Below are 57505 nucleotides of genomic sequence, written 5' to 3'. Positions count from 1 at the left end.
CTTTTTTGACGATATCGGATATAGACGTCTTATCCAGTCCTTTTTCCGAGATGATTTCGATAGCTGCGTTGAGGATCTTGGAATATTTATCGTCTTTGCTGATTGCCAAGTCGCTTCCCTCCTTTTACCGAACCGCCACCAATGACTGACTGTCATTCATTTTAGCAAGTCATATTGAAGCTGTCAAATCCAGATGAAAAATCAACTCCTCGCCATACTCGCCCGCAAATCTCCATCCTTGATCGATTAGCCCCGCCTTCTTATACAGCTGGATCGCTGGAGTATTCGTATGATGCACCGTCAACACGATTTCATCTCGCTCCGGGTAATGCTCTCTCGCGATGTCAGCCAAGCCATGGAATACTCGCAAGGCGTAGCCTTTCTTTTGATGGCGGGAATCGATCGAAAATGATTTGAAAATAATCGCTCTGTCATTTGGTGTGTAGGGATTGCCTGTGTGTGGTGTGAATAAGGCAAAACAGCCGATTAGCTGGCCTTGGTCGAGAACCACATAGGTCTTATGACCAGGATTGTTTTGAGATGCTTCGATCACATCGACTGGCATAGATGTGTAGATCGCTTGTTCTTGCGGCAAATCGTAAGCCATGATCGAAGGGTAGTCGCTTTTTTCGTACGGTCTGATAATGAACATATCGGTTCCTTTCTCTGCTTTCGGAACAATTCGCGCCAGCCCGGTAGGAATCGGTAAGCACCAGACTGCCACCACCCCCGAAATTGACTCATTTAGTCGGCTTTTGATTTCTGCTCTGCTATTTTCTGATTTAGCTTTTCGAATGCTAATACCAGCTCTTCCTTCGGGATCATCGCATACCGATCGCCAATACTTACCTCATAGGAGCTAGAAGATTCGTCGTCCTGTCTTACATAATGCGTGAAGCCAATTCCTGTTTCTTCACTAAGTGAGAGCATGATACGCTCGAGCTCTTCTTTCGGCAAATCTGCGTGCACATGAAACATGTTGGATACAGGCACGGCCGGTCTCGTGGATATCCCCTGGCATTGGTTGTAGAACTCCGCCAGTTCTTTTGCATGCTCGTAATATTGACTGAATTTATGCTTTCTCTGCTCAAAATGGTATTCTGCCGTAACAATATACGGGTACAAACTAATCAAGTCTCCGCCATGACGTCTTTTCCATACCTTCGATTGCTTCGTGAAGTCTTCATCCCCAGCCAGGATCGCTCCGGCAATTCCGCCTATCCCTTTGTAAAAGGAAACGTACACGCTATCGAACAAGGCGCAAACCTCATCGGCTGACTTCTGGTAATACGGCAGAATTTCCAAAAGCCGGGCACCATCCAGGTGCAGCCGAATTCCTTTTTCCCGACAATAACGGGAGATCGCCTCTAAATCCTCATACGCGGGCAGCTGTCCGCCAATCTCACGTTGTGGCAATTCCAGCAACAGGCACGCGATATCGTCGTCCATGCCGAGAACATCGTCCAGTTCAATCACGCTGTCTTTATCCGCCAGCAAAACAGCCTCAATCTGATGCAGCTCCTTGAGCCCATCTTCCTCGTGAATCTCCAAGTGGCAGAGCGGATGATAGGCGACCTTTTTGATACCCTTCTCATCGCACCAGATGCGTAACGCGATTTGTTGGGCCATCGTACCGCTGGGAAAGAACACGGCAGACTCTTTACCCAAATATTCGGCCATCTTGCGCTGAAAATCCTCGATGAGTTCGCCTGTTCCGTACATGTCACCCTCCACATTCCCATCCACCCTGGACAGGACCTGCTGCAATTGAAGGAGGTCTCTCTTGCTGTGCCCGGCGATTTGATAAGTCGTCTTTTTAAATACTTCTCGTAAGGTTTTCGTATCGTTCATCTTGGCAGAGCTCCTTTTTCTTTCTCATCTTCAATCTCTTGATAGGCAGAGGTCCAGAAATCAAGGAAAGCACCCGGTGGTTGTGGTGAATCCATCAGACAGTGGTGGTTATTCTCGGATGCAGATGCTTCTTACTTCTAAAGATATCACATTTCACGAGCCGCTTATGTCGTTTGTTGTTTGACGTACAGTTGGCGATATTCACTCGGCGTCTTGCCCGTCATCTTTTTAAACAACGTGATAAAATACGGCGTATTCGGCATTCCTACCATTTGCGCAACATCTGCGATTTGGTTGTTCGAATGAGCCAGCAGCTCTCTCGCCCTTTCTATCCGCTTTTTCTGGATGTACTCCACGGGCGTCATATCCATAAGTCGCTTAAAGGTTCGCTGCAAATGAAACGGACTGCCATGGCACATATCAGCCAAATGCTCCAACGTCAGCTTTTCGTTATAATGAGAATCAATGTACTGTGTAATTTGTGCCACCCACTCACGATCGGGCAACCTCTCTCCCGTGGGCTTGCAGCGTTTACATGGGCGAAATTCTTCCCGCATCGCTTGGCTTGCATTTTGGAAAACCCGCACGTTCTCCCTCTTCGGCGGCTTCGACTTGCACGACGGTCTACAAAAGATCTTCGTCGTTTTTACCGCATAAAAAAATTGATCATCGTAGGACGCATCGTTATGAATAATGGCCTGCCATCGCTCATCGGTTACCCGTTCCTCCAAGACACTTCATCTCCTTTGTCATAGCCGTTTTCGAATCGCTTGCTCTTACCGACAGTATACCCCCACGCTGCGTGATCCGTACTGCTAGAAGATTAAAATAGCAAGATAACGAAATGACAGGGTAGCTTTTCTTGTTATAAAACTAGGAGGAAGTCAGACAGGAGGTTTTCGCATGACAAGCGGTCTACCACACTCGACTTGGGTCGATAATAGAGAAGAAATGATCTTGTCCGTACCTAAGGAATTCAGCTTTTCGCAAAATCTTCAATACTTGTCCAGAGCATCCAACGAATGCATGTTTCACATTCAAAACGGGCGCCTCTACAAAGCCATTCCGATCGAACAAGATTCACAAGTAGTCGAAATTCACGCAGATAACGATCAAGGATTGACTGTGCGCTTTCTCAGCCCTTCGCTTCCCACTGAAAAAGTCCGGATGGAGGTAGCACGCTATGTCCGCGATTGGTTCGATCTCGATCGAGACCTGGTTCCGTTTTATGAGCTTGCCGCAGGGGATGCTCTTCTAAAGCAGGCCGTTGAAAAGTTTTACGGGCTGCGGACCATGGGCATTCCCGACCTGTTTGAAGCGCTCAGTTGGGGAATCCTTGGACAACAAATTAATCTGACCTATGCGTATACGCTTAAACGGCGGTTGGTAGAGACATTCGGAAGACGGGTAGAGTTCGAAGGAGAGACGTATTGGCTTTTTCCGACAGCAGAAAAAATCGCCGGATTGACCGTCGCTGATCTGGATGGATTGCGCATGACGACCAAGAAATGCGAGTATTTGATTGACGTCGCACAACTCATCGTTGAAGGGAAACTATCGAAAGAGCTATTATGGGACGGAGGAGATTATCAAACCACGGAGAAACGATTGACCAGTATCCGTGGGATTGGACCGTGGACGGCCAACTATGTGCTCATGCGCTGTCTGCGAATTCCCTCTGCTTTTCCCATTGACGATGTCGGCCTGCATAATGCGATCAAATTTTTACTAGGCAAAGAAAAAAAGCCGACAAAAGCAGAAATACGAGAGCTGTCCAAGGCTTGGACGAATTGGGAGTCGTACGCTACTTTTTATTTATGGCGTTTTCTTTATTAATCAAAGGAGGTTCTATCCTATGCTAAAAATAGGTTCGCACGTATCATTCTCCGGTAAGGGACTGCTGAATGCCGCCGAAGAAGCAGCCACCTACGGCTCGAGTACCTTTATGATCTACACGGGAGCACCGCAAAACACCCGCCGCAAACCAATCGAGGACCAGTACATTACGGAAGGCAAAGAAGTAATGGCCAAGCAGGGCGTGGATGAAATTGTGGTACATGCTCCGTACATTATTAACTTGGGCTCTTACAAGGACGATACCTATGAGCTCGCTGTCCGCTTTCTGCAAGAAGAGATTCGCCGGACCGACTACATTGGCGTCAAAAATATCGTGCTGCACCCTGGCGCATACACAGACAAGGATGCAGAGTACGGCATAGCGCGGATCGCGGAAGGCTTGAATGAGGTTCTGACAGGCGTCAAAGACACCGACGTGAAAATCGCGTTGGAGACGATGGCGGGTAAAGGGACGGAAATCGGTCGCAGCTTTGAGGAAATCGCAGCCATCATCGAGAAAGTAGAAGACAACAGCAGGCTGACCGTCTGCATGGATACTTGCCACATTCACGACGCTGGCTATGATATCGTCAACGACTTCGATGGCGTCTTGGAACAGTTTGACCGGACAATCGGCTTGGAGCGTCTCGCCGTCGTTCACTTGAATGACAGCAAAAACTTCCGCGGAGCAGGCAAAGACCGCCATGCGCCAATCGGTGCGGGACTCATTGGCTTTGATGCGATGAATTACATCGTGAATCACGAGAAAATCCGTCACCTGCCGATTGTACTGGAGACACCTTGGATCAGCAAGGAAAAAGGCAACGAACGTCCGATGTACGAGGCAGAAATCGCCCTCCTGCGCGGGGAAGCGGACAAGCGCTTCGGCGACGAATTCATGGACCATGTGGAGCGACTCGATTTCTTTTTCCGCAAACAAGATATCACCAGACGCGAGTATGTGGTTGGGATTTGGGAGCTGCTCAAAAACGACGCGAAGGCAAAGAAAGCCGATGGCCGCGAGCCGATGGAGCGTCTGTACGATATGGTGAAGGAAGCGAGATTGTTCCCAGAGCTCACCGAAGAGCAGATCAACCACCGCTTGACTGCCTACTTCGCGATTCCGAAATTCTCGTAAAAAAATCCATGTAGGCTTGCTATGGCTTCCTCCTGTTGGAGTGAATGTACCGACATCAACCAATAAAGGAGGAAGCCACATGCCTGCGAAAACGTACACCCTGCTGGGAGCCGATCGCCAGTTTTATAAAAGCGATACACCCGGTACATTTGGCGGCTACAAGCCAGGTAAAATATATGGCCGACTGGATTGTCCCTCTGCCATTAGAGCCATTGCGCGAGGCGGTTATGTGCGCCATCGTGTATTTTTTGCTGATGAGGCTACCGCTATTGCTGCGGGGTATCGGCCTTGTGCTGTTTGTTTACGAGAGAAATATTTGTTGTGGAAAGCGAACCTGCGGGGATTCGAAAGAGTACATAGTTGCCCGTCCACATTTGTGACGTGATGATCATCTTCTCTTTCCCTCGTTCGAAAAAGTATCCGGCCCCTTCTTGCTGAATAAAGGTCCAGCCTTTTTCTGTCACTGCCCGTTTCATCGCTTCTGCCGCTGAAGCTTGATTCGCTTGCGGCCCATATCCATACCAATCGACGTTTTCCTCCGTCGTCAATTTGACGATTGTTCCCGTGTTTTCTTCCAACAGCTCCGTCACTTCTCTTTTGGACTTGGATTCGAATGGCAATGCAGGATACCCGATCAGCGAAATATACGCGATCATGATGAAACAAAGGCCCAAGAAGAATAAGAGGAACAGAACTTTCGCTCTCTTGTTCATGCCCATGCAACTACTCCTCTTCCTCAAAAATCGCAACCGGACGTGCCCATCCCGCGCTCGCTCCTTTCACTTTTACAGGAAACACAGAAACGGTAAACCCGTAGGCCCTCGGTAATTGCTCCAAATTCGCCAGCTTTTCAATTTGGCAATACTCTTTCTCTTTTCCCACATAGTGAGCCGCCCATAAAACGCCATCGCGCGGATTTTGTTTATAATCAGCAGCTTGAACGGAAAACGGAATATCCCATCCCCACCCATCGGTTCCCATGACCTTGATACCTTGATCAATCAGCCAATGTGTTGCTTCGGCGGATACTCCTGCATGTGATTGAAAATAGTGCTCTTCATAGTATCTTTTATCCGCATCGGTCCTGATCAGGACAATATCGAACGGTTTCAGTTCGTATTGGATTTGGGCGAGCTTTTGTTTTACATCATTCACCGTGATTTCATAGCCAGACGGCTTTTCGCTAAAATCAAGCAGGACACCATCTCCGTAAAACCACTCCAACGGCAACTGATCAATCGTTTTCGCTGGCTCTCCCTCTGAAGTAGGCCAATAATGCCAAGGTGCGTCTACATGTGTTCCTGTATGTGTCGTGAGTGTCACCGTTTCACTCGCCCATGCCTTCTGTTCGGGAAAATCCGTTGGCTGCAAGCCAAAATACTGCGCAGCTTGGACAGCCCCTTCTTCATGACTATTGTATTGAATCTCAGGTGGAAACGGTTCTTTTGCCAGACGATCAAGAGGCACACTCAGATCAATGAACCGACGTGCTTTTCTATTCATAGCAGGATTCCCTTCTTTCCCCTTTGGAATTTTCTGTATTTCCGTTCAACTTTACTGTACTACCTGCCTTCCATCAGCGTCAAATGAACACAAGCAAAAGGCCAGTACCTCGTCGTCTATACAGGTACTGGCCTTCTTCATGGGGATTCAATGGGAATTTGTACTTCTACATACGTATCGCCCCCATGTGAGGATTGCAGATAGTTTTCTCTGCCTGGCTGATCTTTTTTGATCCGGTATTGATTTCGCTCTATCCATTTTGCCAAGTCTATGCAGGCCGTAGAAGGAACGAATGGTTCTACTCGCTGGACCAGGGTGGCCATCATTGGCTCCTCCGGCAGCATACGTATTTCTAGCATGTCGGATGGCAAAGGAATGTCTTGTTTGAGCACATAGCCGATCTCCAATTCGAATACCCTCTCGTCTCTCTCCGACTCCTTCCACAAAACGATGGGAGGAAGCATTCCTCTCTGCTGCTTGCCAGCATATTGAGCCAGCCGATCGAAAAGCATCGGAATCTCTTCTACCGTACCTTCTGAACGGAACGAGACAATTTTTTGGGCTTCGACTCGTTTAAAGACAACCTCTTGTTCTACGTACCCCTTTTGCTCGATCGTTAGCAGACGCTCCTTGATTCGCTTCAATCGGGCTTGCTCCGCCTCAAGCAGCTGTTCCATTTCCCTTTCTTTTTGCCTGAATATGCCTTGCACTTGTTCCAGGGACATCTCTTCATGCAGCAATTGCTGAATTTGTTGCAACGTAAATCCCAAGTCCTTGTACATGAGGATTCGATTGAGCGTAACCAATTGCTCTGCTACATAAAACCGATAGCCAGTCTCTTTGTCGATATCCGCTGGCTTCAAAATGCCAATCTGGTCATAAAAACGAAGCGTCTTTAAAGACACTCTACTCAATCGGGAAAATTCACTGATCTTAAACATGGAAAAACCCCAATCTATCATTCCCTTGACTTTCCCCTGTACGGGAACGTTTATAGTTGAAAAAAATCATGCTTACAAAGGAGCAATGCGAGATGGATTACGACATTTTTCACTTGGGAGAGGTTCGCTTGCAGTCAGGCGTGACACTACCGCATGCATTTATTGCTTACAAAACGTATGGCACGCTCAACGCAGCCAAGGATAACGTCATTATATTTCCTACTTCATTTGGAGACCAGCATTACCAAAACGAATGGCTCATCGGGGAAGATAAGGCTTTGAACCCGAATCAATATTTTATCATCATTCCCAATATGCTCGGCAACGGGCTATCGTCCTCCCCTAGCAATACGGCAAGTCCATATGATCAGGCCAATTTTCCACACGTTACAATCTACGATAATGTCGTACTTCAGCATCGACTCATTACGGAGAGGTTTGGCATCAAAAAAATTGCGCTGGCAACCGGCTGGTCGATGGGGGCCATCCAGGCTTTTCATTGGGCAGCGAGCTACCCAGATATGGTTGAACGATTGGCTCCGTTTGCCGGAACCGCAAAAACATGGCCGCATAACATCGTCTTGATCGAAGGGATCCGAGCAGCATTGCAGGCCGATGCAGCTTGGAATAACGGGCAGTATACAGCATCTCCCGAGGTTGGCTTGCGTACCTTGGGGCGCGTTTATGCGAGTTGGGGGTTTTCGCAGCCATTTTACCGCGAGGAATGCTATAAAGCTTTGGGCTATGAGACACTTTCCGAATTTATCTCAGGATTTTGGGAGGAGAGCTTTGTTCCTTCGGATGCAAACGATTTGCTGGCGATGATGTGGACGTGGCAGCATGCCGACATAAGCCAAAATGATAGGTACAAGGGAGACTTTGAGGCGGCGTTACGAAGCATCCAGGCACGAACGGTTGTGATGCCCGTACGGACTGATTTGTATTTCACGCCAGAAGACAGTGAATATGAGACGAAGCACATCCCGAACGCTACCTTTAAGCCGATTGAATCGATCTGGGGACACTTGGCTGGGTTTGGACTTAACCCTGTCGATACCGCGTTTATTGATAACACCTTAAAAGAACTGTTGGGGACAAACTGAAAATACGAAGTAGAGGGACACCTATAAAGGTGCCCCTTCCTTATTTATTCGCAAGAAGCGACTCGACGGATTCAGCTATATCCTCCGGCAGAAACTCTCGAACCTCACCAAGCATTTGGCTAATTTTTTCACGCTGTTCATCCTTTAATCGCAGATAGAACCTTCTATTATATCCATACAGCCACTGCTCGGCATACAGGATTGCATCATCGCGTATTTCTTTTTCCTGCACAACACATGCCCGTAATAATAATGAAATACTGTCTGCCTTGTTCATCTTCGAAAATAAGAAGAGAATGTTTTTCTTCACGTGAAGGCCCACATCTTTTTTGAGCATCTCCCAAAGCATGTCCGCATGACGAAGCTCTATCCTATCCGCTAGTATTTGTCTTGCTTCCCGAGATGCGCTTCGTTTATTGGTTTGCAAAGCGCGGATAAAAACTTCGATGTGATCTTCTGGATTCAGCATAGCGAGTGCCTTCACTGCTGCTCGTTGTATCCGTTCATTTTCATGGCGCAAAAACGGGAGAATCCATTGATCATTTGCTTTCACACCCGTTTCGCCTACTCCCACAATCGCTATTGGTATCACCTGCTCCTCGGTACCAACCAATTTTTCTCGATAGAAGGCAGCGAAATCGATCTTCTTGTCCTTCAAATAAAATCGGGCCATTTCGCGGATGGATTTATGCCCATCAAGCAGAGCAGCAAGCAAGGCATCAGTCGATTCCTCAGGAAAGCGATCCACATAAGCTTGTAGGGCCAGTTGGCGAATAGGAGGAAAAACGTCACGTCGAATTTGATCGAGCCATCTTTGCAGGCGATCATTTTCGTCCTGTTTGCACATATGCTTAACCATCTGGAGCCTGATCAAGGCATCCTTCTGAATCAAAGCCTCTGCAATAACCTCATCCGGATCGATATCGTGAAGGTTGTTTGCCAAATCAAAGCAAAATCGCCGAACAACCGGATCTTTTGAGTGAAAACCACTGCGTACCACGTCCCTATTATTTGGATGACGAAACATTGCGTCGATCTCCTCTAGGAAATCGGAGAACTTTTCACGGTTATAGTATGCGGACAAATGCTTCAACAAGAAAACGGATTCGAGAAAGTGCTTCACATAATTTGGACGGAATCTCAGCTTACATGCCTTAAACGCCAGATAACGAATTTTGGGTTGCCAATCATTCAAACGGATCAGCAAAAAGGGAATCTCCGCACCCGTAACCTGTTTTAACAACATTTCAACTGCTGCTTCCCTTACATAACCGTTTCGATGGAAGCTGCAAATTCCGATGAAACAAAGGTCCGACTCATCGTTTATCGAAAACTCCCGGATATCCTCTGGCAACAATTCATGCCACGCTGCCAATTGGTTTTTATTTGAATAAGGGGTCAATCTCCGTATGTATTGATCCAAGCTAATGAAATCTTGTTTACGCAGGCGTGAGGTTATTTGATGAATAGCCGCAAGCGCTGCCTTTTGTATTTCTTCTCTTTTCTCCAAAGCAAATGGTAATAGAAAGGTCAGAGTAATCATGCTTCCCTTCCTAGCCAAGAAGTGGAGAATTTCTACTTTTCTTTCGTCCGATCTATACAATTCCTCAAGAAGCACTTGCTCTTCCGGCGTCATTTGCTTCATGTCGATCCTCCTCTTCAAATGAAAATGCGTGCAAGCCCTTATTATTTTCACATAAAATGGAATGGAGAAAAAAGGAGGGATTTCCAAATGGCCTCATTAATTTATCATGTCGCCGTATCGTTAGACAATTTCATTGCGGATCAAGCGATGATGGATGGAGACATCGACAGCACGCTCTTTTTATTCGAAGGTGAACATGTACCGGACTTTTTATCTGAAATTCAGGAATATGATGCTGTGCTGATGGGCGCCAAAACCTACGAATTTGGGTTTAAATTCGGGGCCAAACCAGGCGAACCAGGCTATAAGGGGATCAAGCATTATATTTTCTCTAGCTCCATGCAGTTTGAGTCCAATGCAGAAGTCGAGCTGGTCAAAGGCGATGCCATCGAAATTATCAAAAATCTCAAACAGCAAGAAAACAGCAAGTTGTGGCTATGTGGGGGCGGTGAATTGGCAGGGGCGTTACTGGAACATAAACTGATTGATCAATTAGTACTGAAGGTGAATCCGGTGATGGTCGGGGAAGGTACACCTCTATTTGGTAGTGTTAAGCCACGTCTCAAGCTAGATTTAGTGGATATGAAGCAGTATGCGAATGGAGTCATTAAATCTACTTACGATATCGTTTATACGTAATAACAAAACAAACGGGACCGCATCGCTCGGCCCCGTTTTTGTATGCTCCCTTTGCCAATACATTCAAAGAAAAAAGATGGGAATCCCCCATCTTTTGATTACGTTACGTCCTGCAGCTCACGAGCTGGAACTTCCATTGCCTTCTGAATCTCAATTTTCCGTATACGATGCTTGTCTTTCTTTCTGATCGTAAAGACGAGATCATCGTATTGCCATTGGATGTCTTCTTTAAGCGTCGGATTTTGACTGTATAGCCAGCCCCCGATGGTATCGAGCTCTTCTTCATTAATATTGGCGTTAAGCAAGTCGTTAACCTCGGAGAGAAGTACCTTTCCGTCTACAATCACATGGCTGTTCTCTTCCACGATTTCGATTTCGGCTTTTTCCTCCGCGTCGAACTCATCACGGATTTCACCTACAATTTCCTCCAAAATGTCTTCGATCGTAACCAGTCCGGAGGTTCCGCCATATTCGTCAATCAGGATGGCGATATGTGTTCTTTGTTTCTGCATTTTTTTCAAAAGATCTTTTACAGGTGTAGCCTCCGAAACCGTTAAAAACGGTCGGATGAGCTTGGAAATATCCAAATTTGGATCATCGGCATAATTCAGAAAGAACTCTTTCGTGTTAATCATCCCGATAATATGATCTTTGTTTTGCGAAATAACCGGGAAACGGGTATACTGTTCTTCTTTCATAATTCGCAGATTTTGCTCAAGGGTATATTCTTTGTGCAAGCAGCTCATATCTGTCCGCGGGACCATAATCTCGCGGGCCAGCATCTCATCAAAGGCAAAGATATTGCTGACGTATCCATACTCAGACTGATTAATTTTTCCGCTCTCATAGCTTTCCGTCAGAATGATTCGCAGCTCTTCTTCTGAGTGACTTTCTTCATGCTCCTTGGTCGGTTTCATACCGAATGAACGCACAAGCAGAGCAGCAGAGCCATTCAGCACCCAGATTGCAGGGTACATCAATTTATAGAACCAAATAATAGGTTTCGCACACAGTAAGCTAACCGCTTCTGCCTTTTGGATCGCCACGGTTTTCGGTGCCAGTTCCCCGACAACCACATGGAGAAACGTAACGAGCGAGTAAGCAATCACAAACGACAGAACTGCAACGATTTGTTCGGGTAAATAAGGCGTAAGAAAAGGGCTAATGATGCTTTCAATCGTCGGTTTCCCCAATACCCCCAAGCCAATGGCTGTCAACGTAATCCCTAATTGACACGCTGACAAATATCCATCCAGGTTACTAACTACTTTCTGAACAGCAAGAGCATTCTTTCTCCCTTCCATGACCAATTGGTCTACACGGCTCGGGCGAAGCTTTACAATTGCAAATTCAGTTGCCACAAAAAAAGCAGTAGCAAAAATCAGAAAAGCAATTAGTAACAAATTCATGGTTAGCAATATCCTATCCCCTCTTCATTAGAAGTCTTACATGGTCATTGTACGAAACTCCCCCTCTTCATATCAACGTTCGCTTATATCCAATTTCGTCTTAATTGTTTGATTATAGGCAGTTTTGCTATTTCAGGTCACTCACCCTTACAATTGCTGACTACAGGCATAGCATACTTACTCATTATCCTTCCCTTCCTCCCATTCTTTATTCGATGTTCCCCAGCTCCAACACGACCGGACAATGATCGCTTCCCATTACCTGTGAGTCAATTCCCGCTCCGAGCAACGACGGAGCCAATCGCTCAGACGCGAGAAAATAATCAATACGCCACCCGATATTCCGTTCTCTCACTTTCGGCATAAAAGACCACCATGTATAGGCATCTGTCTGATCCGGATAAAAATATCGATAGGTATCTACAAACCCAGTTGCCAGCAAGCTCGTCATCTTCTCACGCTCTTCAGGAGTAAAGCCAGAATTACCGCGATTGGACTTCGCATTTTTCAAATCAATCTCTTGATGGGCGACATTCAGATCCCCACAAACCACTACAGGCTTCTTCGCATCTAGCTGCAATAAGTAGTTCCGAAACCGATCCTCCCATTCCAGCCGATAATCCAATCTCGACAAATCACGCTTCGCATTCGGGGTATATACCGTTACCAAGTAGAAATCATGGAACTCCAATGTAATGATGCGTCCTTCAGGTTCATGGTCTTCTTCCAAGCCATAACGCACAGATAGTGGTTCCATTTTTGTAAAAACAGCCGTCCCGGAATAGCCCTTTTTCTCTGCGTAGTTCCAATATTGATGATACTCCTCGCCGATCTCCATCTCGATTTGACCTTCTTGCAGCTTCGTTTCCTGCAAGCAAAATATATCGGCATTCGCCTCTTTGAAGTACTCGTAGAAACCTTTGTTTACACATGCGCGAAGTCCATTTACATTCCAAGAAATCAATTTCATGATCGCTAATCTCCTTGTCGCTATTCGTTAAATTCCATGGTACACTATCTTTGTTTTCAATTACAGGAGGTTACGATGATGGACATTGCAATGGGCATCGCATTCATGAGACTTCGTTAAAATCGACAAAACCCCATATAGGCTCAGCCATTTTCAAAACTCGGAATGGTATGGGTTTATTTGTGTTTGATTGATTTAAAACTATTCATGAATGAGGTGTTTTTGTTATGTCAAAAAACAATGTAGAGCAAATGCTTGCCATCGCGAAAAACAATGGAATCCTTGTAGACCCAACTACTGTGAAGGTGAATGAATCCGGCTTAGATTTCCTTGCGATTTTTGCAAGTACGATAGATCGTGTTCCATGGGTGTTGCGCCAACCGCGCCGGGACGATGTCGTCGAAACTGCTCGTTACGAGAAGAAGGTGTTAGATCTCGTTGCCAAACATCTACATGTCGAAGTACCGGATTGGCAGGTTCACACCTCTGAATTCATCGCTTATCCGATCCTGGGTGGCACACCGATGGCGACGATCAATATGGAAACAAAAAATTATGAGTGGTATTTGAATCCTGAATCCCTACCTGAATTGTGCATACAAACGTGGGCGGAGGTATTGGTGGAATTACACGGTATCCATCATGATCTTGCTCGAGATGCTGGTATCCGCGTCAAGCAGCCTAGCGAAGCACGAGCAAGCCTTCGAGAAAAGATGAATGAAGTTAAACGCGTCTTTGGCGTTTCTGGGGCGCTATGGGATCGATGGCAAAAATGGCTTGCGGATGACACATTCTGGCCTGCTCACTCTGCTCTTGTGCATGGTGACCTCCATCCGGGGCATATCCTGGTTGCTGAAAACGGCAAGGTAACGGGGCTTCTGGATTGGACGGAGGCCGAGGTAGCTGATCCGGCGACGGACTTTACGGTCTTTTACATGTTGTTTGGCGATTCAGGCTTGGCTGACTTCATCAAACGCTACGAAAAAGCAGGAGGCCGTGTATGGCCGCGTATGCATGAGCATATCGCAGAAATGACATCCGTGTATCCCGTCATTCTTGCCATCTTCGCATTGAAATCAGGGCTGGAAGAGTTCAAGACCATGGCACGACAAGCTCTGGGTGTCGACGAAAACGGCATAGAGATCTCTTCATAGATAATCAACCACCGTCCCAGATTAGAGGCGGTGGTTTTTCTATGTAAATAGCTATATTGAGCCATTACTGTCTTGGATATAAGGTGTTACAATAAATCGGCTCATTTGGACAATCCTTTACTAAATAGATGGAGTGAATATGATGAAGCGAGGACCTCTTATTGGCATTTGTGCAGTGGTTATAGTAGCAGGCGTACTTTCCATTCCTGTTGAGGCAGGCCCCTCCCCAGATACACGAATCATATTGGAGCACACGAACAAGACGTATATTTCACCACCCTGTTATGAGCAAGCAAACAAAACAAACAATCTAGCAGAAGCTGATATACAAAAAGCGAAGGAATTGAATTATCAGCCAGAATCGAGCTGCACGGCAAATTCACTTGCACCCATCAAGCAACCGATTGCTTCCATACTCGCCCAAAATCTTGGAATCAAGCAAAGTCAATGGGATTGGTAAGTGCACTACGACCAGGTTCACGAATAATACATGGAAAATAGCTCATGTGAGCCATCTCCTTTTATCAAGATAGTTTATATAATCATCAAGAACATCATCGAGAGGAGTAACCATGCATGCTATTTAAGAAGTGGAACCGTAACTTCCACCGCTACATCGGACTCATCGTTAGCCTTTTCTTACTGATGTGGGCCATTACAGGTTTTCTCCTGTTAAATGTCCCTTGGTATCAGGAAAAAGCCACCGACTTGAAAACGACAATGATCGAGGTACCTGCCCAACCAGAAAAGCTAACCATTGCCTATGTGGGGGAGAAGTTAGTGGAAACTGGGGAATATTCTTGGGATGAAATCAGATCGATCGCAAAATCAGGTGACTCTTTCAAAGTGTACGTCAGCAGAGATCCGATTCTGCGGCTGACTGTTTCTTCTGAAGGGCACATCACAGCCTTGAAACAAGATCCCATTTTAGATCTCTTCTACGGACTGCATGTGGGCGAATGGGAAGACCTCAACTACGTGACGGTATTAGAGATTATCTCCATCTTAACGGCTTTTCTTGTCGTGTCGGGGCTTATTTATTTCCTCCCCAAACGCTGGTTTAAGAAACGTGAAACGAAAATATAAAGGCTTCGTCCATAAAAAAAGAGCGTTAGCTATAGCAGCTAATGCTCTTTTTTTGATTAATAGTATGGAGAAATCATGATGTAAACAATGACACCCGTCGCACTGACATACAGCCACATCGGCATCGTCCAACGAGCAATTTTTTTATGTTTTTCCACTTTCATGTTGAGTCCACGTGCAGTCGTAATCAGCGCAAATGGAACGATAATCGCCGACAACAGAATATGTGTAATCAAGATGAAGTAATAGATTGGACGCAGAATTCCCTCTCCCCCGAAGGAAGTGCTAGGTGCCATTCCGTGGTAGATCACATACGAAACCAAGAAGAGAGCTGTTGTGGAGAAGGCTGCAAAAATATATCCCCGGTGCATCTTAATGTTTTTGTACTTCACGATGGAAACAAGCGCGGCAACCAAAAATACAAAGGTGAAGCTGTTCATGACCGCATTAAAAAACGGCAGAAACGTCAGGTCGAGATGGCTGAAATCATTGTTTTTCGGCATAAAGTACAAGATGGCGATAAGCGTGTTAATCGCTATGGTGAGAATAACGATAATCGGTGTATAGTTGCGTTGTTTCATTCTTATGCTCCTTTTTTCTCAGATCATGAATGAGTATCCCGCTTTAGTCTACCCATTGACGAGCCCGGACATCTGCAGCTGAAGACGGCTAACCAGTCCAGTCATCCTAATGATAAACGAAGTAGGTATGCCGTACAAAGGCGATTTGATGAACAAAAAAAGAACCAACATTTGCTGGTCTCAGGTTGTCGAGAAAGTCTCGGCAACCTTGTTCATTTTGATCTTCTTGTTTTTTGGGCAAGTAGCTGTCATGAGAACTTGTTCCTGCACGTTGATATTCGTCAATTAATTTCCATATATTTACATATGATGCAAAATAATGTATATTGTAAATACCCAAACAAACATATTAGGCTCCTGGAGGCGGGTAAATAAAAGATTAAGAAGGAGTGTTTTGATATGAAAAAGTTTATAACTGGTTTAGCAACACTGGCAGTATTGACTTCAGCTGTTCCTGCTTTTGCTCAGGAGCCACAACAAGCACTCGCGACTACTTCAACCACTAAATATTCAACGTCTAGTAAAGAATCAAAAGCTTCTGTTGCAGAATTTGTGAATCTTACTGTACGTTGGAACAATGTTTCAAATGCAGTGAGATATGAGTATATGCTGACAAACATGACAGATGGCAGTGTTTATGAACATGGTAGTATGACCGCTACTGTTGCTAACATAACTGCTTTAAGAGTTGGAAAACGCTTCAGTTTTTATGTTCGTGCTGTAGACCAATACGGCAATACAATCGGATCAGCAAGAATAGAAGATATTGTACCAACTGGCAGCAATATCGATAGGAACGTTTGGATTAGTTAGGCAGAAAGTTTCACATTTGGTTAAAATCAAATTTTCGGATCACCAGGTTGTCGAGATAGTCTCGGCAACCTTTTTTGTAATGTGTTAGAGCAAGCATTAATGATAGCAGGCGCACAGAACATAAAAAAGATAGCTCTCCACTTAGCCAAGATGGGCTAAACGGAAAAGCTATCTTAATTTTTCATCCTTCGGAATTAATTGTACACGAGTCTAATTTTTTCTTGAAACAAAACATGTGTTTATCTACAGCCTGAGATCAACAAATGTTGTTCTCCTTCGCTATTTCTTATTTGATTGCTCATCCAATGGAACTGCCTTGCTAATTCCTAGTGCAAAGAAACTGATGACCACAATCGCTAAGAAGACAATCCCGGCAATCAGGGAGACGCGTGTCTCATCATTGATCCACATACCGATGAGTACCATGATGAGAAAAGCAATAGTCAAATAGTTGGACACTGGGGCAAAAGGCATTTTAAATGGATGGTTATCCATTTCAGCACCCTTTGCTTTACGGAATCTGATTTGACTGATCAAAATGACAAACCACGGAACCATACCAGGCAGCACACTCGCACTGTACACATACACGAAGAGATTTTCTGGGGCGATATAACTTAGGATAACCCCAATACCCAGACCGATCAGAACACCAATCGTACCTAACAACGGCACACCATTCGAAGACAGCTTCGTAAAAATTTTCGGCGCTTGGCCATTTACACCTAAGGTATACAGCATACGCCCTGCACTATATATCCCGCTATTACAGCCAGACATAGCAGCAGTGATCACGACAAAGTTAATGATACCTGCAGCAGCGGTAATACCAACCTTCGCAAAAGTAGCAACGAACGGACTGCCGATTGCCTGCAATTGATCCCAAGGGTAAACGGTTACAATCACAAAAATCGCACCAATATAGAAAATCAAAATGCGCCAGATAATGCTTTGAATCGCACTCGTTAATGTTTTTTTCGGGTCTTTTGCTTCCCCTGCGGTAATCCCGATGAGCTCGACACCTTGATACGCCCCAATCACCAAGGAAAGAGCAAAGAAAAAGCCTGTCCAGCCGCCCGTAAAGAATCCGCCATGCTCCCACAGATTCGATAATCCAATTGCGTTTCCACCATTTCCGATGCCAAAGAAAATCAAGCCAAACCCTGCAATAATCATCAAAACGATCGTGACAATTTTGATCATGGCAAACCAAAACTCAAATTCACCAAATGATTTTACTGAGACCAGGTTTGCTGCACCGAGAATCACCATCGCAATAATGCCTGGAATCCAAGGCGGTAAATCGGGGAACCAATACTGCATATACTGCCCGACTGCGATGATCTCTGCCATCCCGACAATGACCCACTGGAACCAGTTGCTCCAGGCCGTCATATAACCTGCTAACGGATGGATATACTTATGCCCAAAGGTCGCAAATGAACCCGTACTCGGTTCCATATACAACATTTCACCCATTGCACGCATGATGAAAAAAATAAAAATTCCTACAATTGCATAAGCTAGCATGACGGATGGGCCTGTCCATTTAATCGTGCTGGCTGACCCCATAAATAGCCCAACACCAATCGTACCGCCCAAAGCAATCATCTGAATATGACGCGCTTCCAGGCCTCGCTTCAGTTCTTTGTTTTCCACGTAAGCTTCCTCTTCCTCTCTGCTGCTGACGGTATTTTCGGATAGCTTCTAGTCATTCTTGTTTTATTGATTAAAAAACTTCCCCTTACATCTATCTTCACTTCTTATCAAGCATTCCTACTGGTTAGTAAGATTATTCACCTCTCTTGCCTTACGCTATATTCGTAAATCACTTCATATATTTTAATATGTTTTAATAATAACCACAATTATATTTACAAGGAAAATACTTGATAACCAAATATGTCTTCATGCAAGAAGAAGAAAAAATACATGAAAAATCAATTAATTACAGATGTGATCCTACCTCCATAAAGGATAGACTGTATGAAAATTTCCCAGCAAAGCAATACTATCAGCGATTTTAAAATAGGAGGAAGTGGAACCATGGAGCACTATTTGGCCGAACAGTATCTTGAAGGACTGCAATCTTTTGGACAGCTGATGCCAGAGGCCTTGCGAGCATATAATGAATTCACCAGCCAATGCTTTTCGTCCGGTGAATTGTCATCCAAGCATAAACATTTGCAGGCACTGGCTATCTCCCTTTACTCCGGAAATGAACACTGCATTGTCTATCATTTGGAAGCCGCTCTCAACGACGGAGTTTCCCAAAAAGAAATTGCTGAAACCGTAGCGGTAGCCGGAGCATTCGGCGGCGGAACGACCCTTTCGCATGGCGTCATATTAATCAATGATGTGATGGAGGAAAAGCAAGGAACGATTCAATGAGAAGATGACGGAAAATTCCTGGTTACAAAAGCTTACAAAAGCACAACAATCGCCGAGATCCCCCTCGTTCGGTTGTTGTGCTTTTTGTCTCTTAGATTTTGCCAGGATTAAGCGCTCTTGCCATCGCATCTACATAGCTTTGGCTGGCGCGCTGGCTCACTTCGGCATCGGGGACAAACACTTCAAAGCAGTGGTAGCAGCCGGGATACAGATGAAATTCTACGTCTACGCCCGCTTGTGCAAGACGCGTCACATATTCGATTGTCTCATCCCGGAACAGATCGAGCTGTCCTACGCACGTATAAGTCGGCGGCAGCCCCGCCAAGCTTTCTGCTCTCGATGGCACCGCATATGCGGATACCTGACTGTCGTCGGCACTTTCGCCCAGGTACATGCTCCACGCAGCCAAATTGTTTGTCCGGCTCCATGTTGCATTTTCAGCCTCAATTTCATAGCTCGACGCTGTACGATTACGGTTGTCGATCATCGGATACAACGGCATTTGGAAGATAAGCGCCGGTCCGCCTTTGTCGCGGGCCATTAAAGCAAGTGCTGCGGTCAGCCCCCCTCCTCCACTTGCACCAGCAATCGCAACCCGATCCACATCGATGCCGAGTGACTCAGCTTCGTCTGTCATCCACGTTAAACCGGCGTAACAAGTCATGGATGGCAGCTGGATAAGGATGTTCGGGAGCCAGACGATAATCGACCGATACGACGACACAATTAGCCGCTTGCACGAAGCGTTCGCATAGAGCGTCATCCATATCGGGGTGCCCCAGCACATAGCCTCCTCCGTGAATCCACAGCATGGCCGGAAGCTTGCTACCTGTTCGCTGGGCGGGCTCATATATTTTGGCTAGCATCTCTCCTGCTGCGCCCGGAATCATTCGACTTGTGGTACGCACATGCTCTGACTGCTTTATAGGCGGATTTTTCAGCATGGCCCTGCTCGACTCCAAATCTTCCAGATGAAAACCAGAGAATTGCGTTAATGTTTGCCTTAATTCAGGCAGTACCCGACTATGAAAATCCATGTGAATCCCTCCATTAAGCAAATGCTGATTCTTGCTGCGTCTCTGCTTCCCACTTGGTTATTTCTTCTCGCACCCGAGGCGCTACCTCTGTTCCTAGCAGCTCAATGGCTCTCATTACCTGTTCATGCGGCATCGTGGATATCGGCACATACATCATAAAGCGCGTCATGCCTACATGCTTGCGAAGGTGGATGATCTTTTGGGCAACCGTCTCCGGGTCACCCACATACAATGCCCCTTCGAAGCTGCGTGCGGCATCGAAGCTAGCACGGTTATAATGCGCCCAGCCCCGCTCCCTTCCGATTTTATTCATTCCTGCTTGGGTAGAAGGAAAGAATGTATCTGCCGCCAGTTCCGTATCTTCTGCAACAAATCCTAGTGAATGTGACCCAACCGTTAATCGCGATACGTCATGACCAGCGTGCATGGCCACCTTCTTGTAAAGCTGCACAAGTGGTGCAAACTGCCGCGGACTTCCACCAATGATCGCCAGCATCAGCGGCAATCCCAGCAGACCTGCACGAACAACAGATTCCTGATTGCCTCCGCTGCCAATCCATATGGGTAAAGGATTCTGAACGGGTCGTGGATACACTCCCAAATCCTGAATAGCTGGCCGATGCCCGCCCCTCCAGGTTACTTTTTCGGACGCCTGTATTTTCAGGAGCAGTTCCAAATGTTCTTCAAACAGCTCATCATAGTCATTCAAGTCATAGCCGAACAGGGGAAAAGACTCGATAAAGGAACCCCGTCCCGCCATAATCTCTGCCCGTCCATTTGAAATGCCATCGAGTGTAGCAAAATCCTGAAAAACACGCACCGGATCAGCGGAAGAAAGCACTGTCACTGCACTGGTCAGCCGAATCCTTTTTGTCAATGGCGCAGCCGCAGACAGCACCATTGCTGGAGAAGAAGCCGCATAATCCTTGCGATGATGTTCACCTATGCCAAATACATCAAGCCCAACCTGATCAGCGAGGACGATTTCCTCGACAACTTCACGCAATCTCTGTGCGTGGCTCATCACTTCACCTGTCTGAACATCCGGTGTCGTTTCCACAAACGAAGTAATACCAATCTCCACAGACCATCTCTCCTTTTGCAAAATTTATACCAGTCAACAGCTCTGGAAGCAGAATAGTTTCATTTCATATATCTTCACTTCGAACTATTAGCACATCCCTTTGCAAACTAGCGTCTGGTCACTGCCCAATACACCAGAGCCAACGCACTGACAGAGGCCCCGAGCAAGCACACTCCCTCCCAACCAAAATGCGCATATATATAGGTCGAGGCAATGGAGCCAACAGAAGAGCCGATTGAATAGAAAACCATATACCCCGCCGTGAGCCGACTCCGCGCCTCTGCACCCAAGGTGAAGATCATACTTTGATTCGTAACATGCACGGCCTGTACCGCCAAATCAAGCAAAACTATACCTATCGCCAAGGCAAATAACGACTGTTCGATATAGCTGATTAGCAGCCACGATAGTAGCAATAGACTCAAGGCCAAGCCCGTCGTTCTCTGTCCATAACCTCGATCTGCAAGCCTCCCTGCCCTTGCTGCAGCCAAAGCTCCGGCAACTCCTGCAAGACCAAACGCCCCGATGGCCGTATGCGACAAAGATAATGGCGGCGCACTCAGAGGCAGTACTAACGGCGTCCACAAAATACTAAACGCAGCAAAAATCAGCATAGCCAAAACTGAGCGAATACGTAATAGCCGTTCTTGTGCGAACAACATCAATACCGATCCAAGCAACTGGAGATAGGATAGCGGCTTTACCTCCCGCTCCCTATTTGGCAATACCCGAAATAATACACAAACCATGAAAAATAGGAATGCAGCAGAGACCAGATATACGGAACGCCAACCCGCAAGATCTGTTAAAACTCCTGCAATGGTTCGCGCTAGAAGTATGCCAATGACGATTCCACTGGTAACTACTCCAACCACTCGCCCTCGCTCTGCAGGGGCTGCCATTGTCGCCGCGAATGCAACGATTGTCTGCGTAACAACAGCAAGCAATCCTATTGAAGCTATACCTGCGAATAGTACCGTGCTGGTGGAGGCAGTCCCTACGATAACCAGCGCTACCACAGATAAAAACATCTGACCGATAATCAAGCGGCGCTGGTTCCATAAATCGCCCAGTGGCACAAGCAATAACAGTCCTACTGCATAAAAGATTTGAGTAAGGGTGATCAGAATCCCAATGATGGAATAGTCAATTCCAAACTCAATCGACAAATGATCAAGTAGTGGCTGCGCAAAATAGATATTCGCAACTGACATCCCGCAAGAAACCGCAAACAATAGTGTTACATAGCGAGGCATGTGAGCTTTAGCCGTTACTTTTTCAATAACCTCCTCCATCTGATTTCACCTTACCTCCTTTCATTTTTCGTTAGAGCAAAATAACATACCGATCAGTACGTTATAATGCCCAGTAAATATATCCCACCATTTCTTTTTCTGTCAACACCATTCTTTTCACACTTGAATAAACCAGCCTAAAATTGACAAGACGGATAAAAAACAATAAAATATAAAATACCATTCAGTACAAAAAACTCTTTTGGCATTTACATAGCTTCGAATACATGAGTAATGAGAGGAACTCTTTATGGCTAGAACACGCGAATTTGACGAAGAAAAAGTACTAGATGCAGCTATGCAGCTTTTTTGGGAGAAGGGGTATGAAGCTACCTCATTAAGTGATTTAACTTCCCGAATGGGTATCCAGCGCCCCAGTATTTACTCAACCTTTGGGGACAAAAAAGAATTGTTCGAAGCCGCACTACGCAGATACACGATGTCTCGTGCTTCGGAGATACGAACAAAGCTTCAAAACAATCCATCCGTAAAAGAGGCGTTTCGCCATTTTTTTAAAGAGGTGGCCGACGAGGAATATACGGAAGGTCTCAGCCGAGGATGCTTTTGCATTAATACCATGGTCGAACTTGCCCCTCATGATGAGAAATTTGAGATTTTGACAAGGGAACACCAAATGTACCTCTCTGTCATCTTTCAAGAAACGATCGAACGAGGTATCCAATCAGGTGAACTCGATTCGAGGATAGACGCGAAAGCTACCGCACAAGCGCTTATCGTATCGTTAATTGGACTGACCGTCATTTTGAAATCTCGTCCGAATCGATCATTTGTTGATAATTCGATAGAAGTTACACTTACATTACTTAGGTAACTATTTGGATCAACTTGGACAAAAAAAGACCAACGTCTGTTGGTCTTCTTTCTCTCATCACTACAACTACTGTTAACGCTCCAATTTAAAACGCTGCACCAATGACTGCAACTCTTCAGCAATGTTGGCAAGGTGCGCTGCCGAAGCTGCCACTTCCTCCATCGAAGCATTCTGTTCTTCACTGGCAGCGGCGACTTGGTCGACCTCTTGTGCAGTGGCTTGGCTCATGGCACTCGATTCACCAAAGGCTGCAAGCATCGCTGTATTTGATTGCATCAACCGTTCGCTGACGCGAGCCACTTGAGCGAGGTGCGCGTCAATGCGGTTAATAGCCTTATGCATCTCTGTAAAACGCTGCTCGACCGATTGTGTCAAATCGCTTCCCGTTGTAGCAGATTCCACGCCTTCCTCTGTGCGTTTAACCATGTGAAGTACGCGATCCTGAACCTCCCCGATCAGGCTGTTGATCTTCTCGGCGGCAGAACCTGTCTGATCAGCCAGCTTTCGTACCTCATCAGCGACGACAGCGAACCCGCGACCTTCTTGCCCGGCCCGTGCCGCTTCAACGGCTGCATTCAACGCAAGCAAATTTGTCTGGGAGGCGATATCTTGGATAAAATTCGTCACTCCGCTAATTTCTCCAGCAACCTGTTTTAACTCCTCCATCTCATCTTTCGAACGAGTGGAATGTTCCACAATCATATTCACCTGTTGTCTCGCCGCTCCGAGAGATTCCTCGCCGTTATTGGCCAGACCTGTGATGAGCTGCGACATTTCCGTACTCTCACGCAGAATACGGATGGCATCATCCAACTCCTGTTGCGCTTGAGCCGCCGATTGCTTCACGGTATCTATACTCCGATTCATATCCGAAGACATGGACGCTATTTCTTGCATGGAGGCAGCGACTTGTTCAATCGTTTGCACGTTCTCCTCTGAATTCGCAGACAAATGATGGGAGGATGCTGAGATTTGCTCGGAATGATCGGTAATTTGACGCAGGACATCGGACAACGATTGCGACATCGTATTGAAGTTGGATTCCAGCTGCCCAATCTCATCCGTTCTTCCACTCTCGATAGACCGGACCGTCAAATCCCCCTGCGCGATCGAGTCGGTCAATTGCTTCAATTGCAGGACTGGCCGCACCGTGCGTTTCATGAAAATCCAAACGAACAGGGCAATAAGGGCAAGCAAAAGGATGATGAACATGAATGAAATCCGCAACAGCGGCCCCGTCTTTTGATTGATTTCACTCCAATCAATCACGGAAACGACGTTCAATCCGAGCGAATTTTGCTTATTAAAATGGTAATATTCACGCAGCTCGTCATCATTCATTTCGATAGAACCCTCCGCTTGATCAAGCATCACTTGGAAGCGTTCGTCTTCAAGCGGCTTGCCTTGCGGGAATCGCGGATGCGACAGTGTCACGTTGTTCTGATCGAACAAGCTCACGTATCCCTTTTCTCCGATCTTGTACGTCTTTACCAGCTCGTTTAAGTGATCGATAGAAACGTCGATTCCCGCTACTCCTGTACCATCCGAGAGCGTCTTGGCAAACGTAATGACGTAGCTTCCGCTTATCGCGTCGATATAAGGTGGCGTTACAATGATCTGCCCTTTATGCTGCATCGCTTGCTTGTACCATTCACGGGTAGTCGGATCAATTTCCTTTTTCGCCGAGTTGTAGTATCGATTGTCGTAGTACATGAACGCAGCCAAAACATTGTCGATGTCTTTCTCTATATTGTGGATACGATCATAGATATACGTATCCGCATTTTGCCCCGGAGGAACTTGAACATCCGAAAAGCTCTCAATCGTAACAGAGTAGTCCCGGTACGAATTATTGAGTACTTGTGTAATCATCGCGGTAACCGAGTCGACTTGGGACAACAATTCACGCTCTAACTGGTTACGTGCCAGTTGTGTCAAGGAAAGGCTCAACACGACAGAGGGAACAACGATAAGCAAGACGAGAAAAAACAGAATCTGCTTGGAGAGCGATGCTTTATAACTGGTAAACATTTTTTTAATCATCTGTAATAACTCCTCTCTAGTGAAGTAGAATAACGAGTTGCAGCGCAAACAACGCCTCACCGGTCATCAGAAGGCGTGTTCCTATCAGGCCAGATTCATACCTATGCCTACCTTTTCCACATGGGCATTTCTGCAAAGTATATTTTCCCTGTTACTACCTATTTGAAACTTCAAGGCATTAAATAAGTAAAATTTGGAAAACTTCTTTCCGATACAAATAATAATCAAAACCAGTAATCTGGCATTTGGATTAACTGCAAGTTTTGGCTGACGAATCGATTCCTGAAAGGAGGTAACATGATTCATGGTGTCTGTTACACCTAGATACGCCATTAGCTCGTCCGTCCAGTATAGAAGCGCAGGAATTCACCCACAGACGAAAGCACTGGAGCATGAAAGCAATAAAAAGCAGGATCATGTAACGATTAGCCGGCAAGGCCTACAGCTAAGCAATGGGAAAAACGCACCCAATAAGATGCTGCAAAGCCTCATGGAACAAAAGCAACCGATGCTGGAAAGACGAAACAACTATTATGCGGATGCGGTTGAAAAACTGACAGATCCGAAAGTCATGAAAGAACGACTGGATGAAATGGACAAACAGATCCAGGAAATCGATACGCAGATGAAACAAATTCAGCTGGAAGAACAACGCAAGGCGAGAGGCACGGATGAAGAGGGCAAGGAACAGAAAGCTTCAAATATCGCACCCAAACAAGATGAATCATTACAATCCTCCCCTACCCTCCATGCAGTTTTAACGGCAACCCACGATCTCAAGAATATACACAGTGTAAAACGCGCTCAGATTACCTTAGAGTTAGAGGCGAAAGCGTGGGAACCCGCGTCAAAGGATGGAGATTTTACGAGGTCCAGAGAACTGAAGCGGAAGGCAGAAGGCTTGGACGGCAAGCTGCTGAAGATGGCTGACGAGATCGACAAAAAGCTTGAGAATTCCGAAGAGGCTAATCAGGCAGAGCGTTCATCTAACGATAAGCAATTAGATGAGCAAAAGAAAAACCCTTACCACCAGCGAATGGAAAACCAACATGTATCTGGAACTACCATCGATTGGATTACATAAGTTATAAGTGAGAAACCTCCTGCCGCTACACATTAGTAGCTCTGGAGGTTTTTTCGGTTTGTTTTCAGAGGAAAATACCGGGAAATTCGGGGAAATGGCTATTCATGCGGCAGTTAAACAGTTGTTTGAAACTACCCAGTTGTTCACGATACCGTTTCATCCGCACTCGTCACAGCTACATTTTTCATCATATAATGAATTATTGATATATCAGCAACTCCCTACCTACCAAACATACGGAGCTGGTTAACCATATGAATATCCTTGTAACCGGAGCAACAGGTTTTCTCGGAAAAAAACTCTCCCAAGATCTATTAAACGAGGGTCATACCCTTTACTTACTCGCTCGAAATGAAAAAAAGGCAAGCGATTTGTTGCATAGCTTTGCCGAAAAACACCGGGCACGGGTACATATTTTACTAGGTGATGTTTCGAAAAAAGACTTGGGTGTCTCTAAAAATGATCGGGGGCAGCTCAACCAGAAAATAGATGCGTTGTACCATATTGCGGCTTACCTGTCCTTTGATCCCGCTCAGAAACCGCAGACGTACGAGGTAAACGTAGAGGGAACAAAAAATACGTTACAATTCGCAGAAGCCATTGGCTCCCCCCGCTTTATCTATGTGAGTACGGCTTATACCATCGGCACCGAAACAGAAGGAAAAGAAGCGCTGTACGACCCGGAACGCTCCTTCGTGAACAACTACGAAGAGACAAAATGCTTGGCAGAGCATCGCGTCTTCTCCTACAGCGACAAAATGGAGACCATCATTGTCAGACCGTCGATCATTATCGGCGATTCCAAAACGGGCGAAGCCGATACCAATTTTGGCTTGTATGGATTATTAAAAGGTCTTCGCGTACTGAAAAGAAGAGCATCCCGAACAGAAGACTGGGAAAATCAAAAGTACCGGATTTTGGTGGATGTCGACGTCAACTCGAACCTCGTTCCCGTTGATTATGTCTCTTCTGTTTTGCATGCTGCACTTACGCATGGCGAGCATAAGGAAATCTATCACGCTACCAACCCTGTTCCACCTACCCAACAATTGGTGGTCGATTGCATCAAAGAGGTCTTGGATTTTCCGAATTTAGTTCCTGTTCCATTTGAAACAGACGAGCTGCTAACCGAAGAAGAGAAAGCCTTTAATGCCTCTATGAGCTTGTTCCATTCGTATTGGAAGCGGAGTATCTCTTTTCCGAATGACAACACCAGGAAGCTGCTGCAAAAAGTGGGTCAAAGCGAATTGCAGATGGATAAAGAGATGTTGATTGGGATTATGAGTGGGTTTCAGAAGCAGGCTGTGCTTACGTAAGTCTATAAGTATAAGAGCATTTTTCATATTACACGTGGAGAAACCCTGTAACAGCGATTCTGTGAGGTTCTCGATCTACCACAATAAAACTGCCCCCCAATTGTTAATCCAGTCTCACAATTGGGGGGCAGTTCATTCGCCTATGCTGCTTTCGAGATATTTATTTTCTTTCCTTCTTTTCGCCACTCTTTAAACTCAGCTGCTGCTGTAAAAAGAACGTCTGAAGAGGAGTTAAGTGACGTTTCAAAAGAGTCTTGTAACACTCCAATAATAAAGCCGACTCCGACTACCTGCATCGCGACTTCATTTGGAATACCGAATAGGCTACATGCTAGAGGAATCAGTAATAAAGATCCACCAGCCACCCCTGATGCACCGCAAGCACATATAGCTGATACTATGCTAAGGATGATAGCGGTAGGGATATCCACTTGAATACCAAGTGTATGAACCGCTGCAAGGGTCAAAACAGAGATCGTGACAGCTGCACCAGCCATATTAATAGTAGCCCCTAATGGTATCGAGACCGAATAACTATCTTTATTCAAACCTAGATTTTCACATAATTTCATATTTACAGGAATATTTGAAGCTGAGCTTCGTGTAAAGAATGCTGTAATGCCGCTTTCCTTTATACACTTGAAAACAAGCGGGTAAGGGTTTTGTCGTATAGCTGCATAGACAAGGATTGGATTGACAACCAGTGCCACAAAGAGCATGCAACCAATCAGAACAGCAAGTAATTTCGCATAGCCTACTAACGCATCAAGTCCATTTGTAGTAATAGACTCAAATACTAGTCCCATGATTCCTAATGGTGCAAGCTTAATTACCCAACCAACCAATTTCGATACCGCATCCGAAAAATTGCTAATCATCGTTTTTGTCGTATCAGCGGCATTTCGTAAAGCCAAACCAATAAGTACTGCCCAAGCTAAAATACCGATATAGTTCGCTTTAACAATTGCATTAACCGGGTTATCAACCACATTTAGCAGCAATGTCTTGAGAACCTCTACAACACCGCCAGGAGGCGTCACATCCTTGGCTCCCTCTACAAGTGTTAAGCCTACAGGGAATATAAAGCTTGCAATAACGGCGACTGCCCCAGCTAAAAAGGTTCCTAAAAGATATAAGACAATGATGAATTTCATATTCGTTTGGTGCCCGCTTTTATGTTGAGCAATGGCTGACATAACCAAAAAGAGTACCAGCACAGGTGCAATCGCTTTCAAAGCGCTTACAAATAAAGAACCTAAAACTGCTACGGGTTTTGCTACTTCGGGAATCGTTACAGCCAGGATAATACCAATAATCAAACCTACAATGATTTGCTTTACCAGACTTACTTGATTTACCTTCGTCAGTATACTTTTCATAGATGTCCCCCCACTAAGATAAACTTCTCCCGAACCTGCAATAGATTCTCGCTTTCTGTATGATTTTATCTTCGATGGATGGCTATTCTAATCACAGTCCATTCCACAAAGACAAATAAGTATCATTATACTGATTTTTTGATATATTACAAATGGACAAATTTTACTAAACTGAACAACTACCTTTTTACATGAATTTATGGCTTCACCTACACCACCAAGAATGATGCTTCCATAACGAAAAAAAGTGCAGATAATCCATACGATGAAAGATGGTGGTAATCTATCTTTCTATTTGATAGTAGTACCGATATGTTGGGTAACCAAGAGTAAAACCCTCCCGGTAGAACCAAGGGAGGGTTTCGCTCGTCGGCTAAATTCTGGTGCCTCTCTTTTTGCGCGAAGATTCCGTCATTACTGGCTCAGTGAATCAAGCGAAGTGCGAACATGATTGGCAAACGAATAGTTATTTTTAGCATCCCAGTTGATAGACCAGGTCATAACTCCTTGGAACTGGGGATAACCAGCTGGATTTTGGAGTTTGTACGTTCCTCCAAAAGACGTGCCTTTTACCAAGTATTGAAGGGCTTTCTGGATATCGGCAGGAGACGTATACCCTCCCCCAGCAGCACTTGGAGCAGAAGGCAGCCCGATCGCGACTTGGTTCTCCCTCAAGGCTGGAAACATGTTGTTAGGATTACGGCCGATTGGGAATCCTTTCAATAGCATTTCTGCCATCGCTACTTGGAAATCAGCCGTTCCCTGTTGATACGTACGACCATCTAATGCTTCTAGCGCTCCGGAATTATAGTGTTGCACGTGGATATAATTCATTCGATCGCGAAGGGCATGAATCACAGGCAGATAAGCGCCCCACGGCCCACCATAGCTAGCGTAGCCTCCCTGGACATAAGCCGTTTCTGGCGCCATCGTCAAAATAAAAGATGGGCCAAATGTATTCGTGATCGTCTGAGTCGCTGAGATTAAGTTTACAATTTTAGGCGTTGTCGGATTTCTAAAATCAGTGTCCCCCGCATTTAGCGACAGGGAGCTTCCTTCCAGATCAATATCCATACCATCAAAACCATACGTTTGAATGATCGAGGTCATCGAGGTAATAAAATTTTGTTTGGCAGTTTCCGTCGTCAACTCGACTGTACCATTCGCTCCGCCAATCGAGATGAGGACCTTCTTCCCCTTTGATTTTAACAAGGCGATATCCGACTTAAATTCCTCAATGGATGCATTGAACGGCACGAATCCCATTGTCGCATGATCGCCACCGACTGGTTCTGCGAACGCAACATTGATGACATCGTATTTATCTGAGACATCTCTTAGCTTGAGTACCGTAGAACCATTGTCAAAATTATGCCAGTAGCCGATCAAAAGTCGTTTGGACACCGGTTCGGTTGGGGATTTTGATAAAGTTGTTACCGTTATTGGGGTGCTCAAGGGGGATACATTGCCTGCGGCATCTTTTGCCTGTATCGTGAATGAATATGTCGTATTTGCTAGAAGCCCAGTCACGGTATAGGATGTTGTATTCGATATACCAGCGAGTGTATCTCCGTTGTAAACGAGATACTCCTGAACAGCTATGTTATCCGTAGAAGCTGACCAAGATAAGCTGACCGAACTACTTGATATCCCTACTTCACTAAGATTTGTGGGGGACGTAGGTGGAATGGTATCGGGAGCAGAGGGACCTTGCAGTTGCCACAGTGTCGGTACGTTGGGCGGCTCCCATCCGACAAGCGATGTATGAGCAAATGTACATTTGTAATCTTGCCCTTGATACGTAACCATGTCTCCTACGTTGTATACGGTGTTGGGAGTCCACGGTGTCATGGCGTGAGAAGACTGCGGGAATATCGAAAAGATTAAGATAAGCGATAGTACTACCAAAAATCCTGTTTTTCTCAGCAAATACATCAAACCACTCCTTCTTCATTTTTCACTTGTACAAAAAAGAGTGTCCTTTACATCTTTGCTTACCCCCTCATACAAATGAGCTAATATAAAGATATCCTTATATTTGGAAAAAATGTATTTTTATGAATAAAATATACATAAGAAAACCTCTAACGAGGCTTTTTCGAAGCCTCCCACAGAGACAGACATAGATAAAATCAGATTCGTATCGCACTGATCTCTGTATATGGAAAAACAACCCAGAACAACTTCGTTGACAACGTTTTCACAGAATAATAGAATACACTTAACAAGTTAACTATGATGGAGATTCGGAGACTCATACTTATTGGCACTTTCATTTTTGAAAGCGCCATTATGGTATGGGTTTTTTTACGTGTATCGCCATCCTTGTTAGAAATTGCTTAGGGGGAGGAATACGATGCTCAAACTGTTTAAGCCTGCACCGCCTATTGACAGATTGCCTGACGAACAAATTGATTCTGAGTATAAAAAGCTCAGGCTTCAGGTGTTTCTCGGAATCTTCATCGGTTATGCGGCGTACTATCTCATCCGCAAAAACTTCTCGCTCGCCATGCCTTATTTGATTGAAGAAGGATTTACAAAAACAGAGCTCGGCTTTGCGTTATCCGCCATTTCGATTTCCTACGGGATCAGCAAGTTTGTAATGGCCATTTTTTCAGACCGAAGCAATCCGCGAATGTTCTTGCCTGCCGGTTTGATTCTTTCTGCACTTATCAGTTTATTGATGGGCGTTGTTCCATACTTCACCTCATCCGTCTCGATCATGTTTGTGATGCTGTTCCTGAACGGTTGGTTTCAGGGAATGGGCTGGCCTCCATCCGGGCGTGTCCTCGTACACTGGTTTAGTGTAAGCGAAAGAGGAAACAAAACAGCTATTTGGAATGTAGCCCATAACGTTGGTGGAGGCTTGATGGCCCCCCTCGCTGTTGCAGGTGCAGCGATGTTCACCGGGCTTTCGGGTAGTGCCGCTTCCGGATATGAAGGCGTGTTTATCCTGCCTGCTCTGGTTGCCATTGTCTTTGCATTCATTACGTATTTCTTAATTCGCGATACTCCGCAGTCAGTCGGCCTGCCGCCTATCGAAGAATATCGCAATGACTATCCAAACAAGGCGAAGAAAACGTTTGAAACAGAATTCTCCACAAAAGAAATCCTGTTCAAATATGTGTTGAACAACAAATGGGTTTGGGCAATCGCGATTGCCAACATCTTCGTCTACTTCGTCCGTTACGGCGTTCTGGACTGGGCGCCGACCTATTTGAGTGAGGAAAAAGGCTTTGATATGAGCAAGTCGAGCGTTGCCTACTTCCTGTACGAATGGGCAGGTATCCCGGGAACACTCCTGTGCGGCTGGCTGTCCGACAAATTGTTCAAGGGCCGCCGTGGACCCGCAGGGTTTGTCTTTATGCTCGGCGTATTGATCGCTGTTCTGGTCTACTGGTTCAACCCTCCTGGAAATTCCGTGGTCGATATGATTTGCCTGATCGCTATCGGTTTCCTGATTTACGGTCCAGTCATGCTGATTGGTTTGCAAGCCCTTGATTTTGTTCCGAAAAAGGCTGCGGGAACCGCTGCAGGGCTGACGGGTCTGTTTGGTTACCTGGGCGGTACAGTTACAGCGAATGCATTAATGGGGGTTATCGTTGATGCCTCCGGCTGGGATGCAGGATTTATGTTGCTGACGGCTTCGTGCGCATTGGCTGCTCTTGTTTTTGCTCTTACGTGGAATGTGCGAGGGCAAGAAGTAGTTAAAAATCATTAAAATAGTAAAAAGAAGGATGAAAATCGTTGTGATTTTTATCCTTCTTTTTTTATGGTATGAATAAGTAGTCTTCGCCGGACTCTCCAGCTGGCGGAGCGTCACAGAACATCGAAGAGACGCAAATGAGCAATCCCTCTTTGCTGGATGGGAAATGCTCATTTTTGCACAGACTTATAGATTCTCTTGTTTCAAAGCATCAATGATGTTTGCTTTCTTCACTTTTATGCTCGCGTAATACATAGACAAGCTCACGATAACAAATACAGCAGCAATCACATACAAAATGCTAGTCCAAGGCAATTCGAAATCGTACGAAAAACTATACGTGAAGGAGCGGTAAATCAACACCATAATCACTAAACTGATTGGAAGACCGTAAGCTAGCGCCTTCATACCATAAAAAATACTTTCATAGTTGATCATTTTATGAAAGCTTTTCGGCGTCATTCCAACCGACCTCAGCATCGCAAATTCCCGTTTACGAAGAGCCACGCTTGTCGAAATCGTGTTGAATATGTTCGCCATCGAAACCGCCGTTATTAAGGCCACGAAGCCATATACAAAAACAGACATGAACAATATCTTTCGTTCAGAGCGCTGTCTTTCTTGAAACAGGTTCATGACAGTTAAATCCTTCTGCATTTCTTCAATATACTGTTGTGTTTTCAACGGCTCCTTGCTTTTCAGGTAGAGCCCTGAATAAGAGCTAACAAAGACGCTTTTTTTCATGAGCTGCTCGAAGACGGGCTCGGACACGACAAGATTTACTTGAAGGATGCTTTCGGTTTGTACAATTCCCATAGGGAAATGATCAGTGACTGCCGCCAGCTCCACCTGGTTGACCACTTGCTGCTTATCATCTTCGGAAACGAGATCCAGCATTTCCCCTACTTTCTTATTGATTCTCGTCTCGATAAATTTACCCTTTTCATCTGGGAACGTCATGGTATCAATCAATATGGCAGTCGGGTGATCCGGATTCGTCAGCTTCGTATACTCTACACCAACCTGTTTGGCATACGCTTTCAGCTTATCTTCGCGCATGGTATTTACACGGATATCGTATTTATACAAGTTATGTTCATGATGCAAATATGGCTTTACATTTTCAGAAACAGCTTCTTCAGCAAGCCACACGAAGTTGCCATTCATTTGTTTCATCAAATTAGATTCAGTGACACTTTCCAACGATGTGATCGTTTTTACCGATTGTTCATCTTCTAGCGTTGCCCCTTCGCCGACTGTATATATAGCGATATCATAGTTATAGCCTTTTTGTGAAAGCTCAAGTGATTTCTGCAGGTTGGAAGTGAAAAAGGACACGGCCAGAAACAGCACGATGCTAATGACAAGGGAAAAAACAGTGGCGTAATATCTGCGCTTGTTTCTTTTCAAATTTTTCAAGCCGATCTCCGCTTCTACGCCGAATAACCGTTTGACCAGCTTGGAGGTTTTCAGTGCTTTACTTGTGAGCTTGATATCCGCAGTTTGCCGAATGGCATCGATGGCAGAATTTTTAGAGGCTCTTTGAGCTGGGACATACGTAGATATGAAGATCGTGATAATCGATACCAGACAAGCGAGTGCGAGCGATAAAGGCGTGACGACTAACGTCAGTTTTTCAGTGACACCCAGCGCATCCTCAAGAATCGGGTTGATAAAACCAAAGGTAATGCCGATTCCAAGCATACCGCAGATGACTCCCAAGGGAATGCTAATGGCGCCAATCACCGCTCCCTCAAAAAATACCGAATTTCGCTTCTGCCTTCTCGTTGCCCCAACACTGGAGAGCATCCCTAAATAACGAGAACGCTGCGAGACGGAAATCGCAAAAGCATTGTAGATTAACGAAACAGAGCCGACAACAATCACAAGCACAACAATGAGCAATAACGAGTTGTAGGTTTGGCCCAATCCGCCACCCATCACACCATAATAACGCAGTAGCGAGTCATTCGTTTTAAACGAGCTGATATTGTTTTTCTCTGCTAAGTCATTGGCATGATCAAATACAGTACTATCGATTTTCTCCACGACAACGCTCACGTCAACGGACTGGTTTGCATCCACCATAGTCTCGTCTATATAGGTAAGGGCTGTATACCCCGGCGCCCACGTCTGCTCCCATGTAGGACGTTTGATAAACCCGACAACGGTATACGTCTCGGTTTTGGTATCAACTAAGGTTTCCATGCTCGCACCAGCGCTAGATCGCAATTGGTCATTTTGCGACAGATTCGTATCGCTTGGATTAGCTTGAATATGGCGCTGTCCAACCTCAAGGGTTAAATGATCCCCTATTCGATAAGTGACTTTGGCATTTGTGGCGATCGCTTCCGAGAGAACAATCTCATCCGCTCGTTCTGGAAATCTCCCTTCGCTGAGTTCGATCGGGAAGTTTGTAAAGCCTTGGGCATTATACGCTTTAATAAACAAATAAGGCTTGTTGAAATTTTGACTTCCTGGCAGCTGGGCATAGCCGCGTTCCTTTGAAGTCATAATTTGTTTGGTTGCCGTATCCTGCTTGATCGTTTCGAGTTGCTCTTTGTTTACGTCTCTGTACAGGACATGCCATTCTCCATAATCTTTTATCGTTTCCTTTTGCATCAGCATCAAAAAAGAGGAGCCAAGCGTAATCACAGCGGTCACCATAGCCACTGAAATTATGACTCCAATAATAGTCACAAGCGTCTGCTTCTTATTTTTCATTAAATGTCTGAGCGTTAGCTTATTGATGATATTCATGGTCGAATGACCTCGTCTCTCGCAATCCGTCCATCTTCAATCGCGATAATGCGATCGGCCTGCAAAGCAATTCGCTCATCATGGGTAATCATAATCAACGTCTGATGCAAGGTTTTGTTGAACATTTTCAATAAGTCAATGATTTCGCTGCTGTTTTTGCTGTCCAAATTGCCGGTTGGCTCATCTGCCAGTATGATCGCGGGCTGATTCATCAACGCTCTTCCTATCGAGACCCGCTGCTGCTGTCCACCGGAAAGCTGGTTGGGCAGATGATTTAAGCGATTTTTTAAATTCAACGTATTCACAAGGTCCTCAAACTGCCTCTGATCCACCTGGTGCTCATCGAGCAAGATCGGGAGTTGCATGTTTTCTTCCACCGTTAAAATCGGAAGAAGATTGTAGAACTGATAAATCAAGCCGATTTGCCTCCGCCTGAAAATCGCCAACTGTGTTTCATTCAGACTGTACATGTCCGTACTATCCACAAACACTTTTCCGCTTGTTGGTCGATCCACACCGCCTAGCAAATGTAAAAGAGTTGATTTTCCCGAACCGGACGGACCGACGATAGCGACGAACTCCCCTTTGTTCACCGAGAAGGATACGTCATCGAGTGCTTTTACTGCCGTGTCACCTTTTCCAAACACTTTAGACAGATGTTCGATCTTCAGAATTTCCATACTGAAACCTCCATACGTTTGCTGATGGATGTAGTATATCTGCCCAAAGTGACATTACAGTGACTAAGAAAGTGACAATCTCGTCACTTAGCCCCAATTAGAAGCTGGCTTGTAGAAGCGCATTCGAAATTGGGTTCCCTTATGAACATCACTCTGAACATCTATAACTCCATTCTGCTTCGTGATGATACTGTGAGCCATCGAGAGACCAATGCCGCTGCTACTCTCTCCAGCACTCTTTCCTTTATAAAACCGGTTGAAAATAAAAGGGAGTTCTTCCTTTGAAATGCCCTTCCCGTTATCTGTGACCATTATTTCCGTAAATAATGGGTTCTCTGAAAAGGAAATCGCTATGGTTCCACCTTCCTGCGTGTGCTCCACAGCGTTTTTTATAATATTGATGATCGCTTCCGTCGTCCAACTCAGATCGCCTAGAAACGATACGCTGTCTTCTCCCGTTATAGAAATCGTTTGTTCTTTGATGTCGATTGGAATGAGAACGGGTTGTAGCGCTTTTTCAATGAGCTTGGCCACCACGACTTGATCCTTCTTGAACGGTACAGCGTCTGCATCAATTTTAGAAAGCTTTAATAACGAAGAAACAAGCCAATCCAGCCGTTCGAGCTGGATGCGAATATTGCGTGTAAATTCCCTTCTTTTCGCTTCCGGCAGTTTGGTGTCGTCTACTAAATCCGCCATGACCATCATCGAGGTTAGAGGCGCTTTTAGCTGATGGGAGATGTCCGAAATCGCGTCTGTCAGATGGATCTTGTCTTCATGCAAAAGGGCGCTTTGCTCCGATAGCATAACCGTTACTTTATAAATCGTATTTTTCAAAATACTGAGTTCCCCTTCACGATTATCGCGTACGTCTAGGGTATAATCGCCACTGCTAATTTGCCGCACATAGCCAGATAGCTTTTCAATCTCCTGATATCTCAATCTCGTAAAGAGGAGGCTGCATCCGATAAGTAAAATAGAAGATAATAGAACGAGGATAACGGCAGCAAGTGAAAAAAATGTCGCGACTACAAGCAATACCAAACCGATCGTACACATCACCAAGAATTCGAGGCGGATCTCGCGATTACGTAGCAAACTACTCACCGACCTTATATCCTAAACCGCGTACGGTTTTAATAATAGTTGGAGCTTTCGGATCATCCTCCAGTTTTTCCCTCAGCCTTTTCATATAAACGGTTAACGTATTGTCGTTGACGAAGTCCCCTGCCACATCCCAAATTTGTTCCAAAAGCTGATTTCTGGAGAGAATCTGCCCGAGATGTTTGGCGAAGATCAGCAATAAACGGTACTCTAAAGCAGTCAATGGAATTTCAATGCCATGCTTATATACTTTTCCCTCAAGTGTATGAATACAGATCGGATCGATTTCAATGACGACCTTTGCCTGCGGCTGCTTTTGATATCTGCGCAACACCGATTTAATCCGTGAGAGCAGCTCGCGAATTCGAAACGGCTTTGTAATATAGTCGTCCGCACCCATATCCAGTCCCATCACGACATTGACTTCTTCATCAACGGCTGTCAAAAAAATAACGGGGATATCGCTTTGCTGCTTCACCATTTTACACAATTCATACCCACTTCCATCCGGCAGTGATAAATCGAACAAACATAAAGCGAACTGATCCAACTGCTCGGCTAAAACCTTTTTCGCAGATGTGACGTCATGGCACAGAACTGTGGAAAATTGGTCTTGCTGCAAAGAATATTCGAGTCCAGACGCAATTGTTTTATCATCTTCCACAAGTAAAATATTCATTGGATCATCCTCCTAAATTGATTTTTTTAAAAGACTACTAACATATTCTCGTCGCACAGTATCTCTCGAATGACAAACGTTAGACACTTCACATACCAAATAATCCCTACTATACCTTTCTATAACAGTAATATAAATCGAGTTTGTTCAACTATCCTGTCAGTACTATATTTTCACAGTCTACCACTTTATTTTTCGAGTCTAATGGATTTTTTTCGGTGAACATCCGTTTTGTTTCATTTATGCAAACGTTGGTAAAATTAATAAATGCGAAAAAACTCTGTAACAGCAAGTGTCTTGCCGTGTTACAGAGTACAAGTTAAGTGACATTTTAAATTAAAATGCACACAAGGATGTGTTAACAAACAATAAAGTCTGTCACTGATTAACCCTGAGAAACAGAATAATATACTCTGTCAATACAAAAGCGGTCACAGATCATCGGTGCCTGTCGCGGTTTTTGTTTTGTACCTTTCTTCCCCTGATTTCACCATTATCGTTCCATTCGTTGCCTCCGGAACTTCTTGTTCCGAAAGCTTAGATCCATCTTATGAATTTACGGTTCACGGTTCGAATACCTTGTCGCTTGGTCCATCCCTCCAGCGTCTCCAAGCCTTCTATATCCGTCTACCAATATACTATTAATTTCATCAGAATACAGACTTCGTATTGTGGGCTATGGACCTCTCGGGAGAAGGGCGAGCTGAATGCATCTGTATAAACGAAAAGAGCTGCACGCCGAAGTCCAGTTCCAGCCGTACAGCTCATTATCTTGTTTACCCTTGTGGCTATGTCTTACGGTAGAAAGTAAAGCGAACAGCGCACAATATTGTCCAGCATTTCACGTTCCGCGGTTACCGTGGTCACCGTAATCCCGTGCATAACATTAACCAGATATTGGGCCAATGCTTTCAAATTCCAGGTTCCCTTCAGCTCATCGGTCTGCACCGCACGTTCCAACAGTTGGTAAAAGCTTTCGTCGTTCTCAGCCATATTGGCTTGGACAACCTTAATTTGATTTTTAGTAAGATTGTTTTTGTTTGTATTGTAAGCATCCTATGTACAGTGTAAGACAAACTTTAAGGCAGATTAAACACGTTTGTTTAATGAAGGGGCGTTACTTTCTCGACTTCAGAAGATTTACTCTGTCTAAGCGAAATCAACGCGACGAGGATGCCCAATAGAGCAATAACGGCGTTTGCTATCAATGCTGTGCGAATCGCTTGGTTCAAATCTGCCGGCTTCATTGCTTCCAATGTCTCGCCTGTTCCCAAACTTAACGAAATAATCGCCATGATGACTGCCAATCCGATTGCACCACCGATTTGTTGTCCTGTAGAGACGATCGCAGACGCTACACCTTGCTCATTCATCTTAATGCCTGTACTTGCAGCAATGTACATAGTGGTAAAGACAAGTGCCTGGCCAACCCCAATGATTACGGTACCGGGAATGATCCCCCACACTGATCCGGTTTCAGAGAGTCTTGTGAGCAAAAGAAACCCGATTGTACCCAGCCCCATGCCGATGGCGATTGTTTTGGCAACTCCAGCAGTGGAAACCATTTTGTTAACAAAGTTTGATCCGATTAATGCGCTTATAGTCAGCGGTAAGAAGCTGAGCCCGGACTGCACCGCAGTGAAATGCAGTACCTCCTGAGTGTAGAGTGTAAGGAAGTAATACAAACTGCCGAATGATGCAGAGAATAGCGCCGCAGAAAGTGTGGCACCCGTTAATGTACGAATACGGAACAGCCGGAAAGGAACGAGTGGCTCTTTCGTGCGATTTTCGATGACGACGAACAAAAGAAGTAGTACGGTACCGATCGAAGCCGGAATAATGGTATTTGCGCTGAGCCATCCTTCTGCAGGAGATGTGATCAGGTAATAAACAATGAGCATCATCCCTATCGTTACGGAAACCGCGCCTGCAACGTCATAATGACGTGTATTCGACGGTGTTTTGCTTTCCAGGAGAGCAATCGGAGCAAAAATAATGACAAACAGAGCAATCGGAACGTTGACGTAGAAAGTAGCTTCCCAGCCGATATAGGTGGTCAATATGCCGCCGAGTAACAACCCAAGAGACAGACCGATCCCTCCCATTGAAGCCCATACGGCTAATGCGCGATTTCGCTGATAACCTTCCTCGAAATTTGACATGATAAGCGAAAGGGTAGCCGGAGAAAGAAGCGCGCCGCCTAGGCCTTGTAAGCCTCTCGAGATGATTAGGATTAACTGAGAATCTGATAGTCCGCCGAGGAGAGAGCCTAATCCAAAGAGTCCCATTGCGACGATAAACATCCGCCTTCTTCCTATTAAATCAGATAATCTTCCACCAATTAGCAGGAATCCTCCATAGGCTAGTGAGTAGGCGCTGACTACCCATTGGAGGTTATTTGCCGTAAAACCAAGTTCCTCTGCAAGCGAAGGCAGTGCTACAAAAATGATAGTGTAATCAACGGCCAAGATTAACTGAGACAAGGAGAGAAGGAATAGAGCCAATCCCTTGTATCGATTCATAGAAACGTCTTCCTTTCATTGTTTTTTTGATCGAACGGTCTAAAATTATTAAAAAAATAATTGGTTTCTAATTAAAAAACTGATTATAAGCCTTTTCTCTTTGGTCTAGCGTCACCTCCCTTTCCGGACCAAATAGTCCGTTATAATCAAAAAAAGAAGGAAGCGGTGCTGCACCCCTTCGTTCAAAGATCAAGCGTAGCTAGAGTGACTTTGACAATATCGTCCAATACTACGGGATTCGACGTTAACTTAGCTGCTTGCGTGAGTGAATATCGGGCATGATTCAAATAGCGCGCAAGTGCCAGTAGATCGTCATGACGATTGCTTAATTCGCCTTGTTTGAAAGCGCGAACCAATGCTTGATGAAACGCCTGTTCCAATCGTACGGCATCTTGTTTAAAAAAGGCGGCTATTTCCGGAACATGAGGTACCTGGTCGATGGCACTATGCATGATGAAACATTCATTGCGCCGCACTTGATCTTTCAGCGCCTCCGCGACTTCGGTAAAGATACTCGCAATGGATTCCTTCACGGGGCCGGGGCGTTCGAGCATGGAAATCACGGCTTCCGTTTTCTCGTTCACATAATGTTTAACTGCGGAGATGAACAGTTCCTTCTTAGTCCCATAGGTGTCGTAAAGGCTTTGCCGAGCAATACCCAGGCCATCTAGTAGAAGCTGCAGTGAAGTTCCTTCATAGCCGTAGTGACCGAATACCTCCATGGCTTTACGAAGTACGACACTCGTATCAAACTCCTTATTTCTCCCCATTCATCATCCCCCTTTCAATGTCATCATACATTTTCCAGACCGTTCAGTCAATAAAAATTCTAGGCAGAATGCGCGGTCAATATTATTCAAAGATAATATCGTTTTTAGACTGAAGTAGCGACTTTTGCAGGGATCATATGTTGCAAACGTTGAAATAAGATGCTATATTAATTGACGTATCAATGATTGATGCGTCAAATATCATCAAGTTATCATGCTCAACTGACTGTATGTTGTCATTGCTTGTGGATATATGACTGAGTTCCTATTCATATTGCCCCCGGGAGGCATTTTTCATGACACGCAAGGAATTTGAAGAGGAGCAGATACTGAATCTGCTCATTGGATTAACCAATAAAATAAGTCCCAAGTTCGAACGCTGTACCGGAATCAGCTCTACTCGTCTCGCGATCTTGCAAATCCTTTGCGAATGCAACGAAATCAATCAGTCCCAGCTACAAAAGCACATCAATATCGACAGTGCTGCCATTACACGCCACCTGAAGCAACTGGAAGCGGATGGTATGGTAACCCGACACAAAAATCCAAATGATAACCGCGAAACCTTCGTTCGTCTATCCGAAGAAGGACATCATCGGATTGAAGGGTACAAAAGTGAGAAACGAAATTTTATCCAGCAGATTCTGGAAGGCTTCAGCGAGGATGAAACGCAGGTCTTAACTGATTTTCTCAAACGGATGCAAAACAACATTTGATGGTTCAAGAAAGGAGTTTGTTTTTACATGATAAACACAGTACAAAGAACAAATGATTTTCGTGAAATCACGTTTGGTCGTCGTTCTGTCAAACTTTATGATCCTGAAATAAAAATCAGCCGCGAGGAAATGATTGAAATTCTAGCGGGAGCCACACGCGCTCCATCTTCGGTCAACATGCAGCCTTGGCGCTTTGTGGTTATCGAAAGTGAAGAAGGGAAAGAAAAGCTTGCAGAGCTGGCACGCTTCAACAAAACGCAAGTACTCACCTCTTCCGCCGTCATTGCCGTATTCGTCGACATGAATAATGCAGAATATATGGATGAGATATTTGGAAAAGCTGTCGAGCTCGGATACATGCCGCAGGAAGTGAAGGACATGCAGCTGAAAGCCGTAAAACCTTACTACGCCAATCTTCCCGCTTCTGACCTGCGGGATGTCAATTTTATCGATGCCGGTCTCGTATCCATGCAATTGATGCTGGTTGCCCGTTCATTCGGCTATGACACGAACCCGATCGGCGGCTATGAAAAGGATCAAATAGCAGAAGCGTTTGATTTGGACAAGGATCGCTATCAACCGATCATGCTGATCAGTATCGGGAAAGCAGCCAAGGAAGGATACCCATCTTACCGTCTCCCTGTTGAGACAGTGACAACCTGGAAATAATTCAAATTCGTTGGAAGAAAGGTAGAAAACCATGCTTATTATACATGCCCATCTGCAAGTGATACCCGCACAGGAAGAAGCCTTCCTTCAAGCGGCCAAAGCCCTGGTTGCTGCAAGCCAAGCTGAAGAAGGGAATGTGGGATACACCCTTTTGAAAAGCACAGAGCAAGAATATCACTACACCATGGTAGAAAAGTGGAAGGACGCTGCCGCAGTAGCGGCGCACAATGCAAGCGCTCATTTTCAAGCTTTTGTGAAGGAAGCTCCTTCCTTTTTTGCAACAGCTATGGAATTAGAAGTATTCGCAGGAGAGCCTGTGAAGTTATAATTCGTGATGTACGGAAAAACAGCAAGGGTGGTCCTGCGATCAGCCTTGCTGTTTTTTTCTAGGGAGAAAAGACGCTGAAGGAAAGCCGCTTAACGTCACTGTCATTGCTTTTGTGAACAAACAGAATCACCCTTCCTTTATTTTTAACTAGGCTATGCTCGTCCCGTCAATCTGAAACTCCAAAATGTAAAAGAAACAATCTCTCATTAGAATAAAAAATATAATCATCCCAAATACCTTCATACCAGAAATTAGGCTGACATTCCACTTTATATACCGCTTGAACAACAAAATGAATCATCCAACATTTGCGATAATGAAAGCGCAAGATCTTGAAACGTTAATTCCCCTATACTAAAAATGCAAATTTAAATGGCAATTAGTTGTGACGAAAAATGGGGGAACGAGCATGAGTAACAAGGTGGAAGGATTGTTAACTAACACAGATTTTCGCAGGCTCTGGATTGGGCAAACTGCATCACAATTTGGGACTCAGGTTGCATTATTAGGAATGCCATTAGTGGCAGCTCTCTATTTAGGGGCCAGTCCCATGCAAATGGGGTTGCTTGGTTTTGCCGAGTATGCGCCATTTATCATTTTCGGTTTGCTCGCTGGTGTATGGATAGACAGATTTCCCCGGCGACCAATTCTTGTTGCCGCTAACTTTTTCAGGGGTGCATTACTGCTCATTGTGCCGCTGACAGCCTTAACTGGATTCCTGAATATGACAGTTCTATATTTGGTAGCCTTCATAGTGGGTATCTGTACTGTCTTTTTTGATGTTGCCTATACATCCTTTTTGCCTTCCATTGTGAGCAAGGAGCAGCTTATTGATGGGAATAGCAAACTAGAGACTAGTAAATCTACCGCACAAATTGCTGGGCCGGGTTTATCAGGTGGACTGGAACAGTTAATCACCGCTCCTTTTGCAATATTGTTCACGTCGGTATCCTTTTTTGTATCCGCTGTGTACATAGCCCGGATTCGCAAGTTGGAGACAGTCGTGGCAGATGCGAAAACACAAAAAAACATGTGGCTGGAAATGAAAGAAGGGCTGCATACGGTTTACACAAAACCGTTGCTGTGGGGAGTGGTGCGCTGCTCAACAGTCTTTAACCTTTCCTGGAATGTTATTTTTAGTGTTTATGTTCTATATGCATCACAAGAACTCAAAATCAGTGCGAGCATTCTTGGCATCATTTATGGAACGCTAGGAGTTGGGTACCTATTTGGCTCTCTGCTTGCCCAAAGGGCTGTACGTCGTTTTGGAGTAGGTCCAACAATTGTGGGTTCCGCTACGATCGCAGCAAGTGGCGGTTTGCTTGCTCCATTAGCAGTAGGATCAGAATTAAGTATTGCGCTGATTTTGATGCTCGGACAGCTTCTTTTCGGAATGGGTGTCTCAATGTTTAGCATTAGTACCATCAGTTTACGTCAAGTAATTGTACCCGATGCCCTGCAAGGTCGCGTGAATGCTACGTTTCGCTTTATCTCGTGGGGTTCTTTGCCGCTTGGTTCGTTAATTGGAGGGATGATAGGAGGGGCAATGGGTTTACGGTTCGCTTTATTTGCAGGTGGCATTGGATTGTTAGCTTCGGCTTGTACATTATTGTTCACCCCATTTTTACAACTACGTGTGAAATCATTTCATGAATTAACACTGGAAAAAGATGTGTCTATAAAGAGCTAAGGAGTGCCCTAAGAAATATTATACTAACAGGTTCGATAGCATAATAAAGCAGCGGTGAGTCTAAGACTTTATTTTCAATGAACAAAAAAAGCCCCAGACATGACCAATACGCTTGGTACACTAGGTCTCCTACTGTTTATTTAAGTAACAGACTTTAATCTTTAGTGACAAACATGATTATCAACTCAACACAACTGTACAGAGATAATAAAGTTTTAGACTGACGTTGTTGATCTAATCAGTTTTTTGCGTTGCTAAATCAGCTGCCTTCGTAAAATTAGTTTTAGACTATACGTCAGAATGAAGCCATTCACGGATCTAAACTGAATAATAAAGTTTTCTTAGTGCTTCCATGGAAGACGGAAGAAGAGTGGATATTGTTTTCGTCGATCAAGGGAATGAGACGACGGTCATTGAAACGTTCGACGCGGAAAGCTCCAATCCCGTCGAGTTCCAGCAAGCAGGATGGCAAGCGATCATGGACAATTTCAAAGCCTATACCTAACAAAACTAATCATCGCGAAGAAGACGCCGGGGAAGATGCCCAGCGTCTTTCTTTTTGAACCCTAGTACGAGCGTGCTCTCCGTTAGCCTTAACCTTGTGCCGCATCCATGTTCATGTAGTTAATGGCCCACAGATGGCCGTCCAAGTCCACGAAGCCCCAATGATACATGAACCCATGATCTTCAGGTTCAGCATGCAATTTCCCGCCCAAGGAGACCGCAGTATTCACGATTTCATCGACCTTTTCCCGGCTCTCGAAGGCCAATGCGATCGTCATCTGCGCATACTTGCTCGTATCGACGGATTCCTTCTCCGTGAGCGTATTAAAGAATGCTTGATTGATCAGCATGACCTGCAGGTTGTCGCCGATTACGATGGCTACCGAATTCTCGTTCTCGGGGAATTGCGGGTTGAGCTCGAATCCGAGTCCGGTGAAGAACGCTTTCGATTGTTCTACGTTTTTTACAGGCAGGTTGAAGCTCGTGAATGTGGACGTTAATGCCATTTTCAAAACACCTCTTCGTCAAATTAGTTTGTGTTCATTTTTGCCTTCGTTTATATAGACGACAGCCGAGGGACATGGTTCCAATCCTAGTAATTCGTGAGTTGTTCATACTATCCTGCCAGCTATTTTAACGTGGCCCCAGTCTATAACTTTATTATCCAGTCCAATACTTTATTAATCAGTCTAAAACTTTATTATCTCTGGACACCATACATACTCTATCCAAAGAATAGTGTTCGATGAAAAACCACGATTAATGAAAACAGCGACGGACTAAGACGCGAGAATACAACTTAGTCTGGCGCTGTTCTATTGAACTAAAGAACCCCGTAGTTTAATAACTTATGCTCCTCAATCGGTATCGAAGAGAAGCCTATGGTACACGTTGAAATTTATATCATCCAAGCAAGCAAATATGATTTCCTCAAAAACAGGATTTTGTGTGGAAAATTCCACTACAGACTCTACTGCGATTTGAGCTGCTAGTTCTTTGGGAAATCGGTAGATCCCTGTACTAATATTGGGAAAGGCAATGCTCTTTGCTTCATACTCCGTTGCCAATTGCAACGATTTCAAGTAACAAGAACGAAGGAGCTGCTCCTCATTCTTTTTCCCTCCATTCCAAACAGGGCCTACGGTATGTATTATATATTTAGCAGATAGCTCTCCAGCTGTGGTGATGACTGCTTCGCCCGTCTTGCAACCACCTTGTTTGCTTACAATTTTTCTGCACTCACTCAAAACCTGAGGCCCTCCAGCTCGATGAATAGCACCGTCTACACCGCCACCACCCAGCAAGCTAGTGTTTGCTGCGTTTACGATGATATCAACACTAAGCTTAGTAATATCCTGCTTAACGACAGAAATCTTCGTTTTCATAGTCCGTTCCTTTTCTTGACCGCCATATCGTTCGCTATCGATCCCGTTAGTTTAATCACAACTAGCATTTAGTGTTATACCCTTTCCTCCCGATATGCCTGCCTTACCCGATCAATCTGGGCGAGGTGGTCACGGACATGCCGGACACGAAATTCCAGCAGCTCTTTGAACGTGAACCGCGCTCCATCGGGATATTGCCCGACGCGCTCAAGCTGCTCGGGAGTCAGATTTGCCAGAAGCGGCAGCATGCTGGCCCGCAGCATTTGGAACAGGAGCAGATGCTGCTCGCAGTCCAACCGTTCATATCCTAGGTTATCCGCCCAGGCTTCCTGATCAAATGACTGTAGAAGTGGTTCTTCCTCCGCCAAGACTTTTCTCAGCCGATGTGTCGACAGGACTTCGCTATCGGTCACATGGATCACAATCTGATGGATGCTCCATTTGTCCGGTGCAGTCTGGAAACGCAACTCTACCTCAGACAATCCTTCAATGGCTTCGCGCAGCAACGCATAGTCTTGGCTGTACTCCTCAATCAACTTTTCCATCCGATCTCCTTCATTATTATTTTTGTGGGAGGGTGCATTCGATAATAATTATTATTCTTCGTTATAGAACAAGTACCTTCTGGGGTTTAGCTAATAATAAGTCTCCCTAAAGGGATTTCTTCGGAAAGTCCCCAAATGCTTATTCCACTATTGGGACTTTAGAGATTAAGCAAAACTGCCAGTTAGTTTATTGCTATTTCATTCTATTACCTAACTTTCATACAATTTTATGATTCATATCTCTTTATTTTTAATCGTATAAAATCAATAATTTCTTCTTGGTCCTTTGCTTTAAGTTTTCTAAACTCCGATATCAAGTCCCCCTCTAATTTACTAATATTGTGTACATGAAATACCCCTCCGTCATCACGTAAGGAGTCGTTTGTAATTCCAAATAGTAACTATTCAATGTTCACATCAAATTGGGTAAACAAAGCCAGTATTGTATCAACTGATGGTTTATATTTATCTTGCTCCCATTCACTTAGAGTAGCTTGCGATATTCCGATTTGATTAGAGAAGGTGGCCTGGTTCACCTTTTTCGTCTTTCTTATCATTTTTATTCGGCTACCTATCGTCAAATTAGAATCACCTCAATATAGAATAAAAGCCCCGATGATTATTAACTCCATCATCGGGACTAAACTAAGCAGTTTCACACTTTTTTTATTGGTTTCACAGATTTTTTACTAGTTGCACACTTTCTTTACTGGTTGCACAGTTTTTTATCAGGTAACAACAACAAATTAAAATATAATCTACCCTACTCAACCGTCACACTCTTCGCCAAGTTCCGTGGTTTATCCACATCAAGGCCGCGAGCGACAGAAGCGTAGTAAGCAAGCAATTGCAATGGAATGACGGTCAGAATCGGTGTGAGCATTGGCAGAGTGGCTGGCATGTAAATGACCTCGTCCACACTCTTCGCCAGGTCGTGGTTGCCTTCTGTCGCAAAGCCCAGTACATGAGCGCCGCGAGCTTTTACTTCCACGATGTTGCTTACCGTTTTTTCGTAGATGTCTGGTTGCGTAGCCAAAGCTACAACTGGAACATTATCTTCAATCAGCGCAAGAGTACCGTGCTTCAGCTCACCAGCTGGATACGCCTCGGAGTGAATGTAGGAGATTTCTTTCAGCTTCAGAGAGCCTTCCAACGATACCGCATAATCGAGGCTGCGGCCGATGAAGAACAGGCTGCTTACCTCTTTTGTGCCCTCCGCAAAGCGACGAATTTGATCATCGTCATTCAGCATGGAAGCGATTTTACCAGGGATCTCGCTTAGGTGATCAACGACTTCAGCAATCTCAGCAGCCTCCATGGTGCCTTTTACTTGAGCCAAATACAGGCTGAACAAGTACAGGGCAACAACTTGGGAGGTGTATGCTTTTGTGGATGCTACCGCTACTTCTGGACCAGCCCACGTAAAGATCACTTCATCAGCTTCACGAGCTACAGAGCTGCCTACCACGTTGGTGATAGCCAAAACCTTCACGTTGCTCTTCTTCGCCTCACGCAGCGCAGCCAGCGTGTCTGCTGTCTCACCAGATTGGCTGATGACGATCATCAGTGTCTTGTCTGTGTAGATCGGATCACGGTAACGGAACTCAGAAGCGACTGCTACCTCTACAGGTACGCGAGTCCATTTTTCGATGACATCCTTACCGACAAGACCAGCGTGCATGGAAGTACCGCATGCCACGATGTAGATGCGATCGTATGCCGCCAGCTCCACATCGCTCATTTTCAGCTCAGGCAAAATCACTCGCTTGTTGTCCTCGTCAATGCGGGCACCCATGGTATCGCGAACAGCTTGAGGCTGCTCGTGCATTTCCTTGAGCATGAAGGAATCATATCCGCCTTTTTCCGCTTGTACCAGATCCCACTCGACATGGAACAGTTCCCGCTCGATTTTCTCTCCGGTCTCTGCGTTCATCAGTTCCACACCATCGCGAGTCAACACAGCCATTTCGCCTTCGTTCAAAATGTACACGTCACGTGTATGCTCCAAAATAGCCGGGATATCCGAACCGATAAAGCTCTCGCCTTGACCCACACCCACTACCAACGGGCTAGCCAAACGAATCGCTACCAGCTTATCTGGTTCGTGCTCCGTCATGATTCCCAATGCATAGGCACCACGCATGCGTTGAACAGCACGACGCGCTGTTGAAACGATATCGCCATCGTACATGTCAGCGAGCAAGTGAGCGATAACCTCGGTATCTGTCTCAGAAGTGAACGTGTAGCCTTTTGCCAGCAGCTCTTCTTTCAATGGCAAGAAGTTTTCGATAATCCCGTTGTGAACGACTGCAAAAGCCGATTTCTCGTCTGTATGTGGGTGGGAGTTCTCGTCAGACGGTTTTCCATGTGTCGCCCAACGTGTATGCCCGATTCCCATAGAACCAGTCAATGGCTTCGACTCCAAACGGCTCTCCAGAACAGCCAAACGGCCTTGCGCTTTTGAGTAATCCAAGCCGTTTTCGTTCACGACAGCGACCCCTGCTGAATCATAGCCGCGATACTCCAGCTTGCGAAGTCCTCCGATCACGATGTCTTGCGCTTGTTTGTTTCCAATATATCCAACGATTCCGCACATAAGTGTATGGTCCCCTTCCAAATTGGCGAGGGACTTCGACCCGAATGATGGTACGGGGGTGAGTCCCCCGCCATTCCATGTTTTTTATAGGTTCACTTTGTTTCATCTATTTCGGCAATGGCAAAAATACGTATCACACGCAAGGTTTTGTCCATCAGATCACCCTGATGTTTTGTCCCTGCGCTCTGCGGCAGTGATACTGCTGCCGGGAGGTATCCGCCGAATCCTTCGATAAACCTCCACCTCGTCCACTGGGCTCCATGTCGGGCAGCCTCAGTGCTGGCGCTTTCCAATGGTATGCATTTGATTTACGATGCTTGTTCTTTCTTACACAATCCCCCCATTTTTTTCTATCTCGGTGCTTGTGCACATGAACACTGTACCACAGATTGTGGAGAGCGACAATATCTCGTCGTCGTATTTTAGTTGTATGCAAAAGGGAGCGGCATCGAAACCGCTCCCTGCAACTTTTTACACTAATTTTACACCAGTTCTTGTTTGACCACGTCAACGATCCGATTCACGAGCCCATCCAACTGAGCCGCATCTGGACCTTCTGCCATGACACGTACGATTGGCTCTGTTCCGGACGGACGAACCAGAACGCGACCATTGCCAGCCAAATCTTCTTCCACTTCACGAATCGCCTGCGCAATGGCTTCATTGCCATTCAGCTTTGACTTGTCCTCTACACGGACATTGATCAGAAGCTGCGGATACTTGACCATCACTTGTTTGAGCTCGGACAACGGCTTGCCAGACTCCTTGATGATGTTCAAGAGCTGCAGACCCGTTAACAGACCGTCTCCAGTCGTATTGTAGTCCAGGAAGACGATATGACCGGACTGTTCGCCACCGAGATTATAGCCGCCGCGCAGCATCTCTTCTACTACATAGCGATCCCCTACAGCAGTCTTCGTCGTATTGATGGAGCACTCCTCCATCCCTTTGAAGAAGCCCATGTTGGCCATTACTGTCGTGACAACTGTATTGTTGTTGAGCTTTCCTTTTGCCTTGAGCGCTCGTGCACAGATCGCCATAATATAGTCGCCGTCGATAATTTCACCATTATTATCCACTGCAATGCAGCGATCCGCGTCCCCATCAAAGGAAAGACCCAGGTCAGCTTTATGCTTCAAAACTTCTTCTACAAGACGTTCAGGATGCGTTGAACCGCACTGGTCATTGATGTTGATTCCATTCGGATTCGCACCAATCGTGATCACTTCAGCGTCCACATCCGCAAACAGACGAGCTGCCAATGATGAGACAGCACCATTTGCACAGTCCAGGACTACCTTCAGACCGTCAAATCGCTCAGATACGGTACTCTTCAAGTGAGAGAGGTACTTTTGTCCACCCTCCAGGAATTCCAGAACCGTCCCGATTTGTTCGCCTGTTGGTCGAGGCATGGTATCCTCTGCCGCGTCCAAATACTGTTCTACTTCAGCTTCCACTTCGTCGGACAGTTTAAAACCGTTGCTGCCGAAGAACTTGATTCCGTTATCCGGAAACGGATTGTGAGAGGCGGAGATCATAACACCCGCATCTGCACCAAGTGCACGTGTGAGATACGCTACCCCCGAGGTGGAGATAACACCCAATCTGACCACTTCTGCTCCAACCGATAACAGTCCAGCCAAAAGTGCGTTTTCCAGCATTTGTCCGGAAATGCGCGTATCGCGCCCAATCACCACTTTTGGTTTCCCTTCCTGCTTGTGTCTGGTGAGAACGTAACCACCAACGCGTCCGATTTTAAATGCCAGTTCGGGTGTCAGTTGTGTATTTGCTACACCGCGTACACCGTCTGTTCCGAAATACTTCCCCATGATTGTCCCTCATTTCCTTCCTTGTGCACACAACAGCTTATGTCTACCTTTGCTTGTTCGTGATTTGAATTGTGACCTTTTTCGGTGCGCTCGCAGAAGTCTTGATATACTCCGACTGATTGAAGATGTAATTCAATGGTACTTCGTATACACCCGCCGGCATATTGCTGACATCTGCTACGACCTGCAAGTCTTCATGACTCAACTGATTCAGCACTTCTGGTGCGCCGATCACGTCGAAGTCGATTGTAGACATCTCCTGGCCATCGGTGGATAGTACCTTTGCTTCCATGCTTTCTGATAGCCCGCTAATGCGAATCGGAATCTTTTCCAAGCGCTTGGTCGTTGATGGAACGACTTTCAGCGATACGGTCAAATACTCCGGCTCCACCTTCACGATATTATCCATTAACGGTATCTTTAGCTCTATATCGCGATCTGATGTAATGTTGCCGAGATCGATTTCCGGCCCTGGGTATGTGTTGGATTTAATGCCATCAATGACTTCCTTCGGTCCATAGACCGTGACCTCTTCCACATTCATACCCATACTAGCCAAACTATAGCCATTCGGCAATTCATTCGTCAAGTTTAATTTGATTGGCACTTTGGCAAACGGACTCGTTACGGGAATGCTTACTTCTACCGTAAGTGGCACCACATCGGCCCCTTGAATCACGTTTCCAGACTTGTCCACGACTTTGAGCGGAACCGTTGTTTTGATTGCGGAAGTAGCCCCTTCCAGGTCAACCGAAGCCTTAACTGCTGCTACCTTATTCACTTGGCTTTCAGGTACCCTTACAAGGGCTCTAAACGGCTTCACAATAGGCTCTCCAGCCGTGTAACCCGGAGCGACCTGTCCCAATTTCTCCACGGAAACTTCACGCTCAACGGTCTTTTTCTCTTCCAAGGTAATTTCCACGATATTCGGGATAATCCCTACCTTGACTTCATCCGGGAATCCCTTGTACTGGACAGGTACGCGATGTGTTCCTTTGCCCAGGTTTGTCGCATCGACATACACTTCCCACGATTCCTCTGGGAAGAAATTATGTCGATAAAAAGGATTATTGCTTTCCAAGGCTACCTTTACCGTGCGTTGCTGCTTGACCACCTGATAGCGATCGGTATCGTATTTCACATGCAAATTGACACTATCAATAAAAGTTGGCTGACTTGCCTCAGGAGTCGTCGTTTGTTCGGCTTCCAGATTGACAATCATCCACGTCATGATAGCCAAAAGCAACGCAACAGCACGTGCAAACCAGTGACTGTTTAACCATTTATCCATGTTTTCGCCTCCATTGCCAACGACTTCCCATGGATTTGCCTTTGGACAGAGGCTGAAGCTGTTCTGTCAGCATCTCTGCCAGTTGCGCCTCCGTCAGATTGCGATTCATTGCTCCATGCGCGGCAAAGGACACCTGACCAGTCTCTTCGGATACGATGATCGCAATGCCATCGGAAACCTCACTTAACCCTATTGCCGCTCGATGGCGCGTCCCCAATTCCTTGGAGATGGAATTGTTTTCGGACAGTGGAAGATAACAGGCAGCAGCCATAATCATGTCTTTTCGCATAATGACTGCACCATCATGCAACGGTGTATTCGGGATGAAAATATTAATCAACAGCTCCGAGCTGACTCGCCCGTTAATGCCAATACCCGTTTCCACGTAGTCATTTAGACCCGTCTCTCTCTCAATGACGATCAATGCACCAATACGACGTTTGGCCATGTACGTAACCGATTTGCCCACCTCTTGAACCAAGCGGCTAACCGCCTCGTCATCCTGCGTACTGCTTGAACGGGAAAAAAGCTTGCCTCGACCAAGCTGCTCCAGTGCTCGACGCAACTCCGGCTGAAAGATGATGACGACCGCCAAAACCCCGAATGTAAAAGCTTGATTCATCAGCGCATGCAGTGCCGTCAGCTGAAAATATTTACTGAGGAACCATGTGATGACGATGACCATAATCCCCTTCAGCAATTGTACAGCGCGCGTCCCGCGAATAAGCATAATGATTTTATAGAACACGTATGTAACGAGTAAAATATCCGTTGCATACCGTAGCAAATCCCCATAATCCATGGATATCGATATCATAACGAAGCCCCCATATCTCGCTCCATCTAATGAAGTCAGTCTATCTCCTGCGGAAAAAGCACGGCTCCACTGCCGTGCTCTGATAGCTGTACTCTCTATTTTCTCTTATGGCAAGATCGGAAGCAAGTCATTTCCAATATTTTTCACCTCATACCAAATCCAATCTACGATTGCTTCGATCGATTCGGTATTTCCCACGACTTGGGCGGTAGATGCCACAAACACTTTTCCTTCAATAGCCACAACATTCCCTGTTACATGGCCTTGAACATCTACGTTTCCGTTGCGGACTACCAAGTCTCCATTAATATTGGTTCCTGCTGGTACGACTACGACATTGCGTTCACGATCTATTTTTAATTTATCCAAATTAGCAGAAGATACCTGTAGAGTGTCATCCCGATCAAACCAACTGTTGAATACGCTGCCGGTCATCAAAAAGAGAAATACCGCTGCAGCTGTCAAAAACGGATGATTACGAAGCCATCCCGATAACAGATTCGCTTTCGTCGGCGCAGGCAATTGCGCAAGTACACGAGCTGTAAAATCAGAAGAGACATGAATATGTGAAGCGCTTTGAACAAAAGCGATGGCTCTCTGCAACTCATGCATATGCTGGCGACAATTCACACAAGACTTTATGTGTGTTTGCAATTGCAGATTGGCTAATTCATCAGTGTCCCCATCTAGATATTCGTGGATGAGGCAAATCATATCCCGGCATTCCATCGTGATTTTCTCCTTTCTCACATCAATCGCAACTTGCTGCGTAATGCTTCCCTTCCTCGGTGAATACGCGTCTTGATTGTCGTTATGGGAAGCTTTACGATATCGCTGATCTCCTGCAACGACAAATCCTCGATATAACGCAAGATCATAATCGAGCGATATTTGGGCTGTAAATGAGACAAAGCATCTTGCACCGTCTCCTGCAGCTCCTGTGTTACGACTTTGTCCTCCGGTGTTCGCTCGTTAGAAGACAGGCGTGAATACCAGTCCAGGCCTTGCCCTGGTTCGGTTTCTTCATCCAATGAAAAGTCAGGTCGTTTTTTCCGGCCACGGTCGATACATAGATTGGTCGCGATCCTGTAGATCCACGTGGAGAACTTATAGCTGTCATCGTATGAATGCAAATTGGCATAGACACGCAAAAACGTTTCTTGCGCGATGTCCTCCGCATCCTGACGGTTTCCCACCATACGATATGCGAGCTGAAATATCTTGTCTTTATAAATCTCGATTAACTCCGCAAAAGCTTCACGGTCTCCGCGTTTTGCTCGCTGAGTCAACCGTTTCTCTACAAAATCCATGCGATCCTCCCCACAATACCGTAATCCTATATACGGATGATACTGCATATGGTTTCATTTTTAATTCTGTGTTTGTGCAGATAATTTGTTGGGAAATAGAGGAATAAGCGTATGGCTTTCCTCTATATATAAGTAATGATAGCTTATTTATCTCACGGGTGGAAAGGAGAGTGCAACGATTGTCAAAAAAAGACGTTCTCCTCGAGATTGAAATGCTGCGAAAAGAACTCAACGATCAGTACAAAAAACAAGCCTGCATTACTCCAGAATTAGTTACGCTAAGTGTACAACTGGACCAGCTATTAAATAAACTTCGTCTCCATCCTTAGAATGTACCGCTTTCCCCTATCAATGTAAAGATGCGGTAAAACAAAAAAAGAGGGCCAAGTGCCTCTCTTTTTTCATGATATCCTTCGAATATTCTACAGTAATTTATCACCAAAAACGGAACTCATTAAAGCAACTGCAACGCGAGCTGTCATGTTTTCTCTGTCAAGAATCGGGTTGACCTCCACGAATTCTGCAGAACAAAGAATATCTGCATCTGCCAGCATTTCCAATGAGACATGCCCTTCACGATAGGAGATACCACCTATTACTGGCGTCCCTACTCCCGGAGCATCGTGTGGATCAAGTCCATCCAAGTCGAGGCTCAAATGCACACCATCTGTGTTTTTGGACACATGCGCGATTGCTTCATCCATGACTCTAGCCATACCCAATTTATCAATCTCATGCATGGTGAAAACCTTCATCCCAATACGCTTGATCAATTCACGCTCACCTTGATCCAAGTCACGCGCACCGATGATGACCACGTTTTCTGCTTTTACCTTTGGTGTATATCCCCCAATGTTCGTCAGACGCTCATGCCCATACCCCAAGCTCGCTGCCAATGGCATTCCGTGAATATTTCCCGATGGAGAAGTGGCACCTGTATTCAAATCACCGTGAGCATCAAACCAAATCACACCCAGGTTTTTTACGTGCTTAGCCACACCTGCTATGGTTCCAAGGGCAATGCTGTGATCGCCACCCAAAACGAGAGGGAATCGACCAGCAGTCATGATATCGCTTACAACATTGGCAAGCTTTTCATTGGCTTCCACAACTTCATCCAGGTATTTATGGTTTTCCGTCTCGGTGAAGTGGTGAGGACGCGTTACAAAAATATCTCCTCGGTCTTCAATATTGAAACCCATCTTCTCCAGGCGTGCTACAACACCTGCATAACGGATAGCGCTAGGTCCCATATCAACTCCGCGGCGGTCTGCACCTAGATCCATCGGTACACCAACAATGCTCATGTTTTTGTTCATAGAAGTGCCACCCTTTCCTTCGTTCACATTTTCTACTCTTATATTGTAGCCCCGGAAAGCAAAATGACTCAACTCGACATGATTTTGCATAAATAACCTGTCGGACAAGCTTTGTCAAAAACACAAAAAAACGAGCAACCATTTCGGTTTCTCGTTTCTAGTAAGCATATGGAGCGGGTGATGGGAATCGAACCCACGCGACCAGCTTGGAAGGCTGGAGTTCTACCATTGAACTACACCCGCATATAAAAAATGGTCGGGAAGACAGGATTCGAACCTGCGACCCCTTGGTCCCAAGCCAAGTACTCTACCAAGCTGAGCTACTTCCCGATACTATTTCTTCATCTTTTGAGATAAAGAAGCGTGCCCTGAGAGATTCGAACTCCCGACCTTTTGATTCGTAGTCAAACGCTCTATCCAGCTGAGCTAAGGGCACATATTATGATTTTGAAAAACTGGTGAGCCATGAAGGACTCGAACCTTCGACCCTCTGATTAAAAGTCAGATGCTCTACCAACTGAGCTAATGGCTCGCAAAATGGCTGGGGTACTAGGATTTGAACCTAGGAATGACGGAGTCAAAGTCCGTTGCCTTACCGCTTGGCTATACCCCAACAACCCGCAAAATAAAAAATGGTGGGGAGAGACGGATTCGAACCGCCGAACCCGGAGGGAGCAGATTTACAGTCTGCCGTGTTTAGCCACTTCACTATCTCCCCATTTTTTATGGTGGAGGCTGACGGGATCGAACCGCCGACCCTCTGCTTGTAAGGCAGATGCTCTCCCAGCTGAGCTAAGCCTCCAAATCCCTGACAAAGTGACGAGTATGCTTCTTAGCATACTCTGAGAACTTTGCAGGTACCTTAACCACTGTTAAGGTGTTTTTAGGTGACCCGTAGGGGATTCGAACCCCTGTATGACAGCGTGAAAGGCTGCTGTGTTAAACCGCTTCACCAACGGGCCATTTTCATGAGATAACTTCTGGTGCTCCCGACAGGAATCGAACCTGCGACCTCTTCCTTACCATGGAAACGCTCTACCGACTGAGCTACAGGAGCATTATATGGCTCCTCGGGACGGACTCGAACCGCCGACCGATCGGTTAACAGCCGATTGCTCTACCAACTGAGCTACCGAGGAACGTTGAAGGATTTAT

55 protein-coding genes, 10 tRNA genes and 1 pseudogene (1 of these 66 cut by a window edge) are annotated in these 57505 nt (G+C 45.5%); 20 read left to right on the top strand and 46 right to left on the bottom strand.

Going from position 1 to position 57505, the window contains the following annotated elements:
- From FB479_RS28750 to FB479_RS28735, 4 genes are all read right to left on the bottom strand, one after another.
- Positions 1 to 109, bottom strand: the beginning of a protein-coding gene (locus FB479_RS28750; RefSeq protein WP_142067510.1) for a TetR/AcrR family transcriptional regulator. 476 nt of this gene lie to the left of the window's left edge; 109 of the gene's 585 nt are visible here — the first part of the coding sequence; the start codon lies at positions 107 to 109; its stop codon lies off the left edge, out of view.
- 60 nt (positions 110 to 169) lie between these two features.
- Positions 170 to 724, bottom strand: a complete 555-nt coding sequence (locus tag FB479_RS28745; RefSeq protein ID WP_255438783.1) for a GNAT family N-acetyltransferase — start codon at positions 722 to 724, stop codon at positions 170 to 172.
- 20 nt (positions 725 to 744) lie between these two features.
- Positions 745 to 1851 carry a threonine aldolase family protein gene (locus FB479_RS28740; RefSeq protein WP_142067509.1) on the bottom strand — a complete coding sequence of 369 codons (1107 nt, stop codon included), beginning with the start codon at positions 1849 to 1851 and terminating at the stop codon, positions 745 to 747.
- 164 nt (positions 1852 to 2015) lie between these two features.
- Complete coding sequence (locus FB479_RS28735) at positions 2016 to 2582, bottom strand: bifunctional transcriptional activator/DNA repair enzyme AdaA (protein WP_106657401.1); 567 nt, start codon at positions 2580 to 2582, stop codon at positions 2016 to 2018.
- Between the two features lie 172 nt (positions 2583 to 2754).
- Here FB479_RS28735 and FB479_RS28730 point away from each other — a divergent pair, with 172 nt between their 5' ends.
- The 3 genes from FB479_RS28730 (at position 2755) to FB479_RS28720 (ending at position 5210) form a co-directional block, all read left to right on the top strand.
- Positions 2755 to 3687: a DNA-3-methyladenine glycosylase 2 gene (locus tag FB479_RS28730; protein WP_106657402.1), complete on the top strand. Its 933-nt coding sequence runs from the start codon at positions 2755 to 2757 to the stop codon at positions 3685 to 3687.
- 19 nt (positions 3688 to 3706) lie between these two features.
- Positions 3707 to 4825: a deoxyribonuclease IV gene (locus FB479_RS28725; RefSeq protein ID WP_142067508.1), complete on the top strand. Its 1119-nt coding sequence runs from the start codon at positions 3707 to 3709 to the stop codon at positions 4823 to 4825.
- Positions 4826 to 4904: 79 nt separating this feature from the next.
- Entirely contained in the window at positions 4905 to 5210 is a 306-nt protein-coding gene (locus FB479_RS28720) for an Ada metal-binding domain-containing protein (protein ID WP_115984539.1), read from the top strand.
- Here FB479_RS28720 and FB479_RS28715 read toward each other — a convergent pair.
- From FB479_RS28715 to FB479_RS28705, 3 genes are all read right to left on the bottom strand, one after another.
- Positions 5092 to 5538, bottom strand: a complete 447-nt coding sequence (locus tag FB479_RS28715) for a hypothetical protein (RefSeq protein WP_255438782.1) — start codon at positions 5536 to 5538, stop codon at positions 5092 to 5094. The genes FB479_RS28720 and FB479_RS28715 overlap by 119 nt on opposite strands.
- Before the next feature lie 10 nt (positions 5539 to 5548).
- Positions 5549 to 6328 (bottom strand): cyclase family protein, encoded by a 780-nt coding sequence (locus tag FB479_RS28710; protein ID WP_142067506.1) that lies wholly within the window; start codon positions 6326 to 6328, stop codon positions 5549 to 5551.
- Between the two features lie 137 nt (positions 6329 to 6465).
- Positions 6466 to 7269 carry a MerR family transcriptional regulator gene (locus FB479_RS28705; protein WP_106657448.1) on the bottom strand — a complete coding sequence of 268 codons (804 nt, stop codon included), beginning with the start codon at positions 7267 to 7269 and terminating at the stop codon, positions 6466 to 6468.
- A gap of 92 nt (positions 7270 to 7361) precedes the next feature.
- Between FB479_RS28705 and FB479_RS28700 the strand changes: the two genes are divergently transcribed.
- Positions 7362 to 8372, top strand: a complete 1011-nt coding sequence (locus FB479_RS28700) for an alpha/beta fold hydrolase (protein WP_142067505.1) — start codon at positions 7362 to 7364, stop codon at positions 8370 to 8372.
- 40 nt (positions 8373 to 8412) lie between these two features.
- Here FB479_RS28700 and FB479_RS28695 read toward each other — a convergent pair whose 3' ends face one another.
- A complete protein-coding gene (locus FB479_RS28695) occupies positions 8413 to 10017 on the bottom strand; it encodes a HEAT repeat domain-containing protein (RefSeq protein WP_142067504.1) in 1605 nt (534 codons plus the stop codon).
- Positions 10018 to 10104: 87 nt separating this feature from the next.
- On the opposite strand from FB479_RS28695, the gene FB479_RS28690 reads away from it, so the two are divergent.
- On the top strand, positions 10105 to 10656 hold the full coding sequence (locus FB479_RS28690; protein WP_142067503.1) for a dihydrofolate reductase family protein: 552 nt from the start codon (positions 10105 to 10107) through the stop codon (positions 10654 to 10656).
- A 98-nt stretch (positions 10657 to 10754) separates the two neighbouring features.
- Here the strand turns inward: FB479_RS28690 and FB479_RS28685 are convergent, their stop codons facing one another.
- Positions 10755 to 12065: a hemolysin family protein gene (locus FB479_RS28685; protein WP_370511714.1), complete on the bottom strand. Its 1311-nt coding sequence runs from the start codon at positions 12063 to 12065 to the stop codon at positions 10755 to 10757.
- A 208-nt stretch (positions 12066 to 12273) separates the two neighbouring features.
- Entirely contained in the window at positions 12274 to 13035 is a 762-nt protein-coding gene (locus FB479_RS28680; RefSeq protein ID WP_142067501.1) for an exodeoxyribonuclease III, read from the bottom strand.
- Positions 13036 to 13262: 227 nt separating this feature from the next.
- Between FB479_RS28680 and mphJ the strand changes: the two genes are divergently transcribed.
- The 3 genes from mphJ to FB479_RS28665 all read left to right on the top strand — a co-directional run bounded on the left by mphJ (position 13263) and on the right by FB479_RS28665 (position 15275).
- Positions 13263 to 14189, top strand: a complete 927-nt coding sequence (mphJ, locus tag FB479_RS28675) for a macrolide 2'-phosphotransferase MphJ (protein ID WP_142067500.1) — start codon at positions 13263 to 13265, stop codon at positions 14187 to 14189.
- Positions 14190 to 14331: 142 nt separating this feature from the next.
- A complete protein-coding gene (locus FB479_RS28670) occupies positions 14332 to 14649 on the top strand; it encodes a hypothetical protein (protein ID WP_106657412.1) in 318 nt (105 codons plus the stop codon).
- 116 nt (positions 14650 to 14765) lie between these two features.
- Complete coding sequence (locus FB479_RS28665) at positions 14766 to 15275, top strand: PepSY domain-containing protein (RefSeq protein WP_142067499.1); 510 nt, start codon at positions 14766 to 14768, stop codon at positions 15273 to 15275.
- A gap of 56 nt (positions 15276 to 15331) precedes the next feature.
- Here the strand turns inward: FB479_RS28665 and FB479_RS28660 are convergent, their stop codons facing one another.
- Positions 15332 to 15856, bottom strand: a complete 525-nt coding sequence (locus tag FB479_RS28660) for a DUF420 domain-containing protein (protein ID WP_106657414.1) — start codon at positions 15854 to 15856, stop codon at positions 15332 to 15334.
- Positions 15857 to 16255: 399 nt separating this feature from the next.
- Between FB479_RS28660 and FB479_RS28655 the strand changes: the two genes are divergently transcribed.
- Complete coding sequence (locus FB479_RS28655; protein ID WP_142067498.1) at positions 16256 to 16669, top strand: hypothetical protein; 414 nt, start codon at positions 16256 to 16258, stop codon at positions 16667 to 16669.
- 279 nt (positions 16670 to 16948) lie between these two features.
- Here the strand turns inward: FB479_RS28655 and FB479_RS28650 are convergent, their stop codons facing one another.
- Positions 16949 to 18328, bottom strand: coding sequence for an amino acid permease (locus tag FB479_RS28650; RefSeq protein ID WP_106657416.1), 1380 nt, complete (start codon positions 18326 to 18328; stop codon positions 16949 to 16951).
- Between the two features lie 387 nt (positions 18329 to 18715).
- On the opposite strand from FB479_RS28650, the gene FB479_RS28645 reads away from it, so the two are divergent.
- Positions 18716 to 19060: a carboxymuconolactone decarboxylase family protein gene (locus tag FB479_RS28645; RefSeq protein ID WP_106657417.1), complete on the top strand. Its 345-nt coding sequence runs from the start codon at positions 18716 to 18718 to the stop codon at positions 19058 to 19060.
- Between the two features lie 91 nt (positions 19061 to 19151).
- Here FB479_RS28645 and FB479_RS28640 read toward each other — a convergent pair.
- From FB479_RS28640 to FB479_RS28630, 3 genes and pseudogenes are all read right to left on the bottom strand, one after another.
- Positions 19152 to 20097 (bottom strand): annotated as a pseudogene (locus FB479_RS28640) (alpha/beta hydrolase).
- Between the two features lie 13 nt (positions 20098 to 20110).
- Positions 20111 to 21181, bottom strand: a complete 1071-nt coding sequence (locus FB479_RS28635; protein ID WP_106657419.1) for an LLM class flavin-dependent oxidoreductase — start codon at positions 21179 to 21181, stop codon at positions 20111 to 20113.
- A gap of 107 nt (positions 21182 to 21288) precedes the next feature.
- On the bottom strand, positions 21289 to 22476 hold the full coding sequence (locus FB479_RS28630) for an MFS transporter (RefSeq protein ID WP_142067497.1): 1188 nt from the start codon (positions 22474 to 22476) through the stop codon (positions 21289 to 21291).
- Positions 22477 to 22726: 250 nt separating this feature from the next.
- Between FB479_RS28630 and FB479_RS28625 the strand changes: the two genes are divergently transcribed.
- Positions 22727 to 23308, top strand: coding sequence for a TetR/AcrR family transcriptional regulator (locus FB479_RS28625; RefSeq protein WP_106657421.1), 582 nt, complete (start codon positions 22727 to 22729; stop codon positions 23306 to 23308).
- A gap of 72 nt (positions 23309 to 23380) precedes the next feature.
- On the opposite strand, the gene FB479_RS28620 is transcribed toward FB479_RS28625, so the two are convergent.
- Positions 23381 to 25351 (bottom strand): methyl-accepting chemotaxis protein, encoded by a 1971-nt coding sequence (locus tag FB479_RS28620; protein WP_142067496.1) that lies wholly within the window; start codon positions 25349 to 25351, stop codon positions 23381 to 23383.
- Positions 25352 to 25655: 304 nt separating this feature from the next.
- Between FB479_RS28620 and FB479_RS28615 the strand changes: the two genes are divergently transcribed.
- Entirely contained in the window at positions 25656 to 26435 is a 780-nt protein-coding gene (locus FB479_RS28615) for a hypothetical protein (RefSeq protein ID WP_142067495.1), read from the top strand.
- A gap of 254 nt (positions 26436 to 26689) precedes the next feature.
- Positions 26690 to 27751, top strand: a complete 1062-nt coding sequence (locus tag FB479_RS28610; protein WP_142067494.1) for an SDR family oxidoreductase — start codon at positions 26690 to 26692, stop codon at positions 27749 to 27751.
- 140 nt (positions 27752 to 27891) lie between these two features.
- On the opposite strand, the gene sstT is transcribed toward FB479_RS28610, so the two are convergent.
- Complete coding sequence (sstT, locus tag FB479_RS28605; RefSeq protein WP_142067493.1) at positions 27892 to 29130, bottom strand: serine/threonine transporter SstT; 1239 nt, start codon at positions 29128 to 29130, stop codon at positions 27892 to 27894.
- Between the two features lie 414 nt (positions 29131 to 29544).
- Entirely contained in the window at positions 29545 to 31065 is a 1521-nt protein-coding gene (locus FB479_RS28600) for a chitinase (protein WP_142067492.1), read from the bottom strand.
- A gap of 421 nt (positions 31066 to 31486) precedes the next feature.
- On the opposite strand from FB479_RS28600, the gene glpT reads away from it, so the two are divergent.
- A complete protein-coding gene (glpT, locus tag FB479_RS28595; protein ID WP_142067491.1) occupies positions 31487 to 32851 on the top strand; it encodes a glycerol-3-phosphate transporter in 1365 nt (454 codons plus the stop codon).
- 171 nt (positions 32852 to 33022) lie between these two features.
- Here the strand turns inward: glpT and FB479_RS28590 are convergent, their stop codons facing one another.
- The 7 genes from FB479_RS28590 to FB479_RS28560 all read right to left on the bottom strand — a co-directional run bounded on the left by FB479_RS28590 (position 33023) and on the right by FB479_RS28560 (position 41351).
- Entirely contained in the window at positions 33023 to 35596 is a 2574-nt protein-coding gene (locus FB479_RS28590; protein WP_142067490.1) for an ABC transporter permease, read from the bottom strand.
- A complete protein-coding gene (locus FB479_RS28585; RefSeq protein WP_106657429.1) occupies positions 35593 to 36276 on the bottom strand; it encodes an ABC transporter ATP-binding protein in 684 nt (227 codons plus the stop codon). Before FB479_RS28585 ends, FB479_RS28590 begins: the two co-directional genes overlap by 4 nt.
- An 87-nt stretch (positions 36277 to 36363) precedes the next feature.
- Positions 36364 to 37374, bottom strand: coding sequence for a sensor histidine kinase (locus FB479_RS28580; RefSeq protein ID WP_142067533.1), 1011 nt, complete (start codon positions 37372 to 37374; stop codon positions 36364 to 36366).
- A 1-nt stretch (position 37375) separates the two neighbouring features.
- Positions 37376 to 38059: a response regulator transcription factor gene (locus FB479_RS28575; protein WP_142067489.1), complete on the bottom strand. Its 684-nt coding sequence runs from the start codon at positions 38057 to 38059 to the stop codon at positions 37376 to 37378.
- A gap of 795 nt (positions 38060 to 38854) precedes the next feature.
- On the bottom strand, positions 38855 to 39052 hold the full coding sequence (locus tag FB479_RS28570; protein WP_255438778.1) for a hypothetical protein: 198 nt from the start codon (positions 39050 to 39052) through the stop codon (positions 38855 to 38857).
- A gap of 110 nt (positions 39053 to 39162) precedes the next feature.
- Positions 39163 to 40581, bottom strand: a complete 1419-nt coding sequence (locus FB479_RS28565) for an MFS transporter (protein ID WP_142067488.1) — start codon at positions 40579 to 40581, stop codon at positions 39163 to 39165.
- A 182-nt stretch (positions 40582 to 40763) separates the two neighbouring features.
- Positions 40764 to 41351 carry a TetR/AcrR family transcriptional regulator gene (locus tag FB479_RS28560; RefSeq protein WP_142067487.1) on the bottom strand — a complete coding sequence of 196 codons (588 nt, stop codon included), beginning with the start codon at positions 41349 to 41351 and terminating at the stop codon, positions 40764 to 40766.
- Positions 41352 to 41647: 296 nt separating this feature from the next.
- Between FB479_RS28560 and FB479_RS28555 the strand changes: the two genes are divergently transcribed.
- From FB479_RS28555 to FB479_RS31120, 5 genes are all read left to right on the top strand, one after another.
- Complete coding sequence (locus tag FB479_RS28555; RefSeq protein WP_007723602.1) at positions 41648 to 42067, top strand: MarR family winged helix-turn-helix transcriptional regulator; 420 nt, start codon at positions 41648 to 41650, stop codon at positions 42065 to 42067.
- Between the two features lie 27 nt (positions 42068 to 42094).
- Positions 42095 to 42736 carry a nitroreductase family protein gene (locus FB479_RS28550; RefSeq protein WP_142067486.1) on the top strand — a complete coding sequence of 214 codons (642 nt, stop codon included), beginning with the start codon at positions 42095 to 42097 and terminating at the stop codon, positions 42734 to 42736.
- A 31-nt stretch (positions 42737 to 42767) separates the two neighbouring features.
- A complete protein-coding gene (locus FB479_RS28545) occupies positions 42768 to 43064 on the top strand; it encodes a putative quinol monooxygenase (RefSeq protein ID WP_106657435.1) in 297 nt (98 codons plus the stop codon).
- Between the two features lie 409 nt (positions 43065 to 43473).
- Positions 43474 to 44754, top strand: a complete 1281-nt coding sequence (locus tag FB479_RS28540) for an MFS transporter (protein ID WP_142067485.1) — start codon at positions 43474 to 43476, stop codon at positions 44752 to 44754.
- A 370-nt stretch (positions 44755 to 45124) separates the two neighbouring features.
- Positions 45125 to 45259: an SRPBCC family protein gene (locus FB479_RS31120; protein WP_255438777.1), complete on the top strand. Its 135-nt coding sequence runs from the start codon at positions 45125 to 45127 to the stop codon at positions 45257 to 45259.
- An 88-nt stretch (positions 45260 to 45347) separates the two neighbouring features.
- On the opposite strand, the gene FB479_RS28535 is transcribed toward FB479_RS31120, so the two are convergent.
- The 10 genes from FB479_RS28535 to sigW all read right to left on the bottom strand — a co-directional run bounded on the left by FB479_RS28535 (position 45348) and on the right by sigW (position 55031).
- On the bottom strand, positions 45348 to 45764 hold the full coding sequence (locus FB479_RS28535) for a VOC family protein (RefSeq protein ID WP_062524540.1): 417 nt from the start codon (positions 45762 to 45764) through the stop codon (positions 45348 to 45350).
- Positions 45765 to 46115: 351 nt separating this feature from the next.
- A complete protein-coding gene (locus FB479_RS28530) occupies positions 46116 to 46643 on the bottom strand; it encodes an O-acetyl-ADP-ribose deacetylase (protein WP_106657437.1) in 528 nt (175 codons plus the stop codon).
- Positions 46644 to 46717: 74 nt separating this feature from the next.
- Positions 46718 to 47188 (bottom strand): DinB family protein, encoded by a 471-nt coding sequence (locus FB479_RS28525; protein ID WP_106657438.1) that lies wholly within the window; start codon positions 47186 to 47188, stop codon positions 46718 to 46720.
- A gap of 401 nt (positions 47189 to 47589) precedes the next feature.
- A complete protein-coding gene (locus tag FB479_RS31115; protein ID WP_255438776.1) occupies positions 47590 to 47769 on the bottom strand; it encodes a helix-turn-helix domain-containing protein in 180 nt (59 codons plus the stop codon).
- A gap of 182 nt (positions 47770 to 47951) precedes the next feature.
- Positions 47952 to 49784 (bottom strand): glutamine--fructose-6-phosphate transaminase (isomerizing), encoded by a 1833-nt coding sequence (gene glmS / locus FB479_RS28515; RefSeq protein ID WP_142067484.1) that lies wholly within the window; start codon positions 49782 to 49784, stop codon positions 47952 to 47954.
- Between the two features lie 482 nt (positions 49785 to 50266).
- Positions 50267 to 51613, bottom strand: a complete 1347-nt coding sequence (gene glmM, locus FB479_RS28510) for a phosphoglucosamine mutase (protein ID WP_106657440.1) — start codon at positions 51611 to 51613, stop codon at positions 50267 to 50269.
- Positions 51614 to 51656: 43 nt separating this feature from the next.
- Positions 51657 to 52904: a CdaR family protein gene (locus FB479_RS28505; protein WP_106657441.1), complete on the bottom strand. Its 1248-nt coding sequence runs from the start codon at positions 52902 to 52904 to the stop codon at positions 51657 to 51659.
- Entirely contained in the window at positions 52897 to 53721 is an 825-nt protein-coding gene (cdaA, locus tag FB479_RS28500; protein ID WP_007725283.1) for a diadenylate cyclase CdaA, read from the bottom strand. The genes FB479_RS28505 and cdaA overlap by 8 nt, the downstream gene beginning before the upstream one ends.
- Before the next feature lie 105 nt (positions 53722 to 53826).
- Positions 53827 to 54450 carry a zf-HC2 domain-containing protein gene (locus tag FB479_RS28495; RefSeq protein ID WP_106657442.1) on the bottom strand — a complete coding sequence of 208 codons (624 nt, stop codon included), beginning with the start codon at positions 54448 to 54450 and terminating at the stop codon, positions 53827 to 53829.
- A gap of 17 nt (positions 54451 to 54467) precedes the next feature.
- Positions 54468 to 55031 carry an RNA polymerase sigma factor SigW gene (gene sigW, locus FB479_RS28490; protein ID WP_016742677.1) on the bottom strand — a complete coding sequence of 188 codons (564 nt, stop codon included), beginning with the start codon at positions 55029 to 55031 and terminating at the stop codon, positions 54468 to 54470.
- 170 nt (positions 55032 to 55201) lie between these two features.
- Here sigW and FB479_RS28485 point away from each other — a divergent pair, with 170 nt between their 5' ends.
- On the top strand, positions 55202 to 55360 hold the full coding sequence (locus FB479_RS28485; protein ID WP_007725277.1) for an aspartyl-phosphate phosphatase Spo0E family protein: 159 nt from the start codon (positions 55202 to 55204) through the stop codon (positions 55358 to 55360).
- Between the two features lie 93 nt (positions 55361 to 55453).
- Here FB479_RS28485 and rocF read toward each other — a convergent pair whose 3' ends face one another.
- From rocF to FB479_RS28430, 11 genes are all read right to left on the bottom strand, one after another.
- Complete coding sequence (gene rocF / locus FB479_RS28480; protein WP_012684013.1) at positions 55454 to 56350, bottom strand: arginase; 897 nt, start codon at positions 56348 to 56350, stop codon at positions 55454 to 55456.
- Between the two features lie 169 nt (positions 56351 to 56519).
- Positions 56520 to 56593 (bottom strand) — tRNA-Gly (locus FB479_RS28475).
- Positions 56594 to 56603: 10 nt separating this feature from the next.
- Positions 56604 to 56680, bottom strand: a tRNA-Pro gene (locus FB479_RS28470).
- 32 nt (positions 56681 to 56712) lie between these two features.
- Positions 56713 to 56786: transfer RNA gene (locus FB479_RS28465), tRNA-Arg, on the bottom strand.
- 20 nt (positions 56787 to 56806) lie between these two features.
- Positions 56807 to 56882 (bottom strand) — tRNA-Lys (locus tag FB479_RS28460).
- A gap of 6 nt (positions 56883 to 56888) precedes the next feature.
- Positions 56889 to 56963 (bottom strand) — tRNA-Gln (locus FB479_RS28455).
- 20 nt (positions 56964 to 56983) lie between these two features.
- Positions 56984 to 57068 (bottom strand) — tRNA-Tyr (locus FB479_RS28450).
- An 8-nt stretch (positions 57069 to 57076) separates the two neighbouring features.
- Positions 57077 to 57152: transfer RNA gene (locus tag FB479_RS28445), tRNA-Val, on the bottom strand.
- Between the two features lie 86 nt (positions 57153 to 57238).
- Positions 57239 to 57312 (bottom strand) — tRNA-Glu (locus tag FB479_RS28440).
- Between the two features lie 19 nt (positions 57313 to 57331).
- Positions 57332 to 57407, bottom strand: a tRNA-Thr gene (locus FB479_RS28435).
- Positions 57408 to 57413: 6 nt separating this feature from the next.
- Positions 57414 to 57489 (bottom strand) — tRNA-Asn (locus FB479_RS28430).
- Positions 57490 to 57505: the final 16 nt, after the last annotated feature.

The organism is Brevibacillus sp. AG162 (genome assembly GCF_006715575.1).
Classification (GTDB): Bacteria; Bacillota; Bacilli; order Brevibacillales; family Brevibacillaceae; genus Brevibacillus; species Brevibacillus brevis.
The sequence above is the reverse complement of the archived record's forward strand: the minus strand, read 5'-3'. Positions and strand labels throughout refer to the sequence as shown.

Bases quoted from the DNA above. Each gene is read 5' to 3' on its own strand.
- FB479_RS28720 (WP_115984539.1), top strand. From the start codon at position 4,905: ATGCCTGCGAAAACGTACACCCTGCTGGGAGCCGATCGCCAGTTTTAT.
- sstT (WP_142067493.1), bottom strand. From the start codon at position 29,130: ATGAAAAGTATACTGACGAAGGTAAATCAAGTAAGTCTGGTAAAGCAA.
- FB479_RS28620 (WP_142067496.1), bottom strand. From the start codon at position 25,351: ATGATTAAAAAAATGTTTACCAGTTATAAAGCATCGCTCTCCAAGCAG.
- FB479_RS28670 (WP_106657412.1), top strand. From the start codon at position 14,332: ATGAAGCGAGGACCTCTTATTGGCATTTGTGCAGTGGTTATAGTAGCA.
- FB479_RS28705 (WP_106657448.1), bottom strand. From the start codon at position 7,269: ATGTTTAAGATCAGTGAATTTTCCCGATTGAGTAGAGTGTCTTTAAAG.
- glmM (WP_106657440.1), bottom strand. From the start codon at position 51,613: ATGGGGAAGTATTTCGGAACAGACGGTGTACGCGGTGTAGCAAATACA.
- FB479_RS28645 (WP_106657417.1), top strand. From the start codon at position 18,716: ATGGAGCACTATTTGGCCGAACAGTATCTTGAAGGACTGCAATCTTTT.
- FB479_RS28725 (WP_142067508.1), top strand. From the start codon at position 3,707: ATGCTAAAAATAGGTTCGCACGTATCATTCTCCGGTAAGGGACTGCTG.
- FB479_RS28505 (WP_106657441.1), bottom strand. From the start codon at position 52,904: ATGGATAAATGGTTAAACAGTCACTGGTTTGCACGTGCTGTTGCGTTG.
- FB479_RS28575 (WP_142067489.1), bottom strand. From the start codon at position 38,059: ATGAATATTTTACTTGTGGAAGATGATAAAACAATTGCGTCTGGACTC.
- FB479_RS28625 (WP_106657421.1), top strand. From the start codon at position 22,727: ATGGCTAGAACACGCGAATTTGACGAAGAAAAAGTACTAGATGCAGCT.
- FB479_RS28495 (WP_106657442.1), bottom strand. From the start codon at position 54,450: ATGGAATGCCGGGATATGATTTGCCTCATCCACGAATATCTAGATGGG.
- FB479_RS28565 (WP_142067488.1), bottom strand. From the start codon at position 40,581: ATGAATCGATACAAGGGATTGGCTCTATTCCTTCTCTCCTTGTCTCAG.
- FB479_RS28540 (WP_142067485.1), top strand. From the start codon at position 43,474: ATGAGTAACAAGGTGGAAGGATTGTTAACTAACACAGATTTTCGCAGG.
- mphJ (WP_142067500.1), top strand. From the start codon at position 13,263: ATGTCAAAAAACAATGTAGAGCAAATGCTTGCCATCGCGAAAAACAAT.
- glmS (WP_142067484.1), bottom strand. From the start codon at position 49,784: ATGTGCGGAATCGTTGGATATATTGGAAACAAACAAGCGCAAGACATC.
- glpT (WP_142067491.1), top strand. From the start codon at position 31,487: ATGCTCAAACTGTTTAAGCCTGCACCGCCTATTGACAGATTGCCTGAC.
- FB479_RS28685 (WP_370511714.1), bottom strand. From the start codon at position 12,065: ATGAATTTGTTACTAATTGCTTTTCTGATTTTTGCTACTGCTTTTTTT.
- FB479_RS28525 (WP_106657438.1), bottom strand. From the start codon at position 47,188: ATGGAAAAGTTGATTGAGGAGTACAGCCAAGACTATGCGTTGCTGCGC.
- FB479_RS28545 (WP_106657435.1), top strand. From the start codon at position 42,768: ATGCTTATTATACATGCCCATCTGCAAGTGATACCCGCACAGGAAGAA.
- FB479_RS28590 (WP_142067490.1), bottom strand. From the start codon at position 35,596: ATGAATATCATCAATAAGCTAACGCTCAGACATTTAATGAAAAATAAG.
- FB479_RS28570 (WP_255438778.1), bottom strand. From the start codon at position 39,052: ATGGCTGAGAACGACGAAAGCTTTTACCAACTGTTGGAACGTGCGGTG.
- FB479_RS28555 (WP_007723602.1), top strand. From the start codon at position 41,648: ATGACACGCAAGGAATTTGAAGAGGAGCAGATACTGAATCTGCTCATT.
- FB479_RS28560 (WP_142067487.1), bottom strand. From the start codon at position 41,351: ATGGGGAGAAATAAGGAGTTTGATACGAGTGTCGTACTTCGTAAAGCC.
- FB479_RS28660 (WP_106657414.1), bottom strand. From the start codon at position 15,856: ATGAAACAACGCAACTATACACCGATTATCGTTATTCTCACCATAGCG.
- FB479_RS28695 (WP_142067504.1), bottom strand. From the start codon at position 10,017: ATGAAGCAAATGACGCCGGAAGAGCAAGTGCTTCTTGAGGAATTGTAT.
- FB479_RS28615 (WP_142067495.1), top strand. From the start codon at position 25,656: ATGGTGTCTGTTACACCTAGATACGCCATTAGCTCGTCCGTCCAGTAT.
- sigW (WP_016742677.1), bottom strand. From the start codon at position 55,031: ATGGATTTTGTAGAGAAACGGTTGACTCAGCGAGCAAAACGCGGAGAC.
- FB479_RS28700 (WP_142067505.1), top strand. From the start codon at position 7,362: ATGGATTACGACATTTTTCACTTGGGAGAGGTTCGCTTGCAGTCAGGC.
- FB479_RS28710 (WP_142067506.1), bottom strand. From the start codon at position 6,328: ATGAATAGAAAAGCACGTCGGTTCATTGATCTGAGTGTGCCTCTTGAT.
- FB479_RS28730 (WP_106657402.1), top strand. From the start codon at position 2,755: ATGACAAGCGGTCTACCACACTCGACTTGGGTCGATAATAGAGAAGAA.
- FB479_RS28585 (WP_106657429.1), bottom strand. From the start codon at position 36,276: ATGGAAATTCTGAAGATCGAACATCTGTCTAAAGTGTTTGGAAAAGGT.
- FB479_RS28630 (WP_142067497.1), bottom strand. From the start codon at position 22,476: ATGGAGGAGGTTATTGAAAAAGTAACGGCTAAAGCTCACATGCCTCGC.
- FB479_RS28740 (WP_142067509.1), bottom strand. From the start codon at position 1,851: ATGAACGATACGAAAACCTTACGAGAAGTATTTAAAAAGACGACTTAT.
- FB479_RS28680 (WP_142067501.1), bottom strand. From the start codon at position 13,035: ATGAAATTGATTTCTTGGAATGTAAATGGACTTCGCGCATGTGTAAAC.
- FB479_RS28550 (WP_142067486.1), top strand. From the start codon at position 42,095: ATGATAAACACAGTACAAAGAACAAATGATTTTCGTGAAATCACGTTT.
- FB479_RS28665 (WP_142067499.1), top strand. From the start codon at position 14,766: ATGCTATTTAAGAAGTGGAACCGTAACTTCCACCGCTACATCGGACTC.
- rocF (WP_012684013.1), bottom strand. From the start codon at position 56,350: ATGAACAAAAACATGAGCATTGTTGGTGTACCGATGGATCTAGGTGCA.
- FB479_RS28610 (WP_142067494.1), top strand. From the start codon at position 26,690: ATGAATATCCTTGTAACCGGAGCAACAGGTTTTCTCGGAAAAAAACTC.
- FB479_RS28655 (WP_142067498.1), top strand. From the start codon at position 16,256: ATGAAAAAGTTTATAACTGGTTTAGCAACACTGGCAGTATTGACTTCA.
- FB479_RS28535 (WP_062524540.1), bottom strand. From the start codon at position 45,764: ATGGCATTAACGTCCACATTCACGAGCTTCAACCTGCCTGTAAAAAAC.
- FB479_RS28690 (WP_142067503.1), top strand. From the start codon at position 10,105: ATGGCCTCATTAATTTATCATGTCGCCGTATCGTTAGACAATTTCATT.
- FB479_RS28600 (WP_142067492.1), bottom strand. From the start codon at position 31,065: ATGTATTTGCTGAGAAAAACAGGATTTTTGGTAGTACTATCGCTTATC.
- FB479_RS28715 (WP_255438782.1), bottom strand. From the start codon at position 5,538: ATGAACAAGAGAGCGAAAGTTCTGTTCCTCTTATTCTTCTTGGGCCTT.
- FB479_RS28530 (WP_106657437.1), bottom strand. From the start codon at position 46,643: ATGAAAACGAAGATTTCTGTCGTTAAGCAGGATATTACTAAGCTTAGT.
- cdaA (WP_007725283.1), bottom strand. From the start codon at position 53,721: ATGATATCGATATCCATGGATTATGGGGATTTGCTACGGTATGCAACG.